General features: G+C 51.9%; 42 protein-coding genes and 1 pseudogene. 19 read left to right on the top strand and 24 right to left on the bottom strand.

All coding sequences use genetic code 11. The features are described 5' to 3' along the window. The 5 genes from VF399_00225 to VF399_00205 all read right to left on the bottom strand — a co-directional run. Positions 1-1773: hypothetical protein (locus tag VF399_00225; GenBank protein HEX7318770.1), on the bottom strand; the 1773-nt coding region annotated here is incomplete at its 3' end. A 166-nt stretch (positions 1774-1939) separates the two neighbouring features. Beyond that, positions 1940-2623 (bottom strand): rhomboid family intramembrane serine protease, encoded by a 684-nt coding sequence (locus VF399_00220; protein ID HEX7318769.1) that lies wholly within the window; start codon positions 2621-2623, stop codon positions 1940-1942. Next, positions 2604-3092, bottom strand: coding sequence for a 2-C-methyl-D-erythritol 2,4-cyclodiphosphate synthase (gene ispF / locus VF399_00215; GenBank protein HEX7318768.1), 489 nt, complete (start codon positions 3090-3092; stop codon positions 2604-2606). Before ispF ends, VF399_00220 begins: the two co-directional genes overlap by 20 nt. A gap of 51 nt (positions 3093-3143) precedes the next feature. Further along, positions 3144-5090: a hypothetical protein gene (locus VF399_00210; GenBank protein HEX7318767.1), complete on the bottom strand. Its 1947-nt coding sequence runs from the start codon at positions 5088-5090 to the stop codon at positions 3144-3146. 86 nt (positions 5091-5176) lie between these two features. After that, complete coding sequence (locus VF399_00205) at positions 5177-5854, bottom strand: HAD family hydrolase (protein HEX7318766.1); 678 nt, start codon at positions 5852-5854, stop codon at positions 5177-5179. A gap of 113 nt (positions 5855-5967) precedes the next feature. On the opposite strand from VF399_00205, the gene VF399_00200 reads away from it, so the two are divergent. The 3 genes from VF399_00200 to VF399_00190 all read left to right on the top strand — a co-directional run bounded on the left by VF399_00200 (position 5968) and on the right by VF399_00190 (position 8892). Next, positions 5968-6954, top strand: a complete 987-nt coding sequence (locus VF399_00200; GenBank protein HEX7318765.1) for an ABC transporter ATP-binding protein — start codon at positions 5968-5970, stop codon at positions 6952-6954. Between the two features lie 112 nt (positions 6955-7066). Further along, positions 7067-7870, top strand: coding sequence for an ABC transporter permease (locus VF399_00195; GenBank protein ID HEX7318764.1), 804 nt, complete (start codon positions 7067-7069; stop codon positions 7868-7870). A gap of 191 nt (positions 7871-8061) precedes the next feature. Beyond that, positions 8062-8892, top strand: a complete 831-nt coding sequence (locus tag VF399_00190; GenBank protein HEX7318763.1) for an ABC transporter permease — start codon at positions 8062-8064, stop codon at positions 8890-8892. Here the strand turns inward: VF399_00190 and VF399_00185 are convergent, their stop codons facing one another. Beyond that, positions 8893-11109: a patatin-like phospholipase family protein gene (locus VF399_00185; protein ID HEX7318762.1), complete on the bottom strand. Its 2217-nt coding sequence runs from the start codon at positions 11107-11109 to the stop codon at positions 8893-8895. Continuing rightward, on the bottom strand, positions 11088-11648 hold the full coding sequence (locus VF399_00180; protein HEX7318761.1) for an SEC-C metal-binding domain-containing protein: 561 nt from the start codon (positions 11646-11648) through the stop codon (positions 11088-11090). The genes VF399_00185 and VF399_00180 overlap by 22 nt, the downstream gene beginning before the upstream one ends. A 303-nt stretch (positions 11649-11951) precedes the next feature. Here VF399_00180 and mnmG point away from each other — a divergent pair, with 303 nt between their 5' ends. Together mnmG and VF399_00170 are read left to right on the top strand one after the other, a co-directional pair. Next, complete coding sequence (gene mnmG / locus VF399_00175) at positions 11952-13820, top strand: tRNA uridine-5-carboxymethylaminomethyl(34) synthesis enzyme MnmG (GenBank protein ID HEX7318760.1); 1869 nt, start codon at positions 11952-11954, stop codon at positions 13818-13820. Positions 13821-13827: 7 nt separating this feature from the next. Next, positions 13828-14877, top strand: coding sequence for a site-2 protease family protein (locus VF399_00170; GenBank protein HEX7318759.1), 1050 nt, complete (start codon positions 13828-13830; stop codon positions 14875-14877). A gap of 72 nt (positions 14878-14949) precedes the next feature. Here the strand turns inward: VF399_00170 and VF399_00165 are convergent, their stop codons facing one another. Beyond that, positions 14950-15129 (bottom strand): DUF2273 domain-containing protein, encoded by a 180-nt coding sequence (locus VF399_00165; GenBank protein ID HEX7318758.1) that lies wholly within the window; start codon positions 15127-15129, stop codon positions 14950-14952. Between the two features lie 114 nt (positions 15130-15243). Between VF399_00165 and VF399_00160 the strand changes: the two genes are divergently transcribed. Genes VF399_00160 through nadD form a run of 8 tightly spaced genes read left to right on the top strand, consistent with a single transcriptional unit; the run spans position 15244 to position 21257 of the window. Next, the gene (locus VF399_00160) at positions 15244-16002 is read left to right on the top strand and encodes a slipin family protein (protein HEX7318757.1); all 759 of its coding nucleotides are present in this window, start codon (positions 15244-15246) and stop codon (positions 16000-16002) included. Next, complete coding sequence (locus VF399_00155) at positions 15999-16481, top strand: archaemetzincin family Zn-dependent metalloprotease (GenBank protein HEX7318756.1); 483 nt, start codon at positions 15999-16001, stop codon at positions 16479-16481. Before VF399_00160 ends, VF399_00155 begins: the two co-directional genes overlap by 4 nt. Next, positions 16468-17550: an alanine--glyoxylate aminotransferase family protein gene (locus VF399_00150; GenBank protein ID HEX7318755.1), complete on the top strand. Its 1083-nt coding sequence runs from the start codon at positions 16468-16470 to the stop codon at positions 17548-17550. The genes VF399_00155 and VF399_00150 overlap by 14 nt, the downstream gene beginning before the upstream one ends. Before the next feature lies 1 nt (position 17551). Beyond that, complete coding sequence (locus tag VF399_00145) at positions 17552-18556, top strand: diguanylate cyclase (GenBank protein ID HEX7318754.1); 1005 nt, start codon at positions 17552-17554, stop codon at positions 18554-18556. A gap of 10 nt (positions 18557-18566) precedes the next feature. Continuing rightward, a complete protein-coding gene (locus VF399_00140) occupies positions 18567-19016 on the top strand; it encodes a DivIVA domain-containing protein (GenBank protein ID HEX7318753.1) in 450 nt (149 codons plus the stop codon). Positions 19017-19023: 7 nt separating this feature from the next. Continuing rightward, positions 19024-19914 carry a tetratricopeptide repeat protein gene (locus VF399_00135; GenBank protein HEX7318752.1) on the top strand — a complete coding sequence of 297 codons (891 nt, stop codon included), beginning with the start codon at positions 19024-19026 and terminating at the stop codon, positions 19912-19914. Next, on the top strand, positions 19914-20642 hold the full coding sequence (gene bamD, locus VF399_00130) for an outer membrane protein assembly factor BamD (protein ID HEX7318751.1): 729 nt from the start codon (positions 19914-19916) through the stop codon (positions 20640-20642). Before VF399_00135 ends, bamD begins: the two co-directional genes overlap by 1 nt. A gap of 33 nt (positions 20643-20675) precedes the next feature. Continuing rightward, a complete protein-coding gene (gene nadD / locus VF399_00125; protein ID HEX7318750.1) occupies positions 20676-21257 on the top strand; it encodes a nicotinate-nucleotide adenylyltransferase in 582 nt (193 codons plus the stop codon). Between the two features lie 122 nt (positions 21258-21379). Here nadD and VF399_00120 read toward each other — a convergent pair whose 3' ends face one another. Both VF399_00120 and VF399_00115 read right to left on the bottom strand, forming a co-directional pair. After that, positions 21380-22648 carry a DUF1015 domain-containing protein gene (locus VF399_00120; GenBank protein ID HEX7318749.1) on the bottom strand — a complete coding sequence of 423 codons (1269 nt, stop codon included), beginning with the start codon at positions 22646-22648 and terminating at the stop codon, positions 21380-21382. Positions 22649-22788: 140 nt separating this feature from the next. Then, positions 22789-23688, bottom strand: coding sequence for a hydroxyacid dehydrogenase (locus VF399_00115; protein ID HEX7318748.1), 900 nt, complete (start codon positions 23686-23688; stop codon positions 22789-22791). Positions 23689-23832: 144 nt separating this feature from the next. Here VF399_00115 and hslV point away from each other — a divergent pair, with 144 nt between their 5' ends. After that, positions 23833-24387 (top strand): ATP-dependent protease subunit HslV, encoded by a 555-nt coding sequence (gene hslV / locus VF399_00110; protein ID HEX7318747.1) that lies wholly within the window; start codon positions 23833-23835, stop codon positions 24385-24387. Positions 24388-24408: 21 nt separating this feature from the next. Here the strand turns inward: hslV and VF399_00105 are convergent, their stop codons facing one another. The 9 genes from VF399_00105 to rplM all read right to left on the bottom strand — a co-directional run bounded on the left by VF399_00105 (position 24409) and on the right by rplM (position 30843). Then, positions 24409-25269 (bottom strand): sigma-70 family RNA polymerase sigma factor, encoded by an 861-nt coding sequence (locus tag VF399_00105; GenBank protein ID HEX7318746.1) that lies wholly within the window; start codon positions 25267-25269, stop codon positions 24409-24411. A 43-nt stretch (positions 25270-25312) separates the two neighbouring features. Further along, entirely contained in the window at positions 25313-26803 is a 1491-nt protein-coding gene (locus tag VF399_00100; protein ID HEX7318745.1) for a Do family serine endopeptidase, read from the bottom strand. 86 nt (positions 26804-26889) lie between these two features. Beyond that, positions 26890-27186 (bottom strand): hypothetical protein, encoded by a 297-nt coding sequence (locus VF399_00095; GenBank protein HEX7318744.1) that lies wholly within the window; start codon positions 27184-27186, stop codon positions 26890-26892. A 47-nt stretch (positions 27187-27233) separates the two neighbouring features. Beyond that, complete coding sequence (frr, locus tag VF399_00090; GenBank protein HEX7318743.1) at positions 27234-27791, bottom strand: ribosome recycling factor; 558 nt, start codon at positions 27789-27791, stop codon at positions 27234-27236. 1 nt (position 27792) lies between these two features. Then, on the bottom strand, positions 27793-28506 hold the full coding sequence (pyrH, locus tag VF399_00085; GenBank protein HEX7318742.1) for a UMP kinase: 714 nt from the start codon (positions 28504-28506) through the stop codon (positions 27793-27795). Positions 28507-28577: 71 nt separating this feature from the next. Continuing rightward, a complete protein-coding gene (gene tsf / locus VF399_00080) occupies positions 28578-29165 on the bottom strand; it encodes a translation elongation factor Ts (protein HEX7318741.1) in 588 nt (195 codons plus the stop codon). Further along, the gene (gene rpsB / locus VF399_00075; protein ID HEX7318740.1) at positions 29137-29871 is read right to left on the bottom strand and encodes a 30S ribosomal protein S2; all 735 of its coding nucleotides are present in this window, start codon (positions 29869-29871) and stop codon (positions 29137-29139) included. The genes tsf and rpsB overlap by 29 nt, the downstream gene beginning before the upstream one ends. A 147-nt stretch (positions 29872-30018) precedes the next feature. Beyond that, entirely contained in the window at positions 30019-30402 is a 384-nt protein-coding gene (gene rpsI, locus VF399_00070) for a 30S ribosomal protein S9 (GenBank protein ID HEX7318739.1), read from the bottom strand. A gap of 12 nt (positions 30403-30414) precedes the next feature. Further along, positions 30415-30843, bottom strand: a complete 429-nt coding sequence (gene rplM, locus VF399_00065; GenBank protein ID HEX7318738.1) for a 50S ribosomal protein L13 — start codon at positions 30841-30843, stop codon at positions 30415-30417. A gap of 168 nt (positions 30844-31011) precedes the next feature. Between rplM and VF399_00060 the strand changes: the two genes are divergently transcribed. Continuing rightward, positions 31012-33459 carry a DNA polymerase I gene (locus tag VF399_00060; GenBank protein HEX7318737.1) on the top strand — a complete coding sequence of 816 codons (2448 nt, stop codon included), beginning with the start codon at positions 31012-31014 and terminating at the stop codon, positions 33457-33459. A 179-nt stretch (positions 33460-33638) separates the two neighbouring features. Here the strand turns inward: VF399_00060 and VF399_00055 are convergent, their stop codons facing one another. The 3 genes from VF399_00055 to VF399_00045 form a co-directional block, all read right to left on the bottom strand. Then, positions 33639-34556 (bottom strand): PhzF family phenazine biosynthesis protein, encoded by a 918-nt coding sequence (locus tag VF399_00055; protein HEX7318736.1) that lies wholly within the window; start codon positions 34554-34556, stop codon positions 33639-33641. 35 nt (positions 34557-34591) lie between these two features. Continuing rightward, positions 34592-36655: an adenosylcobalamin-dependent ribonucleoside-diphosphate reductase gene (locus VF399_00050; GenBank protein HEX7318735.1), complete on the bottom strand. Its 2064-nt coding sequence runs from the start codon at positions 36653-36655 to the stop codon at positions 34592-34594. An 88-nt stretch (positions 36656-36743) separates the two neighbouring features. Next, positions 36744-37805, bottom strand: a complete 1062-nt coding sequence (locus VF399_00045; protein HEX7318734.1) for a hypothetical protein — start codon at positions 37803-37805, stop codon at positions 36744-36746. Positions 37806-37911: 106 nt separating this feature from the next. Here VF399_00045 and VF399_00040 point away from each other — a divergent pair, with 106 nt between their 5' ends. From VF399_00040 to VF399_00025, 4 genes are all read left to right on the top strand, one after another. Then, positions 37912-38382, top strand: coding sequence for a cyclic nucleotide-binding domain-containing protein (locus VF399_00040; GenBank protein ID HEX7318733.1), 471 nt, complete (start codon positions 37912-37914; stop codon positions 38380-38382). Further along, positions 38339-39271: a histone deacetylase gene (locus VF399_00035; protein HEX7318732.1), complete on the top strand. Its 933-nt coding sequence runs from the start codon at positions 38339-38341 to the stop codon at positions 39269-39271. The genes VF399_00040 and VF399_00035 overlap by 44 nt, the downstream gene beginning before the upstream one ends. Positions 39272-39319: 48 nt before the next feature. Continuing rightward, the gene (locus VF399_00030) at positions 39320-39952 is read left to right on the top strand and encodes a SagB/ThcOx family dehydrogenase (protein HEX7318731.1); all 633 of its coding nucleotides are present in this window, start codon (positions 39320-39322) and stop codon (positions 39950-39952) included. Positions 39953-40321: 369 nt separating this feature from the next. Beyond that, positions 40322-40459 carry a hypothetical protein gene (locus VF399_00025; GenBank protein ID HEX7318730.1) on the top strand — a complete coding sequence of 46 codons (138 nt, stop codon included), beginning with the start codon at positions 40322-40324 and terminating at the stop codon, positions 40457-40459. Between the two features lie 91 nt (positions 40460-40550). On the opposite strand, the pseudogene VF399_00020 reads toward VF399_00025, so the two are convergent. Together VF399_00020 and VF399_00015 are read right to left on the bottom strand one after the other, a co-directional pair. Continuing rightward, positions 40551-40874 (bottom strand): annotated as a pseudogene (locus tag VF399_00020) (four helix bundle protein). Next, positions 40871-41061, bottom strand: a 191-nt coding sequence (locus VF399_00015; GenBank protein ID HEX7318729.1) for an SIS domain-containing protein, incomplete at its 5' end; no start/stop codon positions are given. The pseudogene VF399_00020 and the gene VF399_00015, both read right to left, overlap by 4 nt.

The raw sequence follows: 41061 nt of genomic DNA, 5'->3' as shown, positions 1-41061 counted from the left end.
CGAGAATTCGTAACTTCTGTCGGGATTTTCCGTTTTGGCGATCAAAAGCATCACGCTTGGCGCCACGCCCATGAAGGTGCCGTCCAGGTATCCGCTCACCAGGCTAACCATTTCAGTGCCATGTTTAGGATGCATATATTCGGGGTCAGTGCTGACATAACCATCGGTATTTGAATCCCCGCGCTGGCAGTAGAATTTCATGACGCCGGCCGAGCCCGGATATAACGCCGGTAAATACGCAAAATCCTTGTCCAGGGAATCAAGGGAACCGAATACTCCTCCGTTATCATCGGAAGTCCGGGAGTATATCTTCCCGCTCGATTCCCATTCCACCACGATCGTATTTCCGTACTTACCAATGGAAATATCGCCGATGGAATTCAGGCTGTCCGAAAGATAGACCGGCCCGTTGAACGTGACGCCGAAATCATATGACCTGTCAAAGGCAACCCTGACCAGGGGATCCGGACCCGCATCCTGATAAACGAGGAAGATGGAATCTCCCCGGCAAAATGCTTTCGGCGTCTTTCCGAGAGCGATGAATTTCTTGTTGAAACTCGTGAACGGTGGCGTGGAATAAAGAAAAAAGACCGAGTCTGCGGGGAATGTGTGATAGAACAAGCCGAGCCGGCTGTCCGAACCGCAGGCATCAGCCGCCTTAATCGCCGCGCCGGATGATGAATCGACGACCACCGGGGGCAGAAAGCCGGCATTGTCGCCTTTTCTCAGGTACAGAGCGGTCTTATCATGGTAGAATGCGTACACTGTGTCCTGGAGCAGGATCGCGCTTGGCTCATGGCAGGCAGATCCGGCAAGCACGCTCGGCGGAACGATCACCGCCGTGTCGACCAATACCGCGTACTGCAGGCCGGTCTGCACGCGGAAGAAAACGTACATCGTATCGCCGCGGCCGCAGGCGTCAACTTCACCCGCCCAGTTACTATAGTTGCTCGTGATCTTTTTCAGCTCAGACCACGTATACCCGTCATCCGTCGAATGAGTCAGCATGATATCCCGGGTGGGCGCGTAATTGAGTACTGTATCGCCCTCCAGGAAAATGTAAATATGCCCTGACGGCGCGGAACGATGCACGGCCATTCCAGTATACAACCCGTGTTTATAAGTCACGGGCGTGTTCTCGTAGAATATCTGGTCGCCGCCCAAAAAATCGTATTCGGCGGTCACGTTGATATTGGCTAAAGCCGAATGCACTCTGCGCAGCCCGCTGTCCAGGAAACCCACCCTCACGCCGGCGCCGGTGACGCCGACAGCGTTCAGCGTGTCGATGTTGAACATCTGGAACTGCCGTTTGGCAAGCCCGAAGACCGCGGTATCAAGCACCGCTGATTCGAGCTCAGCCGAACCGGAATACCGGGCGACCGAAGCGATCTTGTATACGAAAGGCAGCCGCGCGACCGCATCCAGGTCCTCACGGTCGATCAGGAAACTTGCCGCATTCAGCCATTTTGATCTCGTCAGGAAGATCGCGCCCAGGTCTTCGATCTCCGCGACATAGTCTTCGCTGAGAGGCAGGTCAGAGTAATCGGTTATCCCCTTTCTGATGGTCCGGCGTCTGACCGCTTCCGGTTTCATCCGGGCGCGGGCGGTCCTGACCGCAATGCCGATATCTTCGACGCCTACTCCCTTGTCGGTGAAATAAACCCAGACCCTGGCATGATCGGTCGACAGGCACCGGGGATCTATTTTATCTGGTAAAGGACTGCGATAACCATAAAGCTGGGCAATTGAAAGTATCAAAAAAAAGTTAGCCATCATTCCTCCTCATAATGTAATATTTCAGTATGCTTAATTGTCATGCAAACAATCTTTGTCATTCCGTGCTTGACACGGAATCCAGATTTTCCAAATGCTGGACTCCTGCTTGCGCAGGAGTGACAAAAAAGACGAAACCATAAGATATTTTGCCATCCATTACTGTTCATGAAACACGGAACTCGATATTGTCCCTGCGGCCCATGAATTTGAAGGGCAGCGCAAGCAGCACGCCGAGAACGAACCCGCCGATATGGGCGAAATACGCTACGCCTCCGCCCTGCGCACCTGAAAGAAATCCAAGTAATAACTGATACCCGAACCACAATCCCAGGAACAGATAGGACGGCATATAAGTGGCTCTCATGAAAAACCCCAGCGGGATAAGCGCCAGGACCCGGGCTTTCGGGTACAGCAGTATATAGGCGCCCAGGACGCCGGATATCGCGCCGCTCGCGCCGACCAGGGGGATCTCTGATGACGGCGCGGTCACGCAATGGAGCAGGGTGCCCGCGATGCCGCAGAAGAGATAAAAGAACAGGAATTTCACGTGGCCGATCCGGTCCTCCACGTTATCCGAGAAGACCCAGAGAAAAAGCATGTTGCCGGCAATGTGCATTAATCCGGCGTGCATAAACATGCTGTAAATTATGCGCAGGTATGAGGAAACCCCAACGGGGTGAAAAACAAGATACGGTATGGCGCCGAACTGGGTGATAAATGCATTGAATGCTTTAGCTCCCAGAATGAATTCGTTCCGGGCGATATAGATAATGATATTCAGACCAAGGATCGCATAGGTTACGAATGGGCGTGTCGACGAATGGATGTCATCCCTCAGGGGTATCATATATTCTGCCTATTTCGCAGATGGCAAATGATGAGATGGCTCTTCCTTCCCCAACGTGCCCCAATCCCTCGTTGGTTTTTCCCTTGACTGACACGACCTGCTCGGAGATGCCGAGCGCGGACGCGATATTTTTTCTGATCTTTGGCGCGAATGGCAGAATTTTGGGGGATTCCGCGATCACGACCGCGTCGATGTTCTTGACCAGGAATCCTGAATTCCTCAGGAATTTGCCGACGGTTTTGAGGATCTCTATGCTCGCGATGCCCTTGAAACGGTCGTCATCCGACGGGAAATGCGAGCCGATATCCCCGAGATTCGCCGCGCCCAGCAGGGCATCGCACACCGCGTGGAGCAGCACGTCGCCGTCAGAATGCCCGAGTAAACCTTTGGGAAAATCGATCTTGACGCCGCCGATGTAAAGGTCGCGTTTCTCAACCAGCCTATGGATGTCATAACCAATGCCGACCATGTATTATTTTACTTCACTTTCATGCCTTGTCAAGACGATAACATGGCATGATCAAAGATCAACGCCGATGCACCACTCGGTCTCAAGCGGCGGCTCAAGGGGCGGTTTTTGCCGCCAGTACTTATGATCACGGGTGGATGGTTCTTTATAGGAATCATGGCCCTTGCCGTCGATGAAGATCCCGAGCGTCTTCATCATGTCGCGCAACCCGCCGCGGCTTGCCGTGCTCGCGCCCCCCAATGTTATGCCGCCATGCGTGATATAGGAATCATTGCCCGTCATATCCATAAATAACCCCATCCCGTTAGCGTTACCAGAACCCAGGCTCAGATTTGGCGCATCATACGCGTCATCACCGGAATAATCCACGAGCAGGCCGAGCGTAAAATCATGACCCGCGCCTTGCGCCATGTTCATGGTGGAAACATATTTGTCATTGCCCGTTGAGTCCAACAGCACGCCTATAGCAAAATGCGCGCCCGCGCCCTGCGTGTACCACACGCCGTTATATTCGTCATTGCCTTCGTAGTCGACCAGTATTCCGGTCCCGAACCAGTACCCGCACCCCTGGCCAAATACGCCGCACGAATATTGGTCGGCTCCTTTTCCGTCGATCAGCATACCCACGCCGCCCGCGAGCGAGTGCCCGTCCGTATAATCCGCGCGCACGCCAAAACCCACACCTTGAGACAGGCTGGCGTTGTGCTCGCTGCTCTGCGATGAGGCATACTTCACCGTGTCATCGCGCGCGATGTAGGTATCATTGCCATCCTTATCGACGAGGATGCCGCATCCTTTGACGAAACCGAATCCCTGGGAACACTCAAATGCAGTATACCTATCGTCACCGGACAGGTCCGAAATTATACCGGCTCCAAATAATCCTGCTCCTTCACCGTAGACATCGGCATCATAAGTGTCGTTTCCCCCGTTGTCGAAAATTATCCCTTCACCGAATACGCCAGTACCAAGGCCGATCTTTTCTGCCCGGTACTGATCATTGCCGTTGAGATCGATCACGATCCCGTAGCCACAGATACCGGTGCCAGGACCAATGTGCCCGCGGTAAATATCGTCACCGTCGTAATCGATCAGGACCGATACCGGATTGTTTTTTCCGGATACCCCGCACGAAACATACTCGTCGTCACCGCCGAAATCGATGATCAGGAGGTAGAACCCATCGTCGTAGGTTTCATGACCAGTCGTACCGATCGCTATCCTCCCAAGCCTGGAAGAACACCTCACTGGTTTGTCGATCTTGATGTTTTTCATGATCCCGGTCGCTGCCTGCAGAACATAACCCAGATCCATGGCGCCAGCCGCCAGACCTTTGAAGTCAACTGCGTCGATAAGCGATTCCAGCCGGCGATTCGACAAACCATTTTCGCCTTCGGTGGTAAGGCCCATCATGATGGTGTCGATATCCTGCTCCGTGATCCGGGCAGTCGCGGCTTTTATCCAGTCACAGCTGTTTTGTATTTCCCACATGATCAGAACCAGACCAATAACCAGGGAATCAGGCATCAGCTGCACCAAGTTGCTGTCCAGCCCGAATTCGCCGGTCAGGACCCTGCGAACATCGGGTTTTTTCTCCAGTAAATCCAGCAAAATTTTCTCCGGTCGTTCGATAAGCCCTCTTCTTACGCCTTCATCGATCCTTGCCCAAGGCGTGAAGGCAATTGTCCAGAGTGAATCGGCATTATTCAGCAATGTTCGGCAAAGGATCCTTGTAATGGGCGCGGCTTCCAGCGGATCTTCGATCAGCTTACTGAAAATCTTCAGCCTGTACCGGCCGTAGCCATAGAATTCCAGATCGTCTGGGTCGATCCTGAGATCGGCAAGGCTCCTGCCTGACCTGGCAGCAGCTTTGTTCAATAATTCTTTCTCGCTAAATGCCGGAGACTGGCCAAATCCAAAAACGGTCATGCTGACAGCCAGCCAGAATATTCCGATGACCCGGCACCAGCGCAATTTCATGTTTTTATTTTCGTACATTATACGCTCCCTGTGTTTTCCTGAATAATAAAGTAAAATTCATTATAATCCCCCTTTCTCCCTCTCTAAAAAAGGGGGATTTGTTTTTAGCGAACACAATCGCGTTTCCCCCTTTGCAAAAGGGGGATTGGAGGGGAATTTTGTAATAATTCTTCGAGGTCATTTATCAACACGCGGCTTTTTATCCTGTATCCGATCACCTTGCATCCGGCCTTTTTGCCGGCAGCCAGATCGGTCCTGGTATCGCCGACAAAGACCGCGCGTTTGACCGGTACGCCCAATTCCCGGCATGCCCAGATCAGCATGTCCGGCGCCGGCTTGGGCTTCTTAACGTCATCCGCGGTCACGATCGCGTCAAAGAACTTTTTCAATTTTGTAGCTCTCAGTTCCAGGACAGTGATCTGCCGGTGTGAATTTGTCACGCAGCCCAATAAAAATCCCTTTTGTTTTAACCCGCGCAAAACCCGCGCGGCGCGCGGGTTCGCTTTCATGTGTTTCATGTATTTTGTCAGATTCCGGGTAAAATATTCTTTGACCTCTTCGAGCGTCCGCTCGGGCATGAAGATCCTGACATCGTCCCCGGTTGACTGGCCCCAGTGCTTTTTGAACACGGCGCGGTTGATCCGGGGATGCCCGAAATGCCACAATGTCTGGTTGAATAGCTTGAACCAGTATTGATAACTGTCAACGAGAACGCCGTCCAAATCAAAAAGAACGGCACTTGTTGTACAATCAATAAAATCCTGCTTATTTTTTAAAAGCATGGTTAGTATTGTATCCTCTTTTTTCTCCTATGCAAGGGTGTTGCGTCGTGCGCCTGTTTCGCAACTTTATTCAATCTCTTGAATTACGGCAGAATTTGGATACGATTACTCCCATGTCATTGGAAAATGCGAAGGCCATCGTCCTGCGGGATCTGACCAAGATTTTCAAGAAACGCGGCAGTGAAGTAAGGGCCGTGGACCATGTAAACTGCGAGATCCGCGAAGGCGAATTGTTCGGACTGCTCGGTCCCAACGGCGCGGGAAAAACAACGCTTTTAAAATGCATATCGACGCTCTTGATCCCGGACGCGGGCACGGCTCTCGTAGGCGGTTACGATGTCATGAAACAGCCATTGCAGACGCGTAGAAAGATCGGCGTTATGACCGGCGGCGAACGCGCGCTTTACTGGAAACTAACGCCGGTCGAGAATCTAAGATATTTCGCGGCTCTTTACGGTGTCCCGCGCAGCCAGACCAAGGCCCGGATCGAATATCTCCTGAACCTGATGACGCTCACTGAAAAAGCCAATGAGCGGGTGGAAAAACTTTCATCCGGCATGAAGCAAAAACTTTCGATCGCCCGGACCATGCTCCATGACCCGCCGATCCTGCTGATCGATGAACCAACGCTTGGACTGGACCCGTATTTCGCACGATTTATCAGGGGTTTTATCAAGGATGAACTGCATGGTAAACAGAAAAAAACGATACTTTTGACGACCCATTATATGGACGAAGCAGACGAACTATGCCAGCGCGTGGCGTTCATGAACCGCGGCAAGATCGAACGGACCGACACGCCTGAAAATTTCAAAAAAACCATGAACCAGGAACAGGTGCTGGAGGTCAAATGCCAGGGTGTCCTGGGCAAAGATCTCTTCGCGCAGATCGAGGGATATGGCAGTCTGAATATTACGACCGACCAGGGCATAACATATATCCGGATGAACACGACGAACCCGGAGCTGCTGCTGAGCCAGATCATCGAAGTCGTGCGCGAAAAGGCAAGGATACTTTCTGTCAACCTCACTGCCCCGACCCTGGAGGACGTTTTCGTCCAACTGACCGGCGCAAGCTTGAAAGATGCGGGGAATGAATAAGACGTTTGGAGCGTTAATAGCGTTTAAAGCGTTTAGATCGTTAACTGCCTTTAAAACGAAAATAACGATGAAAACGATCCTAACGATCAAAACGTTCTGAACGGTTTTTACCATGAACGTTATATTCGAGGAACTCCGCAAAAGCTATAAACTGCTCATTGTTTACCCGATCGAGATCTGGTTCTGGATCATCATGCCCTTGCTCTGGATTCTGCCATTGGTGTATCAGGGCAAGGCTCTGGTCGGGAGCCTGCGCAGCACGACATTCGGCAGTATTACGGGCACTGAGGAGTTCATACCTTATGTCATGATCGGGGCTGTTGTCAGCACCTACATGTTCTCGGCGGTATGGTCAATGGGAAATTCATTCCGCGACGAGACATATTACGGAACCCTGGAGCATATTTTATCGGCACCGGTAAAACCGGAATACATCCTGATCGGCAAGGCCCTGTTCAACTCCATATTATCAACGATATTTGTTATCCTCCAGATCGTCATCTGCGTTTTCCTGTTCGGTCTGCATATAACGCTGGTGAATATCTTACCCATACTTTTATTCCTGCTCCTGCTCATGGCCGGCCTCTACGGGATCGGTTTCGGAGCCGCGGCATTGACCTTGCTCGTGAAAGAAGCGCACGGGCTTCTCCATCTTTTCGAATATGTCCTGTTTCTTTTTTCACCCATCCGCTATCCGGTCGAGATCAATCCGATCACGCGGGTAGTGAGTTTGTTCATCCCCCTCACCTACGCGTTGGTCGCGCTCCGCGGTTTGCTCTTGAACATCCAGTTCAATTTCTGGAAGAACAGTCTGATCCTCCTCGCGGTTGACTGCGCGATCATCCCGCTGGGCATTGTTCTTTTCAAGATCATCGAGAGATATACAAAGAAAAAAGGAACATTGGCGGAGTACTAACTAAAGGCATGAAGTTTGGAAGATGAGAGGTTATGAGGGTATGAAAAAAACAATAAAAGGAATGAAGGGATGAAAGGAAGAAGAGACGAAGGGATGCTGTAATGCTGAAGGAATTAACTCGTCAGAGTTTTATAAAAGCCTTACGCTTAATTCCCAAGAGACGAAAGACATGGGGATAAGGGGATGAAAGGATGAGGTTTTTGCAGTACCTGCGGGCGGTCAACGCCGAGAATATCAAGGAATGGAAGATCGAGCTGACATATCTGCCCGATTTCATCAGGACCTTTTTTGAACCGTTCGTGTATCTGTTCCCCTACCTGCTCTACGGCTTTGCCCTGCTGGGTTCCCGCACATCAACGCACCTCAAGGACCTGACCGGTGTCAGCGATATGTTCGCCTACACATTTGTCGGTTATGTCATAATGGGTTTTTTGAGCACGGCTTGCTGGGCAATGGGTGCGTCCCTGAGAAAGGAACAATGGTACGGGACGCTCGAGACGATCTTTGTCGCGCCCGTACCGCGCTGGGTCTATGTCGCGGGCATGGCTCTACACTCGACCTTTCATCAGGGGCTGATCATGCTGATCCAGGCGGTCACGATCACGCTCTTCTTCGGAATCGCCCTGAAAATCAGCGGGCTGTTCATGGCTTTGGTCACCGTCCTCATGATGATCATGGCATTATACGGCCTGGGCGTGCTGGTCGCGGGGCTGACCATCGGTCTCAAACAATGGTGGGCTATCTCCGACACGGTCTCGACACTGATGAGCGTCGTGACGCCGATCGCCTACCCGCTGGCGGTCCTTCCTTTCTTTCTGAAAAAGATCTCGCTGATGCTGCCCACCACTTACGGCGTGATGGGCGTAAGGTATTTCCTGATCGGCGAGCAGGTCAACCTGCCGATCCCGCTCGTTTTCTTGCGGATGGCAGTGATCATTGTGGTCTGGCTGTCGTTCGGAATGCTGGTATTTATGCTGATGGATCGTTTTGGCAGGCGTCGCGGAACGCTCAGCCACTACTGATCAGTGCTGGTACCTGAAATCCTTACCCACGCTTATCCAAAAACGGAACTGTAAAGAGCGGTCCGTCTCTCCGTAATCGCCGAGACCCAGGACCAAACGAGCCGGGCCGACCGGCGTTTTCGTCTTCAAACCAACGCCCGCCCCCCAGTTAAAGAGCCGGACATCGGTTTCTTTGATAACGGTTTCCGCCTGTGCGAACGTGCCGACATTACCCAACAATTCAAGATACAAAGGATAGTCGTACCGGTCAAATAAGTTCAAAAGTCGCCAGTCCAGTCCGATCTTAACGATCGCTTTGTTCTTGGTGGTAAACTCCTCTTTGTCAAATCCGATAAAAGATTCGCCGCCGGTACGGAAATATTCGGACCAGCTGGGCGCTCCCAGCAGATTCATGCCGAGATCGATGCCGCTAAGGAACACCAGCCAGCGGCTGAACGGATATGACCTTTCGAGACTGCACTGGATCTTCAGGAATTCCTCGGATGCCAGAAGCCGCTCGCTTGAGTAAAATGCCATGCCCTTGCAGACGATCCCCCTGGTCGGCAGGTATGGGTCGTCCAGGTCGTTGTACTCGATACTGAATTTCGGGCCGATCACCCATTCGTCTTCGCTCATTGGTTCGAACACGGCCAGCGGCGGGAATTCATTGTGTATGTGTTGCGCCTTCATCCCGACATTGAAAAATGCGTCCCTACCCAGTATGTAACCGACCTCGGCCACGCCGCCCTGATATCGCGTTCTATAGGAAACGTACCACGTGCTGTCAAAACCTCCGTAAACAAAATCATGTTCGTCCTCGCCAAGAAAACCGTCCAGGCGGTAGCCCAGCGGCAGTGTGAATACCCTGGTTCCGGTGATGCCCAGCCGCAGTTCGTTCGGATTGCCAAGGGCGAATGCCGCGCGGACGCTGGCGCCTGATCCGCGGATATTCCCCTGGCCGACTTCGATCCCCAGATCCACATTGTCAAAATTATCGTACCGGATACCGAGCAGGTAGAATCCATAAGGCTTTTCCTGAACCACGATCACCAGGTCGACCGAATCCACAGCGGCTGATTCCACGCGGTAATTAACATTTTCGAACAGCCCGTAATTATAGATCCGGACAATGTCGTTTTGAAGAACGGAAAAATCGAGGAGCCGGCCGGCTTTTATTTTCATCGCGCGCATGACCATGGACTCACCGGTGATCTTCAGACCTTCGACCCGGCACGAACGAACGACCGGCGGCTTCCGTTCGGCTATTTCCCTGCGCCGGGTGCTGACCACGCGTCCGGCGAGTTTCTGCCGGATCTTAGGCAGCATTGACTCGGCCGCTATCTCGCCGACTCTTATCAATTCCCTAACCTTAGAAAAATCTGAATTCAGGAAAGAATCAACGTCAGGCTCGATCACGACATCGGCGAGGTTGCGCTGCAGCCAGAGGTCCTCGACATTGACCAGGTCCATACTGCGCGATATGATGTCGATCAACGACGAGCTGTTGTTGCTCTGGCGTCTCATCGTCAGCACGGCGATGATAATATCCGGCTGGAGATCGTAGAGCGGATCAACCGGAAGGTACTGCTGGACGCCGCCGTCGACCATTTCCATCCCGTCCTTGCGGAGCGGAGGGAACACGCCGGGGATAGCGATACTGGCGCGAATCGTCTGGCTCAGCTGCCCGCGGTCAAGGACCAGCCGGCTTCCGCTGACCAGATCGACGGCCACGGCCCGGTATGGAATCGGCAGGCTGTCAAAATCATAGAACGTGTTGTACTCGATGCGGGCCAAAAGCCGCATGAGCAGTAATTCAACGTTCTGGAGGGATAAAAGACCACTGGGCAGAAGCGGGTACAGGTTCTGGTGTCGCAGTTCGAGGGCATAACGCTGGTTGAGTTGCCTTTCAGGAAGGTACTGCGCGCCGTAGGAAACGACAGGGCTGAACATTTCCGGCCAGTTTACCAAGAGTGCGATACTCTCGATCTCGGCTGCGGTGTAGCCGGCGGCATACACGCCGCCCACGAGTGCCCCCATGCTGTTGCCTGAGATACAGCTGACCTTGATCCCCTCCCTTTCCAGCACTTTCAGTACGCCGACATGGGCGAGCCCCAGGGCCGCGCCACCTGACAGGGCCAGGCCAATGGCAACCGGCTTTTCTTGTTCCAGGGAAAGAGTATCAACTGCCAGAAGAAAACTGGCGATGAGGATCAGACTTATTGCGTTTTTCCGCAGCACTTCTTATACTTTTTTCCACTCCCGCACGGGCATGGATCATTACGACCGATAGCGGGGGGTATTTCGGCTTTTGGTTTTACCGTCTCCTTTTTTGGTTTAACGCTTTTCTTGTCTTCACTCGTCTTGGCGACGGCCGGCATTTTGATCTTCTGGAAATCCTTGTTTATCGTTTTAATTGCTTCGATCAGCGGCACGGCGTTCTTGATGAAATGTTGAGCGTCAAGGTAATTGCAGAACTTAGACAGCGTTTCCGGCATGGTTTTGTGCAGGTCTTTATCGACCGCGAGCTTTTCCGGCGCGTATTCCAGGAAAAATTTATGGAGCAGCGCTTCGTTCACCTCGCCGATCTCTTTGTGCTCGGCGAAAAATACGAAATCAAGGAAGCTCTTGATGATGTATTCGTCGTTCTTTTTGTCGGCCGCGCTCTTTAACTTAAAAGTTTCAATGAAATCGTGGCTGAGGCCGTTGGTAAGATGGACCAGCCTCTTATCTCTTTTTCTTTCTTCCGCCTGTTTTTCGGCAATGTCGGTTATGGTCATGGTATTATTATATTGATTCCGCGGAATATGTCAACGACTTCGAAAACAAGAATTCCTTAAACACAATATGGGGCACTGGTCACAGGTCAGTTTTCATAAATCCAAAACCATACAAAACAAGACAGTCTGGATCTGTATGATCTTTAGCCAGGCTGGGAAGGACATGGAACATGGGGGCAGGCGTTAACTGTTAACCCAATTAATCTAAAATTGTGCCCAACGACGATACGGGCATCGATGCCCAAAAACGAAAAACGATTTGTCATGGGGTTGATTTTCCTTTAAAAATCGTTATTATAGCCAATGGCGCATAGGTCTGAGTACGACATCATCGTGGTCGGCGCGGGTCATGCCGGAATCGAAGCCGCGCTGGCGGGGTCGCGCATGGGATGCCATATCCTTTTACTTACGCTCAACATCGACACGATCGGCCACATGTCATGCAACCCATCCGTCGGCGGTCTTGCCAAGGGGCACCTGGTAAAAGAACTCGACGTGCTGGGCGGAGAGATCGCGTTACTCGCGGACAGGACCGCGGTCCAGTACCGGATGCTCAACCGCTCAAAAGGGCCGGCTGTATGGTCGCCACGGACCCAGAATGACCGCCAGCAGTACAAGGACGCTGCGCGTCATGTTCTGGAAATTGAAAAAAATATCATAATTAAACAGGAAGAAGCCGCCGAACTGCTTATTGAACAAGGTGCCGCGATCGGCATAAGAACGACCATTGGCAATGAGTATCATGGTCGCGCTCTGATCCTGACCACAGGCACGTTTCTGAACGGCCTTATGCATGTTGGCATGGAGACAATGGCCGGCGGACGCCTTGGCGAAGCGACGGTTTCAAGACTTAGCGCGTCGCTGCAAAGCTCAGGGCTGGCTCTGGGCCGGTTGAAAACAGGCACATCGCCGCGGGTCGCCAAGAACAACGTCCAAGTCGCTGGTCTGCGCGAACAACCAGGGGATCTGGTCCCCGTACCTTTTTCCTATCGCACAAGTGAAACCCTGCGCGAGCAGCTGTCCTGTTATGTAACGCATACGAACGAATCGACCCATACCATAATCAACAAAAATCTGGACCGTTCCCCTCTGTTCACGGGAAGGATCACCGGTGTTGGTCCCCGATACTGTCCTTCGATCGAAACCAAGATCACAAGGTTCAAGGAGCGAACCTCGCATATCATCTTTATCGAACCCGAAGGTTTCACGTCGTCAGAGTATTACCTCAACGGGCTGTCCACTTCGCTTCCCTATGATGTCCAAGTTGATCTGCTCCATTCAATAGCCGGGCTGGAACAAGTCGAGATCACGAGGCCGGGTTATGCCGTGGAATACGACTTTATCTACCCGATCCAGCTCTACCCGACCCTGGAGAGCAAACCCGTGCACAACCTGTATTGCGCCGGGCAGATAAACGGAACCTCGGGGTACGAAGAGGCTGCGGCCCAGGGGTTCATGGCCGGCGTAAACGCGGTCTTGAAGGTCCGTGACGAACCGCCTTTCGTGCTGAAGCGCCACGAAGCGTACATCGGCGTTTTGATCGACGATCTGGTAACCAAAAATACTTTGGAACCGTACCGCATGTTCACTTCACTGGCAGAGCACCGGCTCAACCTGAGGATAGATAATACCGCTGACCGGCTGATGCACTACGGAGCGGCATTTGACCTTGTCCCGGCCGCGGACCTCGAAAAATTCACAGCCGAACGCAAAACCATAGCCGACTCGATCGAAAACCTAAAAACGACGGTCATCAAGCCCGAGATGGCAAATCCGGTCCTCAATAAAAAAGGCGAGCAGGAATTGAACCCTGAACATGGCGGCCAGACCTTGTTTCAGCTGCTTAAGCGGCCCGGCATTCACTGGGATGATATCAACGCGATCCAAGCTCAGCCCCAGAATGACGCGGTCGGCTTACGGGTGGAAATCGAAGTGAAGTATGAAGGCTATATCAACCGGGAACAGGAAATGATAAAAAAATTGTCCGAACTGGAAGACGTAAAGATCCCGGTCGGGTTCGATTATCGCGCCGTGAACGGTCTTTCCAACGAGGCAAAAGGTAAACTCCAGGAAGTTTCGCCCATGGACTTAGACCAGGCATCGCGCATCCAGGGCATATCGCCGAGCGATATCCTCACGCTCCTGATGCATCTGAAAAAGAGAGCGGCCTGAATTTATCATGGACCCGGAATTCATCGATTTTTTGAAAACAAAAATGACCGTCGAATCGGTCGAAGATATCATGCTGCCTGCGACCATAACCGGCCGGCTTTACGAACCGGCCGCGCGCACGGTCCAGGAGATCAAAGAGTATTTCGCGAAGACCGGCTATGTGCCGTTATTTCGCGAGCAGGACGGAAAACACCTTGTCCTGCTGGCGCCGTTTCGCACACCTGAAAATAAACAAAAGATCTGGCTCAACATCATTCTTTTCATCGCAACCATCATTACCACGCTCCTTGCCGGCGCTATGAATAGCGGTTATGATCCGTTCTCCGACATCAGAACCATTGCCGCAGGCATACCTTTTTCCTTTTCGATCATGGCAATCCTTACCGCGCACGAACTCGGCCATTACTTCGTATCAAGAAAAGAAGGTATGATCACCACCCTGCCTTTTTTCATCCCCATCCCCTTTCATTTCATCGGTACCTTTGGGGCGATCATACGCATGAAGTCGATCGTGCCGTCACGCCGGGCGCTTCTTAAAGTTGGGATGGCCGGTCCGCTCACGGGCTTTGCCGTCGCCCTGCCAATCGCGATCATCGGGCTGGCATTGTCCGAGGTCAGGATCGCGCCTGCAGCCGCGGGTTACCTGCATTTGGGCGACTCCCTGCTTTTTTACCTGATCGGGAAAATTTTTCATCCATCACTGGGCGCCGGCACCGATATTTTCCTGCATCCGATGGCGTTCGCAGGCTGGCTGGGATTTTTCGTGACCGCGATAAATCTCATCCCGATAGGCCAGCTTGACGGCGGCCATGTCGCGTTCAGTATTTTACAAAAAAAACGCCGCTATCTATACATCCCGATCATAATCGGGCTGATCGGACTGGGGCTGTTGTGGCTTGGCTGGTATTTCTGGGGGGCAATCGCCTTTTTCCTTTCACGGCGCGATCCCGTGGTCCAGGATTCGATAACCCCGCTGACTTCGAGGGATAAACTTTTGGCACTCATGCCGCTGGTCATACTTATCCTGACCTTCATACCGCGGCCGTTCTCGTTCTGAAATGAAAAATAAATCCCTTATTAAGGGGTTTATTTGAATAATAGGTCTTATAGGTCCTATAGGACCTATTTTTTATTTTTCTTTGTCTTTTTTTTCGGTCTTGGTGTCTCTTGTTTCCCAGTAAGTGCCGATAAGGTATCCGAGCACGATCAAAAATATGATCATTATCGTCTTAAGAAATCCGACCGTGGCGAAAAAGAAACCGAGAATGCCCGCGGCGATCGCGCTGATGATACCTTTGTTTAATGTCATGCTATTATTGTATCCAATATCGACGACATGTCAAGACAAAACCATTCTCGACCATGTGCCTTGACTTTTCCTTAATTTTGTTTAAAATAATATCATACCAATGAAGGAGGAACCATGGGTTTGCCTTTGATTTTTATTGCCATAATTTTTCTATTTATCCTTAGCTGGATAAAAATAATGCGGGAATACGAACGCGCTGTCGTCTTCAGACTGGGCCGTTATATCGGGATCAAGGGTCCGGGTCTGTTCATCCTCTGGCCCATTGACCGGATGGTTAAAGTGCCTTTGAGGGTCGTAACGATGGACGTGCCGCCTCAGGATATCATAACCAAAGATAATATTTCGGTGAAGGTCAATGCCGTCACCTATTTCCGGGTTTTCGAGCCGTCAAAGGCCATCCTTGAAGTCGAGGACTACCTGTACGCGACCAGCCAGATCGCGCAGACGACCTTAAGGAGCGTGCTCGGTTATTATGAGCTTGACGACCTGCTGATGGAACGGGAAAAGATCAATATGCGGCTGCAGAAAATAATCGACGAACAGACCGATCCCTGGGGCATTAAAGTCTCCATGGTTGAGATCAAGCATGTTGATATACCGCAGGAAATGCAGCGTTTTATCGCGAAACAGGCTGAAGCAGAACGTGAGCGCCGGGCTAAGATCATCCACGCGGATGGCGAACTGCAGGCAGCCGACAAGCTGAACAAGGCGGCTCAGATCATCGGTCAGACGCCGACCGGAATCCAGCTCCGTTTCCTTCAAACGCTGACCGAAGTGGCTACCGAGAAGAATTCAACCACGATCTTCCCGGTACCGATCGATCTTTTTACGCCGTTCATCAAGAAATTAAACGAAAGTAACAAAGATAAGTGATCGCCATACATCAACAGGAAGGTTTAGAAGTCTTTGAGACGCTGCGTCCGGTCCTAAAAACACGTCTCCGCCTTGACGCTGTCCGCGAGGCTTCTTTCCCGATACCCGGATCAGCCTTTGACCCGCTGAGAAACCAGTACAGCGCTCACCGGCTCGCACAGAGCGTAAAGGAGAACGGTAAAGCGCACTATCACCTGTTGATCGTCGATGTCGATTTGTACGCGGCGGGGATGAATTTCATCTTCGGGCAAGCCGATCCCATAACGCGGATCGCGATCGTTTCGACATACCGGCTCAAAGGGTTCCTGTCGGCCGAACGCCTGGCCAAGGAAGTCGTTCATGAAGTCCTCCACTTGCAGGGACTTGGACACTGCCAGGACCCCACCTGCGTCATGTTCTTCTCCAACACGATCGAGGATACGGACCACAAGAAAATAGATTTGTGCAGCAACTGCAGGAGACAACTTGAAGACCTATAAACTGTTCACTCCGGGACCCATCGATGTCCCTCTTGATGTGCTGAAAAAAACCGCCCGGCCGATGATCTATCACCGGGAAGAGCAGTTCAAGAAACTGATGGACGATATTTCAGCGATGCTTAAAAAGATCATCAAAACCAAAGGCAGACTCTATTTCCTCACTTCATCTGGGACCGGGGCAATGGAAGCGGCCTGTTCGAACATCCTGTCGACTGCCGACCATCCGGTCGTCACGGTATGCGGTAAATTTGGGGAACGGTGGGTTGACCTGTGCCGGAGCTACCGCGTCCAGGCCGATATCATCCAGGTACCTTTTGGCAAGGCGGTCAAACCCGAGGCGGTCGAACAAGCGGTGAAGCGGCTGGGAAAGCCGACCGTTATTTTCACGACTCTGGCCGAAACATCAACCGGCGTGCTCAGCGACATCAAAGCTCTAGGTGAAATCGCGAAACGTTATGATTCGTACCTGGTCGTCGATGGTGTCGCAGGCGTGGGTGCCGATCACTGCCCCCAGGACGGGTGGAATGTCGATGTCATGATCGGGGCGTCGCAAAAAGCGCTTATGGCGCCGCCGGGGATCGCGTTCATTTCCCTGTCGGAACGGGCTTTTGAAAAATGTCGGATGTCGGACCTTCCAAGATACTACTTTGACTTGAGGAAATATGAAAAGTTCATGGAGAAAGGACAGACCCCGTGGACCCCGGCAATAACCGTTCTCTACGGCCTGCAAGCCGGTCTCGCCAGGATAATCAGCGAGGGCATCGAACACAATTTCAACCGTCATAAAAAGATCGCCCGGTTCGTGCGGGGCAGGATCCAGGACATGGGGTTCGAGATCTTTCCGGAAACCCCGTCCAGCGCCTTGAGTGTCATGAAGATGCCGGCCAACATGGACAGCACGCCGATCATCGGCGATATCAAAGAAAATCATTACATACTATTCTCCAACGGCCAAGCCGAAATGAAGGGCAAGATCCTGCGGATCGGCCACATGGGCAATTATACGATCGCAAAAATGAAGAACGTCCTGAACATCCTGGAAAAAACCATAAGCAAATGGAGAGAATAAAATGAACCGTTATATCAAGATCGGATACGATGGGATCGAACTGGAGCTGCCGGTCCACGCGCTCTACCTTTACCGCGGCGTCGAACAGCTCCTGACGAACATAATCCCGCTGATGACCGAAGGGATCGAGCGCAAGGAGAAATGTTTCTTTATCGGCAAGGAGAACGCGGCTAAAAGTTTGAAAGAGGAATTCAAGAATCAGATCACGATCATCGATAAACCGATCCAGGCGCCCAACTTCCTGCCCTGGCTCAAGAGCGAATATGACAAGCTCGCAAAAAATTTCCACGGCATGAGGATCTTCATCGAAAGCGACAAAGAATTCCTGCACTTCGAGGACGTTCTGGACGATTTCAATACCCAGCCGGATATGAAGATATTCCTTTTATGCCAGTATCAGATCAGCAACGTCGACTCGCAGGAACTCCTGGAGATCCTGAAAACCCATCCATACGTGTTCGTCGAGCATCTTCTTAAGCCGAACTGCTTTTATTCCCGGGTCAAGCACCGCATCTGGCTGGATCCACTGACCGGCATCTTCAACCGCCGGTACTTTGAGAATCAGCTGAGCAAAGAATTGCAGCGGGCTTCGCGGTACGAGCATAACCTCTCGATCCTGTTCATCGATATCGACCACTTCAAGAAAGTGAACGATGAATTCGGTCACCAGCTCGGCGACCAGGTGCTCACTGAGCTGTCGCAGATCCTCGAGCGTTCGCTCCGCAGCGTCGATGTCGTAGCGCGTTATGGTGGCGACGAATTCGTGATCTTGCTGCCGGAAACGAAAAAGCCATTCGCGACCAAAACCGCCCAGAGGATCCTGAATACGATCCGGCACTATGATTTTTTCAAAGAAAACCTCAAGATCAAGGAATTAAGCGTGTCCATAGGTGTGGCGTCGTTCCCTGACGATGCGGGCGGCACGTACGAACTGATCAAAAAAGCCGATAAGTCTCTTTACGAAGCAAAAGCCAAGGGCGGCAACCAGGTAGTTGCGGCGGAATAGAGGAGGATGCATGGGCATCACACCATTGGAAATTCGCAAGCAGGAATTCAGGAAGATCCTGCGCGGTTATGATCATCACGAAGTCCGGTCTTTTCTGGAAATGGTCTCCAACGAGATCGAAAAGCTACTCAGGGAAAATGCCGGGCTGTCGGAAAAAGTGAAGGACCTCGACGCGAAGATCGAGGATTATCGCCGCATGGAAAAGATCCTGCAGGACACCTTGACCACGACCCAGCAAGCCACCGAGGAACTTAAGGAGGGGGCGAAAAAAGAAGCCGAAACGATCATTGCCAACTCAAAAATGGAAGCTCAGCGTTTTTTGCGGGAAGCCCAGACCGAATTGGCGAAGACCAGAGAAGAGACCAAGATGATCGAACACCAGAAACTCCTGCTGGTATCGGAATTCAGGGGCCTCCTGGAATCATACCTGCGCCTGTTGGAGCGGCTCGAAAAAAAGTAAAAAGTAAATGTCCCTGCCATCCCGTTACCTATACGGTTTTTTTATCAGTCTCGCAGTGGTCCTCATTGCCTGCGGGCAGAAACAGGAAAGGATCAGGAACGCACGCAAGTTCATCAACGAGTGGAATTACGAACGCGCCATCTCGGAATTGATCTCCTTCCGCGAGGACAAGGACCCGGCGATCTCGTATATTCTCGGTTACTGTTATCTCCGCAAGAACGAAACCGCGGAAGCGGCAAATTATTTTTCCCGGACGCTTGCGGAGGACAGCACGTTCGCCGACAGCATCGCCGGCTTCTACACCAGGCTGGCGAAGAACGCGCTGAAAGTGAACGAAACGAACCGCGCCGTCCAGCTCTATGACGAGCTTTCCAAACTGGTCCCCAATGCCGTCGGGGCTGACGATCTCTTTCTTATCGGTGACGTCAATTACGATCAAGGCAATCACCTGGTCGTAATCCAGGCCTATCAAAAGGCGCTGGCGATTGATTCGCTGTCGTCGACCGCGCGCAAGGCGCGAAACCGGCTGATAAGATCGCTCCTTGCCAGCGACAGCTTCGCGCATGCGCTTGTCCTGGCAAAGGTCGAGTACCAGCGTTCCAAGATCGCGGATAATGTGCTCCAACTCGGCGAGATCACCTACGCCGTCGGCAAAAAATATTTCGAATCGCAGATGTACGACAGCGCTATGGCCTATTTCGATGAAGTCCTGGGTCAGCAGGAACCGAAATCGCTCCTCGATGACGTTTATTTCCATCTCGGAGAGATCTACCTGCGGCAAGACAGCCTGACTCTGGCGCTTGACGCCTATAAAAAAGTCCTGCGCTTGAATCCCTATCAAAAAGGCGATCTCGTCGCTAAAGCCCAGGCAAGGATCAAGGAGATCAAGGAGAAATAATGAAACGGATAACACTCCTTCTCGCGCTCTGCCTGCTGGCCGCCTGCACCAGGCAAGTCCTGGCCCCGCTCGATGCGGTGGACGAATACGAACGTGCATTATCATTTTTCAATAACGGTAAATACGAACCTGCGATCGCAGGTTTTGAAAGGGTGATCTTCTACCATGCCTCCAGCGAGTATGTCGATGATGCCCAGTACTGGCTGGCCCGGTCATACTTCGCCAAGAAGGACTATTCCCAGGCGATCCTGGAATTCGATTACCTGATAAAGAATTTCTCCAATTCCTCGTTCCGGGAAGAGGCCTATCTTTACCGGGCAAAATCCTATTTTTTCAATGCACCCGGTTATGAAAAAGACCAGACCGAAACCCGCGATGCGATCGGGTATCTTGATGAATTCCTCACTCAGTTCCCTACCTCAACGCATGCGGATGAAGCCAAGGAACTAATCCTGACCGCCCGGAGCCGCCTGGCGGTCAAGGAACTGAAAAACGGGAGGATCTACTTGAAGATGAATGAACTCGATGCGGCCGCGATCTATTTCAAGTATATTCTGGAGAGTTTTCCCGAAACCAAGGTGGTATCGGAAACAAAGTACTACCTTGCTGGAACTTACGAGAAGAAAAAAATGTCCTCTGAAGCGCTGGCATTGTACAATGAACTATTGAGCGACAGCACATGGAAGCACCGGGCCGAGAAAAAAATCCGGAAGCTGGAAAAGAAATAAGGCGCGCGTGCCGCCTCCCTTTGACAAGCAGCCATGAAGACGGCGGTCAAATACGGTATATGGGGCGGTCTGTTCGATCCGCCTCACGTGGGGCACGTCATCCTTGCCCAGTGGATAAAAAGTGAATTCGGACTGCATAAGATAATCTTCGTACCCGCCGGTAAGCCTCCACACAAAACATCCTATTCACCATACCGTGTCCGGCATCACATGGCCCGCCTCGCGGTCAAAGGGAACCGGTGGTTCGAAGTGACCGATATCGAGAGACACATCGCGGGTACGACCTACACGGTGGATGTCATCCGGCGGCTAAAAAAAGGGTTGTATGGAAAGCTTTATGTCATTATCGGCGCCGATCAGTGGAACGAAATACTTACCTGGAAAGATCCGGATAAGCTTTTTGAGGAATGTCGTTTTATTGTTGTGCCCCGGATGCCGTATAAGATCAGAAAGATCAAGCCTTATTACAACAACGTCCTGATAAGCCAGTGCCCTGCGATCGGAATCTCATCGACCATCATCCGGGAACGGATACGAAAAAACCTCCCGGTCCGCTACCTGGTCCCGGATGCGGTGCACGATTATTTAAGAAAGAAAAAACTCTATTTATCCTAATCGATATTTAATAGATTCGGATTCTTCCCCTTCACGATGTTCAGGGTCAGAATGACCGGCAGGGATGTCATTCTGAGGGCTTCGTCAGAAGCCTGAAGAATCTCGATTTGTTTTGAAAAATTTCAGGCGATGTCGTAAAAAACCAGCCCGGAAATCAACTTGGGGAAAAAATCCGTCGATTTCTGCGGCATCCGTTCATGGTGCTGTGCCACTTCCTTTACCTGTTCCGGCTGCGTCGGATTCATCAGGAAGCAGAACTGAAACTCGCTGCTGTCGACCCGCCGTATGGTCTCCTCAATGCCGCGTTGATACCTGATATGATCCTCGATTTTTTCTGATCTGATACCGAGGATCTTCTCGATCAGCAGCGTATGGAGGATGGCCACATCCAGCTGCTGGAAATCGCGGCTTTTATCCTTTAACAACTCTGCCATCACCTCCGGCGACCTCAACTTAACGATAAACGCTACGCCAGGGCTATAAAAACCATAGGCCTGGCTCTTTTCTGCGGCCAGTTCCCTGCCGATATTTTCACGGCCGGTCTTTTTCACTAAAAAATACTCTTGTGCCTGTTTTTTGAATTTCTCAGCTTCGAACGCCGGAAGGTTCGTGATCAGCCGGTGCGTGGGCAGGATGACCAGCCCCGGGTCCTGGATATTGACCAGCACCATCATCTTGAAACGTGCCGGATGATCGGTCCCGATACCCTTCAGCTCCTGGGAGTAGGAGTAAAACGTTTCATAGCGGTGATGACCATCGGCAATGACGAATGTCGATGACCGCATCCGTTCAGCGATCGATCGAATCAAAGCGGGATTCGATATCTGCCAGAGCTGGTGGTTCACGCTGTTATCGTCAGCGACATCGATCAGCGGCGGCCGGCTGCATTCCTTCTCGAGCATGGTCATCACCGAATTCCCGGTGTCCGTGTACAGCATGAATACCGGCTCAAAATCCTTTTTCGTTATGCGAGTCAAGCTCATCCTGTCCTCTTTGGGCTTGGACAGGGTCTTTTCATGGGGCAGGATACCGCCCTTACCAAGTTCCTCGAGCCGAACCGTGCAAAAAAATCCTTTTCTTATATACGGCTTCTGATCGACCGTGAATTTCTGGAAGTAGGGATAGATCGCGGGCTGTGCGTCCTGCGTAAAGATCTTTTTAAGTATCCAATCCTCGACCGACTTTTTTGCCTCCTCGTATTCCCGCGGGCGGTCGTGCCCGTCCGCGTAATGCGTCAGCACCAGGTTAACGAAGCTATATGGGCTCCTTTTTTTATAGTCTTTTTCCATCTCATCGGTGATCTGATCGTACGGCTGGGTTATGACATCGGCGATCTTTTTGATCTTTTCATTATTATATCTGATGCCGTTAAATGGTCTTATCTCAGGCATTATATCTCCCTATTAAGCTTATCAGAAAATCAGGTTATCAGGAAGCGGATATCAGAGTATCAGGATATCTGGAATATAGTCCCGATATCCTGTTTACCTGTGATTCTTCAGCCTGATTTTCTTGTATTCTGATGTCCTGTTTATTCCTTCAGCGCGTCGCGCACCAGTTCCGCTATCTGGACGCCTGCCCTGCCCTGTCCCTCTTCGGTCTGCGCGCCGATGTGGGGTGTGGCAATGATCTGTTCAAGGCCGAATAACTTATGCTCCTTGGCCGGTTCGGTGGCGTACACATCCAGTGCTGCCACGCGCACGGTTCCCGCCACGATCGCGTCATAAAGCGCGTTCTCGTCGACCACGCCGCCCCGAGCGCAGTTGATGATAGCAACACCTTTTTTCATCTTGTCAAAAGCCGCCTTGTTCAGGATATTCGCGGTCTCGTTCGTTTTGGGGATGTGTAGTGAAATGTAATCCGCCTTTTTCAGCAGCTCATCGAGGCTGACCAATTTCGCGAAATCGCACGTTTTAACATAGGGGTCATAAGCCACGATATCCATGCCCATGGCCTTCGCTCTCTTTGCCAATTCCATGCCGATGCGGCCGATGCCGATGATACCCAGCGTTTTCCCGTACAGCTCAAAACCGTGGAATTTTTTCTTTTCCCATTTGCCCGCCTTGGTCGACGCGGTCGCCTGCGGTATCAACCGGGCCGCGCCCAGCATCATTCCCAGGGCCAGCTCCGCGACCGATATCGACGTAGCCGCGGGTGTGTTGACGACCTTTATGCCTTTTGCCTTGGCGGCATCCTTGTCCACGTTATCCAGACCCACTCCGGCCCTGCCGATGACCTTAAGATTCTTACCGGCCTCGATTATCTCCTTAGTGACCTTAGTGGCGCTGCGCACGATGATCGCGTGATATTCAGGTATCACTTTAACGAGTTCTTCCGGCGGCAGCCCTGCTTTTTCAACGACTTCAAGACCGCTTTTCTTAAGAAGATCAACGCCTTCCTTGGCGATCGGATCAGATATCAAAACCTTCATGTAAATCCTCCTTTCTATTTCTTTGTTATTTTGCTGAAATGAATTATCACAAGTGGTATAATCATTAGAAAATTATTATATACAACCGGTGTTCAAAGTCAATGCGGTGATTGACAGAACATGTGAAATAATTATAATGAATATATGCAAGATACGCCAAAAACTCACGGCACGACGATACTGGGACTGCGGTACAAGGGTTCCGCGGTCATTGGTTGCGATGGGCAGGTCACGACCGGTGAAACGATCATGAAACAAACCGCCAAGAAGATCCGGACGCTGGGTCAGAACAAGATCCTGGCTGGTTTTGCCGGCGCGACCGCTGATGCCCTTACCCTCTTTGAGCGGTTTGAGACAAAACTGGAAGCCTACCACGGCAACCTGAGCCGCAGCGTTATTGAACTGGCCAAGGAATGGCGGCAGGACAAAATTCTCCGGCGCCTTGAAGCCCTGCTCGCGATCCTCGATACGGAGCACGCGTACATTCTGTCCGGAGCCGGGGATATTATCGAACCTGATGACGGCATCGTGGCGATCGGTTCGGGGGGTCCTTATGCCCTGGCAGCTTGCCGGTCCCTGGTCAAACATTCCAACCTACCGGCAAAAGAGATCGTCGCCGAATCCATCAGGATCGCGGCGGGGATCTGTATTTATACGAATACCGAGATCTATATTGAAGAATTAAAGCCGGGCGCTTAAGTAAAGTAAGACTTTTGAATTTTACTTCGATTTAGCGAGTATGTTCTTCAGTTTCCTCAAGGCGTTATCGCGTATCTGCCGAACCCGTTCGCGGGTAATGTTCATCATCCGGCTGATCTCCTCCAGACTCTGCACATCATAATCACCCATGCCAAAGTTGCGTTTCAGGACTTCCTGCTCCCTGGGAGCGAGTTTACACAGGGCTTTTTCTAATGCCTCTTTTTCGATCTTTCTTTTGAAAAGCTCGTCCGGCGCCGGGGTGATCAGATGACTCTCGCCTTCAAGATCGAGGCGGACCGTTTCTATGTAGGGGGTTTCCATGTCTTCCTGTTCAAAGGTCTCGTCAAGCGAATAAGGCGGCACCAGCTCCGTGAGGGCGAGCGATACGGCTCCTGGATCGGATTTGAGCGTCTGCGCCAGCTCGTTGACCGTCGGTTCCCGTCCGTTTTTCTGGATAAAATCAGGGGTTATGCTCTGGATACGCCGCGCCAACCGGCTTTTGGGTACGATGCCGCGCGCAGCGCTGAGCGCCTCATAGATCGACCGTTTGATCCACCATACGGAATAGGTCGCGAACCGGTAGCCTTTCCGCTCGTCGAATTTATCGACCGCGTGTATCAGCCCTTCGTTGCCGGCGTTGATCAACTCGCTCAAACTGATCCGTTGTGATACAAAACGTTTGCATATATAAACGACGATCCTCAGATTGGAGACGATCAGCTTTTCTTTCGCCGCCGGATCATTTTTTTCGCGTACCCTTTTCGCAAGCGCGTACTCTTCCTTCTTGTCAATGATACTGAACTGCCCGATCTCCTCCAGGTACTGCCTGAGACTGCGCTCGCTGAGTGGCCGGTTTCGTCCGTACGAGTGACGACCCTTCATTCCCCTTCCTGATCCCCTTCCCGCCTTGCTGCTAAGCAGTGCTCTAAGGCGTCAAGGCGACATAGACCTTCCGCTGGTTGCGCTGGAGTTGGAAAACAACCGGTTTGCCCTTGGCCAAACCAGCGACCGCCTTCTTGTAGTCAACCACGTTCTTGATCTCGGACTTGCCGATACCCATGATCACATCGCCCGCTGTGATACCCGCTTTTTCCGCGGCCGAACCGGCCTGAACGGTGATCACGATCACCCCGGTGGCAATATCCATTTTGTACTGGTCCGCCCTTGGGTCATTGACGTTGACTACGGTCAACCCCAGGCCGGATTCTTTTTCCTCTTCGACCGAGGCATTTTGTTCCGCCGGCATCTCGCTTACGGTCACCTGGACGCTTTTCTCCTTGCCGTCGCGGAAGATCTTCAGGGACACGGTCTTGCCGACCGGCAGCGAAGCGATTGTGATCCTGAATGACTGCACATCCTCAACTTTTTTGCCGTCGATCTCCAGTATCACGTCGCCGTTTTTTAACCCCGCCCGGCTGGCAGGCGTGTTGTTCATCACCTCGCTGACCAGAACACCGGATAATGTGGACAAACCAATGCCTTCTTTAAGGTCCTCGGTAATATCCTGCAGGTATATTCCGAGATAACCGCGCGTCACCTTGCCCTTGTTCCTGAGTTCGTCGATCACGGTCTTCGCCAGGTTGATCGGGATCGCAAAGCCGATCCCGACATTTCCGCCGCTGGGTGAAGTGATCGCCGAATTGATGCCCACGGCCTCGCCGTGGATATCGACCAGCGGACCGCCCGAATTCCCGGGATTAATGGCGGCATCGGTCTGCAGGAACGACTGGAAATCCGGACCTTCGGGCAGGGTGATATTGCTGCGACCTTTGGCCGAAATAACCCCGACGGTCACCGTTCCCTCAAGATGAAAAGGATTTCCGAACGCGATCACCCAATCGCCGACCTTGATCTTATCGGAGTCGCCGAGCTGCAGCGACGGCAGTTTGTCCTTGGTAGAGATCTTCAGCAAGGCTAGATCGGTTCGCGCATCCGAACCCACTACCTTCACTTCGTCTCCCTTGAACTCCCTTTTGTCGATCAACTTGACGATAATCTCCGTGGCGTCCTTGATAACGTGGAAATTCGTGATAATGTACCCATCTTCGGAAATGATGAACCCCGAGCCGAGGGTCTGGTTCCGTCCTTCATTGCGGGGGAAATTCTTGAAAAAATCGCGGAAGAAATCGTCAAATGGACCGCCGAAATCCCACTGCATGTCCGGGGTTTCGGCACTGATCTTATGCTCGGCCGAGATATTAACCACTGCCGGTGACACTCTCTCCGCCACCGAAACGAACGGGCTTTCGCCCGCTTCGTTCACCAGCGGTATGGGCGTTGATGTACTCGGGCTGGCTTCCGTCTTGTTGACGAGTGCCGGTATCCCGGTGCTGATGATAAGCCCGAACAAAAAGGCGCACACTGCGGCCGCCCCTGCCACTATTCCTACCATGCGAAGCGATAATTTGCCTTCCATGTCAAACCTCCTCAGGTACATCTTTCCCCGAGACTAAAAAATAAAGTGACCGCAACCAGGATACCCCGGCCGCTACGGCACTGGGTTTATTTTCCTATTTTTTTATATCCGGCTTCTTTTATTTTCAGCTGTCTTGTCAAACTCCTGATCTTTCTGATGATCGTGGTTACCTTCTTGTTGTGCTGCCAGTCCTCACTCTTTCTGATGAAGAACTGGTCGTACGTCAGCTTTCCCAGCGCGTGGAATTCTTCCTTCAGGTTGCGTTGCAACTCAAAAAGTTCAAGTTTGAGCTTACCCTTCAGCGTCAGATCGCCGGCTTCCTTGCTTATCACCCGGGAAGCATCATCCAGCCACTTCGAAAAATCATCCCAGAACTTAGCCATCGTATCACTCCTTCTTTTTAGACATATACTTTAAGCGAAAGTTTAGCTTATGTTTCACGAATATCCTTCTCTTTCTTCTTCAAGATGTCGTCGATCTTCTTGATGTATTCGTCGGTCATTTTCTGAATTGCTTCCTGGGTCTTGAACGATTCATCCTCGGTGATCTTCTTATCTTTCTCTTCCTTCTTGATCTCGTTGTTGGCGTCGCGCCTGATATTGCGGACCGCGATGCGGCATTCTTCAGCGAGTTTCTGCGACAGTTTTACGAGTTCATCGCGGCGTTCAGTCGTCAGCGCGGGCAGTGCAAGACGGATCACATTGCCATCGTTATTGGGCGTCAAGCCGATGCTTGCCTTGTGGATCGCCTTCTCGATAGCGCCCAGCGCCTGTTTGTCCCACGGCTGAATGACGATCAGGCGGGGCTCTGGAATGCTGATGCTGGCGACCTGGTTCAATGGCAAAATGCTGCCGTAATAATCGACCTTGACGTCATCGAGCAGAGCCGGTGACGCCCGGCCGGTCCTTACCTTTGACAATTCCTGGGTCAAAAGAACGATGGATTTTTCCATCTTGACCTTGGTGTCGTCTTTGATCTTCTGGCTCATGTCATCCTCCGTTTGTGACCAACGTGCCGACTTTATCCCCGGCCACGACCCGGCTCAACGGGTACTTCATGAAGTCAAACACGTAGATCGGCATGTTCGTTTCATGACAGATCGTGAACGCTGCCGCATCCATGACCTTCAGTCTTTTCTCGATAGCTTCGGCATGGGTCACACGCTCATAGAACCGCGCCCGGTTGTTCTTTTCCGGGTCGTCGGAAAAAATGCCTCTGACCTTGGTGCCTTTTATTAAAACATCCGCGTCTAGCTCGGCTGCGCGCAATGCCGCCGATGTATCGGTCGTGAAAAGCGGATTGCCGGTGCCGGCGACATAAATGATAACCACGCCCGATTCATAAAGATCCTTATCCTCGGAACGGTTGACCCGGGGGGCGATCCCCGGGATCTCGATCGCGCTGCGCAGCACGCTTTTGATCCGCTGTTTTTTGAACAGCGAATGCAGGACCATGCCGTTGACCACGGTCGCCATCATGCCGCATATATCGGCGTCGATCCGGTCGATCTCATGACTGGTTTTGCCCCGGATAATATTGCCCCCGCCGACAACCAGAGCGACCCTGACGCCTTTCTTTACAACCGCGCCGACCTGCCGGACGATATGGTTGATGATCTTGAAGTTGAAGGATTCGGTTCCCAGGCCCATTAGTTCGCCCGAAAGTTTCAACACGATCCTTCGATAGCTACGGCGACGTTTCATCGCTCGCCCCTCCCGTATTGTATCCTTTGTCTATGTGTATGGATAAGGCAAATTGAGTGTGGTCCGGATCTTTACTCACCGAGCCGGAAACGGGTAAAACGCCGGATAACGATATTCTCGCCGAACTTGGCGATATGCTCTTTTAAATAATCTCCCACCGTTTTTTCCGGTATCTTGACAAATGGCTGTTCGACCAGGCATACGTCGCCATAGAACTTTTCCAATTTCCCCAGGATTATCTTCTCCACGATCTCCGGAGGCTTTTTCATATCCTGAACCATGCTCCGGTAGATCTCCTTCTCGCGTTCAATGACTTCCTGGGTCAATTCTTCGCGGCTCACGACCATGGGCTCGCTGGCTGCAATGTGCAGGGCAATATCCCGGACGAATCTTCTGAATTCCTGGGTCCTTGCGACAAAATCGGTTTCACAATTCACTTCGACGAGCACGCCCAGACGGTCACCCGGATGGATGTAAGCGTCGATGATACCCTCTTTGGCGACGCGGCCTACTTTCTTTGCTGCCTGCGCCAAACCCTTTTTTCTTAAAACATCAACCGCTTGCTCAATGTTACCGTTGGTCTCCATCAGTGCGTTCTTGCAGTCGACGATCCCGGCGCCGGTCCGTTCTCTAAGTTCTCTGACCATCTCCAGATCCATACGCCTCCTTTTCTTCCGTTTCAAAACCCTTTCTTCCTTCGAGCACCGCATCGGTCATGATCCGGACAACTGCACTGATTGCCCTGATGGAGTCGTCATTCCCCGGCACCGGATAGGTCACGTCGGTCGGATCGACGTTCGTATCGACGATCGCGACCACCGGGATATTGACGCGGTTGGCTTCTCGCAAAGCCGTGGAATCTTTGTTGATATCGACGATAAAAACCAGGCCCGGCAGGCGGTCCATGTCTTTTATGCCTTCAAAATTCTTGAACAAATGGCTGTATTCGCGTTCCATCCGCGAAAGTTCCTTTTTGGGCAGGAGTGCCCACCGTCCGTCCTCTTTCATGTGTTCCAATTCTCTCAGACGGTGGATCCGCTGGTTGAGCACGTCATAATTGGTCAGTAATCCGCCCAGCCACCGTTCCACGATGAAAAAGATCTTGCCCCGGCTGGCTTCTTCCCGGATAACGTCCTTGGCCTGTTTCTTCGTGCCGACGAACAGGATGCCCTTGCCCTGTTCCGCGACCCGGACGACCACTTCATAAGCGCGTTTCAGGGCTTCGAGGGTCTGACGCACATCAATGATATGGACGCCGTTACGCTTGCCGAAAATGTATTTTCTCATTTTCGGATTCCAGCGTTTCGTGCGGTGCCCGAAATGGATTCCCGTACTAATGAGATTTTCCACGCTTGTCAATTCCAAATAGGCCTCCTTAAACTGCGAACAAACAGCGAATTAAACGAATGGCAGCGAATATACCGAATGTCGGTATTCGTTCTGTATTCGCACAATTCGCTGTCATTCGTTCCATTTGTTTTTTATTCGCACCGTTCGCATGATTCGTTTTTTCTAACGTTTCGAGAACTGGAACCGCTTTCTTCGCTTGGCCAGGCCGTATTTCATCCGCTCTTTCTCGCGCGGGTCGCGCCTCATCAAACCGGCGCTCTTGAGCGGGGGACGCAGATCGGCGTTGATTTTGACCAAAGCCTTGGCGATCCCCAAGCTCAGCGCCCCGGCCTGACCGGCAATGCCGCCGCCCAGCACGCGCGCGTTGATATCGAAGTTCCCCTTTACTCCCGCTGTTACCAGAGGAAGGTTGATGATATCGACCAGGTCCTGCCGGCAGAAGTACTTAAGCGCTTCCTTGCCATTGACCTTTATGATCCCAGTACCCGTGGTAAGCATAACTTTAGCTGTCGCTCTTTTTCTTGAGCCAGTGACCATTTCAGCCATCTGATTTCCTCCTTACACGTCGATCAGTTCTGGTTTCTGAACACCATGGGGATGTTCAGCCGCAAGATAGATCTTAAGACGACATAGACGCAGTTTCCGCAGACGGTTCTTGGGCAGCATGCCGCTGACCGCATGATATACCGCTTTTCTCGGATTTTTTTCCAGCAGCGACTGTAAACTCTGGGCTTTAAGACCGCCGGGATACATAGTATGATGATAATAGATCTTGTCGGTAATTTTCTTTCCGGTGACCTTGAACTGCCCGGCATTGAGCACGACCACATAATCGCCGCAATCGACCTGCGGCGAATAATCTGGTTTGTTCTTGCCGATGAGAATTTTTGCGATCCTTGTCGCCATCCGGCCCAGTATCCGGTCCTTGGCGTCGACAATGTACCATGCGCGCTTGACCTCGTTATTCTTTAAAACCTTTGTTTTCATAGCGATAATTATATGCAATTGCCATGAAAAGTCAACACCTTTGTTGGTACTCTGTCATTTCCATAGCCCGCACCCACAAAACGATGGTATTTCAGCAAAATCCAAGTGGCATGAGATAAAAATTTCAATTACTCCTTGCCATAAGCATACAATTGAATATACTTCTCCATGGCGAAAAAATTCGTACTCGTCGACAGCCATTCGATAATATTCCGCTCCTATTTCGCGTTCATCAAGAACCCGCTGAAAAATTCAAAAGGCGAAGTGACTTCCGGCATTTACGGATTCTTAAACACGCTGGACAAGATCAAAACCCGGTTCGTGACCGATTACATCGTCCTGGTGTTCGACCCGCCGGGCGAAACGTTCCGGGATAAAATATTCAAGGAATACAAGGCGACCCGACCTCCTCCACCCCAGGACATTCCTTTCCAGGTCGCCAAGGTAAAAGAGATCACGGTTTTGCTGGGGATGAAGCAATACGAGATCCTTGGTTACGAAGCAGACGACGTGCTCGCGACGCTGGCGAAAAAATTAAAGACTTCCGGCGATGTCTACATCGTGACTTCTGACAAGGACCTGTTGCAGCTGGTCGACCGCTCGGTTTTCATTTACGATGCGTACCGCGATTTGATCATGGATACCGAAAAAGTCATTGAAAAATACGGAGTCGGACCCGAGCGGATCGCGGATTACCTCTCTCTGACCGGCGACAGTATCGATAACATACCGGGTGTAGACGGGATCGGCCCGCAAAGAGCCCTGGAGATACTCAAAAAATACCTGACGATCGAAGAAGCAGTGCAGAAAGACAAGCGTCTCGTTGAACACAAGGATGAGGTCATGCTTTCCAAAAGCCTTGTCCAGTTGGATTGCGATGTACCGATACAGATCGCTTTGGAAGATATTAAAATAAAAGCACCTGATCTTAAAAGTTTGATACCGGTATTGACCGACCTTGAGTTCCATTCCTACATCAAACAGCTCGGCCATTTCAACGCCGCTGATGTGTCGGTCATCGATACCGTCGTCTCTAAGGTGGAGTTGGAAAAACAGATCCATATCGGTATCGGCATTGAGCAGGACACGGTCTACGTGTGCATGGAGAAAGACAGTGTCCACCGCATGGCCAGAGCTGAGGCCGTCCCGATAACAAACGAGCCCCGCGTAATAAAAGCGGGCGGCGACCTCAAGGAGTTCATGAACCACTGCCCGCTCAGTTCACCCGTTTTTGACGTCGCGATCGGGGCGTGGCTCCTCGACCCCAACCGCTCGTCATATACCGTGGATGACCTCGGGCTGAAATATTTGAACGAGTACCGCGACGCGTCGCCGGCCCGCTCCGCGCAGACCAGTTACGAGCTGTATCCCATCCTCGCGAAGGAACTGGAAGATCTGAGCATGCGCGACCTGTACTTCGATCTTGAAGAACCGCTTATCTTCGTGCTTGCCGCCATGGAGAAGCGCGGGATCAAGATCGACATCCCGTATTTCAAGGAACTCCGGCACGAAACGGAAAAAAAGCTCGGTGAATCGGAAAAGACGATCTTCTCGCTTGCCGGCAGGAATTTCAATATAAATTCGCCCAAGCAGCTCTCGCAGGTCCTGTTCGAGGACCTGAAACTGCCGCCGGTCAAACGCGGCAAAAGCCATTTCTCGACCGATGTCGAGGTCCTCAAGCAACTTAGCCTCAAGCATGAATTGCCCGGGGAGATTCTGAAGTACCGCGAGCTTACCAAGATCAATACGACCTACATAATACCGCTGGTCGAGTTCGCCCGGGACGGCCGCATCCATACGACCTTTGACCAAACCGGCACTTCGACCGGCCGGCTGTCCTCGCTCAATCCCAATATCCAGAACATCCCCATCCGCAGCGAGCTGGGCAAGAAAATCAGAAAAGGCTTCATCGCCGAAGACGGTTACAGTTTTATCTCCGCTGATTATTCCCAGGTTGAACTGCGTATCCTCGCCCACATGACCAAGGACAAAAACCTTATCAAGGCGTTTGCCGATGGAAAGGATATCCACAACCACACCGCGTCGCTTGTTTACAACATTCCGGAGGACAAGGTGGACGGAAAACAACGCCGCATGGCCAAGGTCGTCAACTATGGTTTGATCTACGGAATGAGCGATTATGGGCTCGCTCAGAGCCTGGACATACCAAAAGAGGAAGCGGTGCAGTTCATCCAGTCGTATTACGCTCTCTATTCAGGCGTCGATGCCTGGCGCGCAGAAGCGCTGCGTTTCGCGGAAGAAAAGGGTTACACCCAGACCATTCTGGGCAGGCGCCGTCCCCTTCCCGAGATCCTTTCGCCGATCCACAACGTCAAAGAAACCGCAAAGCGGATCGCCATCAACGCGCCGATCCAGGGCAGCGCCGCCGACCTGATCAAACTCGCCATGATCGAGGCCGAAAAGAAACTGACGCGGATCGGTTTAAAACAGGGTTTGCTGCTTTCTATCCACGACGAATTGCTTTTTGAGATCGAGGATTCAAAAATCAAGGAAGTTGTGGAACTGATAAAAGAAGCGATGGAACACGCGCTTAGCTTGATCGTCCCGGTGTCGGTCACGATCGGGACCGGCAAGAACTGGGCCGAAGCGCATTGAAAAAAATGAAAGCATGCTGAGAAGAGAAGGTGAGGGGAAGAAACGTGTCAGGATATTTCATAATAATGTTATTATGTAACCATGTAATTATGTTATTAACGGATAAATAAAAAACAAATTTTTGAAATCTTTTAATTACTAACTACCCAATTACATAATTACAAATAATAAACGCCTTCTCACGGCAGCATTATCTTACCTTCGAACGTAATGATCCCCTGGCCTCCGAACGAAACGTGCATGATCTCTTTCTTTACCGTATATACGTGCACGTAGATAATGCCGGGCCTCTGCATGGAATATCCCTGTTCCACCACGACGCGGGTCATCTCCTCAGCCGGGATGATCCCGGCCTCGACCAGGTAATAACCCAGGCACGCGGCCGCTCCGCCTGACGCCGGGTCCTCGTTGATGCCCACGGCCGGCGCAAAATGCCTCATATGAACATTGGAGCCTTTTTCACGCGTTTCCATTGAAAAAGCCAGGATCCCGGTGATCCCAAAACGCTCGCAATAATTCTTCATGAGCTGGTAATTCGGTTCCATCTCCAGCAGCGTCCGGATCGATCGAACGGGAACCGCGATCTCGACCAGACCGGATTCCACCGCTTTCACGGGCATGGATGTTTCCGTGATATCGACCGGCGGGATGCCGAGAAAATTCGAGATCGTCTTGATCTCAAGCTGCATGCTGATCACCCGCGGCGCGGGCAACGATACGGTGATGCGTGTTATTTTCTTATTCTCGACCCTCAGTTCGATCGGCTGAATGCCGGCCTGGGTTTTCTGTTTCAGGGAGGTGATCGGCTCGGTCAGCTTTAGCGCCCCTTCGTGCTCAAGCGCGATATAGGCCGCGATCGTCCCGTGGCCCGAGAACCTGATCTCTTCGGACTGCGAGAAAAAACGCAGGTGCATATCAGCTTCGTCATGTCCTGGGAAAATGAAGGTCGTGTCGGATAGCGGGTTGAGTTCGCGCGCCAACCGGATCAGCTTACCCTCTTCAGTAGCCGCGTCGGCCCCGAGGATGATCCATGCGGGGTTCCCGGCATACGGAACATTGGTAAAGACGCTGATCCTTTTGGTAGTCAGCCAGGTCATGAGCGGCTCAGGTATTCCCTTTCACCGGCCAACGTTCACAGGTCGCAGATGCCGGTGCTGCTGCACAGCGACTTCATCTGCATTACGTTACCCGCGTTGGCCGACCCGAACTCCAGGGCCTGTACTTTCTTGCTGCCATACCGGTAGATCGTTATACCTTTGCATTTAAGCTTGTGTGCGAGCAAAAAAGCCGACCGGGTCTGGTCCATGGTAGCGTCCTCGGGGATATTGATGGTCTTGCTCACGCTGTTATCAACGTATTTCTGGAAAACCGCTTGCATCTTAAGATGGAAGTCGGGCATGATCTCATGGGCGATCGGGAACAATCTCTTGACGTCATCCGGTATCTTGGCGATCTTCTTGAGCGAACCGGTATTGACGATATCGGCGATCAGCGATGACGAGTAGAATCCTTTTGCCCGGGCGATCTCCTCGAATATGGGGTTCACGACCAGCAGTGTTGTGTCCAGCGCATTACGCAGGTAGCCAATCGAGAATAAGGGCTCAATGCCCGACGATGTGTCGGCGATGGTGCTGATCGTACCGGTAGGCGCGATCGAGGTTTGCGTGGCGTTCCTCAGAGGACCCATGGCCCGGTATATCGAACGCTCGATGTTCGGGAAAGAACCCCGCTGTTCAGCCAGTGTCCGGGAGGCCTTGCGCGCTTCCTCCCTGATGGCATGCATCAGCTCTTCGGCGAAATTCAGCGCTTCCTCGGAATCGTACGGTATCCCGTTTTTGATCAGGCAATCGGCAAAACCCATGACCCCCAGGCCGATCTTGCGGTTACCCCTGGTGAGTTTGTCGATCTCGGGAAGCGGGTAATGGTTGGCATCGATGACATTATCGAGAAAATGGATGCTGATCCGCACTGCCGAGGCAAGCTTGCTGTAATCGAACTTGCCGCCGGTGAACATCCGCGCCAGGTTGACGGATCCGAGGTTGCATGATTCATATGGCAGGAGTGGCACTTCGCCGCATGGATTAGTGCTCTCGATCTCGCCGATGTCAGGCGTGGGATTGGTCCGGTTGATCTCGTCAATGAAGATCATGCCGGGATCGCCGTTCTTCCAGGCATTCATGACGAGCATGTCGAAAGTATCGCGGGCGTTCAGGCTCTTGACCGCCTTGCCGGTCCGCGGATTGATCAGGTTATAACCCTGGTTATTGATCACCTTGCTGATGAAATCATCGGTGATCGCCACCGACAGGTTGAAATTCTCAAGCTCGCCCTCGTGCTCCTTCGCCCTGATGAACTCGATGATGTCGGGATGGTCAATGCGCAGGATACCCATGTTGGCGCCCCGGCGCTTGCCCCCCTGTTTGATTATTTCCGTCGCCCGGTCAAAGATGCGCATGAAGGAAAGCGGTCCGGACGCGACGCCCATGGTCGACTTGACCACGTCGCCCTTAGGCCGGATCCGCGAAAAGGAAAATCCCGTGCCGCCGCCGGACTGATGGATCAACGCCGTGTATTTGAGCGTGTCGAACATGCTGACCAGCGAATCTTCGACCGGGAGGACAAAGCAGGCGGAAAGCTGCCCCAGCGCGGTCCCGGCGTTCATAAGCGTGGGCGAGTTCGGCAAGAACTCCATGTTCGACATGAGTTGATAGAATTCCTCCTCGGTCCGCTCGGGGCTGCCGCCATAGTTGCTGTCGACCGCCGCGATGGTCTGGGCAACGCGCTTGATCAGATCAGCCGGGCTCTCGATGATCTTGCCGGTTTCGTCACGCATCAAGTACCTTTCCTTGAGTATGCGCAGTCCGTTCAAGGACAGCTTCAGGCTGTCCTTGATGCCCAGTATTTCCTTGGTATTCCTGATCTCGGTCCGGGTCTGGCGGTAGATGATGAAAGCCCTTGCCGTATCATATTTGCCATTGTCAATGAGGAGCTTTTCCACGATGTCCTGGATATCCTCGACGTTCGGTTTGAGACTGCCGAATTTTTTCTCTAATTCCGCGATGACCTGGTCGCCGATAGCCTTGGCCAGGCTCGTGTCCTCATCGGTTGCCGCCAGGGATTTTTCGATGGCGCGGTAGACCTTGCTGGCGTCAAAATCAACGATCGATCCGTCGCGTTTAATGACTTTTTTAATCATAGTTCATTATATATATTTAGGGCAAAAAGACAAGCCCCTGATATTACCCAGGGGCCTGTGCTTAAAAAACCGTTCCCGGATCAACTCATTACATGCACCCGCGACCGCAGCCGCCACCGCCAAAACCGCCGCCGCCACAGCCGCCTCTTGGACGATATACGACCCCCAGGCCGATCTTGAATCCGTGATGGGGTATTTCATAGCTGGGCAGATCGGCGATGTTCACCGAGTATCCGGCATTAATTATAACGTGAAAGTCATATGTTCTCATGAATATCAAGCCGCCGCCGCCGCTGAATACCATCCCAAAGTTCGTTTCAGTATTAAAACCCGATCTGCTCAATATCAACATATGCATTCCAAGTCCGCCGCCGGCATACGGCGCGATGTCGCTTTTTGAAAAAAGGTAGTCGAATTCGAAATCCAGCAAACCGTAATCCAGGACTGAAGGCTCTGTTCCTGACCCGATGGCTTGAGCGCCCAAGGACCATAGATAGGGCATATTGACCTGGATCATGAAGTTCTTGGTCTCAAAGCAGTTAAGCCAGGCAAAACCCATCAGCGAGTTTGCTCCGGCATAGCCGCCCATAGGAAATCCGAAAATGAAGCCGCCGCCCGTCGAGTAGAATCCTTCTTTTCTCCTGGATTCGGTCGTGATCTCCTGTTCGGTGATCATCCCGACTTCGGCTCCCTCATCCACTTTTTTGCCCTCGGCAATTGCCTTGGCGATCCGCTTGATCACCGTGTCCATGTCCTCGGCGGTCTTCGACGACGCGCTCCCGGTCCACAGAACCTCGCTGGTCGCGACGCTGACCACGGTCACCTGGACCACATATTTCTCGCCGAATTTCGAGATCGATCCGAATATCATGCGCTCCACCTTTGCCTTGAACCCGGCCTCGGCCGCGCAGGTGGCCTCATAACAGCTTATTTTCTCGCCGACCGCCGCGTCAAGGGCGTCCGGGTTAAGAACTTGGTGACCGTAAGTTGCCAGTTCGCTGACCAAAAGCTCCGACACCGCGCTGGCAGTTTCATTTATGACATTTATACCTTTAAAGCGCAGGACGCCTACCTTGGCGCCATTGAGCATGACTGGCAGGATAAAAAGAATACAAATAGCCGTCAATACCTTTAGTATGACTTTTCCCATCACTCCTCCTTTTACAATTTGAACACGCCGGTAATTATAACCCGATACTAATTTTTGTCAAGCCCGGTAGGCATTGACAAAAACAGCAATCTCGGTATGATTACGCATGGACCAGAACTGCGTAAAAGAACTCAAGATGTTCGGCGAGCTTAAGGATTTTGAATGGGAGGAGCTTGCCAAATTAGTCATCGAAAAGGATTTTGAAGATGGCGACATCATCTTCAACCAGGGAGACGAGTCTACCGAACTGTATATCCTGCTGAAGGGAGCGGTCGACCTTCAGATAAAACTGGCACCGCAGCTCGGTGAAACGACGATCTACCCGGTCAAACTCAGCGAGATATTCGGCGAGTTTGCTTTCCTCAATCCCAGCCCTCGTTCGGCAACGGCGCGTTGCATGAAAAGAACGACCGTCGGCGTGATCGATAAAAAGGCATTCGATGACCTCTGCAAAAGTTTCCCCAATATCGGCATTGGGTTTTACAAATACGTGACAAGGCAGCTTATTGAAAGACTGCGGCGCATGAACAACTATGTCCGCGACGTGTTCGTACGTTCATGCGGCCTTGAGGCTTGAAACGAAATTTGTATATTCAAACCTTTATAACGCCGAAATCGGGGACCACGTTTTTCCGACCAACAAATACCGGTTGATCCACGACCGGCTGGCAGCCGAGAAGATCATTACCGCGAATAACGTCGTGGCGCCGGCAATGCCGGACAAAAAGGACCTGCTGAGGATCGTCGCGCGCGAGTACCTTGACGATCTCGTGCATCTCCGGACCACGATCCGCACGTTCCCGTCGGAAATGCCGGTAACACAGGTCATTATCGAAGCCCAGATGCTTTGCTGCGACGGCTCTTACCAGGCCGCGCAGGCGGCCATGGACTGCGGGGGCTGCTACCACATCGGCGGCGGTTTCCATCACGCTTTTCCCGACCACGCCGAAGGGTTCTGCTATCTGAACGACATCTGCTACGCCGCGGTGCGCATGCTGGAAAACGGAGTAAAAAAGATCGCGGTCGTCGATTGCGACCTTCATCAGGGCAACGGAACCGCGAAATTTTTCGAGCACGAAGATCGGGTCTTCACATTTTCCATACACCAGGAGCACCTCTACCCGAAAAAGGAAAGGTCAAACCTCGATATCGGGCTTGATTTCAACACCGGTGACGATGAATACCTAAAAGATCTGGACGGCGCGCTTACGACGGTCATCAAGGAATTCAAGCCGGAACTTATCATTTACCTGGCCGGCGCCGATCCTTACATGTTCGACCAGCTCGGCAACCTCAAGCTGACGATCGCAGGCCTGATCAAACGCGACGAAATGGTGGTCGGGCGGGCGCGCGAGAACGGCATTCCGGTCGCCGCGGTCCTGGGCGGCGGGTATGCCGAGGATTTAAACGACACGGTCGAGATCCACTGCAACACGGCAAGGGCGATGAAAAAGATATTGGGTTGACCGTAGTAACAGTACTATTTTATAATTTAAGATAACATAAGGAGGCGCATGATCTTTTCACTAATTTTTTTCTTTGTCAGCCAGATGAAGGAGGATTCCGCAATGATTTTGCCATCGCCGGTGTTCACTAATAAATCGATCGAAGAGTGTATTCAGACGCGCCGTTCGGTAAGAACTTTCCTGCCCAAGGCGCTGACCGGTCAGCAGTTGTCCAACATTCTCTGGGCAGCGCAGGGCATCACGGACACGGCAGCAGGGTTCAGAGCAACACCCAGCGCCGGCGCGACTTACCCACTGGAGATTTTGGTTGCCGTCAAGGAAGGCGTGTTCCGCTATACGGTTGAAAAACACACCTTGAAAAAGGAGATCGCTTTTGATTTGAGAAAGAAAATCGCAGAAGCGGCATCGAGCCAGATGTTCATTGCCGACGCGGGAGCGGTGATAATCATCACGGCGGTGCCGGAACGGACAACGCAGCGCTACGGCGAACGGGGATTCCGGTATATCGGCAATGAAGTCGGTCACTGCGCTCAAAACATCCACCTTGAAGCGGCTGCGCTCGGCCTGGGCTCGGTTCCGGTCGGCGCTTTTAAGGATAGTAGGTTGAAGGAAATTTTGAAGCTAAAAGATTATGAAGATCCTCTTTACATCATACCGGTGGGTGTGCCGAAAGACAGATAAAATAAGAGGGAATAACAGTCCAATGGCGTATCATTGACAAAAAATAAATATTGACTATGATCTTTAAATGGTAAATTACGCAACAAGTGGTGCGGGCAACTGTGATGTCTGGTTGCTGAAAACCGATTCCTTCGGGGATACGGTTTGGACCAGAACTTTTGGTGACGGCTCGAATGATCATGGTCATTCTGTTAATCGCACCATTGATGGTTGTTATGTTATCGCAGGAGCAACCGAGTCTTATGGTGCTGGTAATGGCGATGTTTATCTTATAAAGACCGATGCCAATGGAACGTACACGGAATTAAAGAAAGTAATCTCAGTTTTGTTATGCACGATGATCAAAATGCTACTATCATTAGTGGACCTGTGTACTTACCAAAGGACAAAATATGCAAGGTCTTCGACATCATGGGCCAAGTGGTGACGCCCGACCAGCTCAAGCCCGGCGTCTACTTCATTCAGATCGACAACAAGATCGTTCAAAAAGCTGTTAAGGTAAGATAGATTTTTTAAAGGACATATAGGTCTTATAAGTCCTATAGGACCTATCTTTTTTTTGCGCAAGGGCGCGAATTTCCGTTGCCTTAACGTGATCTTTAGTCCAAAGTTCTAAATTTCGTTGCCGCAGAAAATCCTGATAATCATTCAGCAATTCCTCCAGGCTCGCCCGCGCGATCCCGATCAACTTGAGTTCAGTTTTTTTCGAAGTACCAGAAGCCGTACTGCCTTCGGCGATGTTCTGCTTGCCGTTTCTCGCTGCCTGTACAATCTGGTCATGGATGCGGGACCGGCGGTCGATAAAGCGGTCGCAGAACGCGACCGTGGCATCAAAAACGATCTCAGCCATCTGGTATGATCTGAGATTGCGATACCCGTCATGAGGCGGGATTAGAAGAGGGTGGTCGGCTGGCGTTGTCATTCAGCCGACAGGCGTTTTTTCAGGTATTCTATGCGTTTGACGGGCATTGGATCGATGCCCGTTTTTACTGCCAGGTGATAGCTTAAAAAATCGCCCAGCATGATCGTCCAAAAAACGCGCTGGGCAAGGTCTTTCCCCTGCGGTTCGATCTCCAGAACCTCGCTGGTCTCATTCTGGATGATCTCCT

It is taken from the genome of bacterium, from assembly GCA_036382775.1.
Lineage (GTDB): Bacteria > Hydrothermota > Tepidihabitantia > SM23-42 > JAOAFX01 > DASVHD01.
The sequence above is the reverse complement of the archived record's forward strand: the minus strand, read 5'-3'. Positions and strand labels throughout refer to the sequence as shown.

What these genes read in the sequence shown, in the direction of transcription:
- VF399_00220 (HEX7318769.1), bottom strand. Translation starts at nt 2,623, where the DNA reads ATGATACCCCTGAGGGATGACATCCATTCGTCGACACGCCCATTCGTA.
- ispF (HEX7318768.1), bottom strand. Translation starts at nt 3,092, where the DNA reads ATGGTCGGCATTGGTTATGACATCCATAGGCTGGTTGAGAAACGCGAC.
- VF399_00210 (HEX7318767.1), bottom strand. Translation starts at nt 5,090, where the DNA reads ATGTACGAAAATAAAAACATGAAATTGCGCTGGTGCCGGGTCATCGGA.
- VF399_00205 (HEX7318766.1), bottom strand. Translation starts at nt 5,854, where the DNA reads ATGCTTTTAAAAAATAAGCAGGATTTTATTGATTGTACAACAAGTGCC.
- VF399_00200 (HEX7318765.1), top strand. Translation starts at nt 5,968, where the DNA reads ATGTCATTGGAAAATGCGAAGGCCATCGTCCTGCGGGATCTGACCAAG.
- VF399_00195 (HEX7318764.1), top strand. Translation starts at nt 7,067, where the DNA reads ATGAACGTTATATTCGAGGAACTCCGCAAAAGCTATAAACTGCTCATT.
- VF399_00190 (HEX7318763.1), top strand. Translation starts at nt 8,062, where the DNA reads ATGAGGTTTTTGCAGTACCTGCGGGCGGTCAACGCCGAGAATATCAAG.
- VF399_00180 (HEX7318761.1), bottom strand. Translation starts at nt 11,648, where the DNA reads ATGACCATAACCGACATTGCCGAAAAACAGGCGGAAGAAAGAAAAAGA.
- mnmG (HEX7318760.1), top strand. Translation starts at nt 11,952, where the DNA reads ATGGCGCATAGGTCTGAGTACGACATCATCGTGGTCGGCGCGGGTCAT.
- VF399_00170 (HEX7318759.1), top strand. Translation starts at nt 13,828, where the DNA reads ATGGACCCGGAATTCATCGATTTTTTGAAAACAAAAATGACCGTCGAA.
- VF399_00165 (HEX7318758.1), bottom strand. Translation starts at nt 15,129, where the DNA reads ATGACATTAAACAAAGGTATCATCAGCGCGATCGCCGCGGGCATTCTC.
- VF399_00160 (HEX7318757.1), top strand. Translation starts at nt 15,244, where the DNA reads ATGGGTTTGCCTTTGATTTTTATTGCCATAATTTTTCTATTTATCCTT.
- VF399_00145 (HEX7318754.1), top strand. Translation starts at nt 17,552, where the DNA reads ATGAACCGTTATATCAAGATCGGATACGATGGGATCGAACTGGAGCTG.
- VF399_00140 (HEX7318753.1), top strand. Translation starts at nt 18,567, where the DNA reads ATGGGCATCACACCATTGGAAATTCGCAAGCAGGAATTCAGGAAGATC.
- VF399_00135 (HEX7318752.1), top strand. Translation starts at nt 19,024, where the DNA reads ATGTCCCTGCCATCCCGTTACCTATACGGTTTTTTTATCAGTCTCGCA.
- bamD (HEX7318751.1), top strand. Translation starts at nt 19,914, where the DNA reads ATGAAACGGATAACACTCCTTCTCGCGCTCTGCCTGCTGGCCGCCTGC.
- nadD (HEX7318750.1), top strand. Translation starts at nt 20,676, where the DNA reads ATGAAGACGGCGGTCAAATACGGTATATGGGGCGGTCTGTTCGATCCG.
- VF399_00120 (HEX7318749.1), bottom strand. Translation starts at nt 22,648, where the DNA reads ATGCCTGAGATAAGACCATTTAACGGCATCAGATATAATAATGAAAAG.
- VF399_00115 (HEX7318748.1), bottom strand. Translation starts at nt 23,688, where the DNA reads ATGAAGGTTTTGATATCTGATCCGATCGCCAAGGAAGGCGTTGATCTT.
- hslV (HEX7318747.1), top strand. Translation starts at nt 23,833, where the DNA reads ATGCAAGATACGCCAAAAACTCACGGCACGACGATACTGGGACTGCGG.
- VF399_00105 (HEX7318746.1), bottom strand. Translation starts at nt 25,269, where the DNA reads ATGAAGGGTCGTCACTCGTACGGACGAAACCGGCCACTCAGCGAGCGC.
- VF399_00100 (HEX7318745.1), bottom strand. Translation starts at nt 26,803, where the DNA reads ATGGAAGGCAAATTATCGCTTCGCATGGTAGGAATAGTGGCAGGGGCG.
- VF399_00095 (HEX7318744.1), bottom strand. Translation starts at nt 27,186, where the DNA reads ATGGCTAAGTTCTGGGATGATTTTTCGAAGTGGCTGGATGATGCTTCC.
- frr (HEX7318743.1), bottom strand. Translation starts at nt 27,791, where the DNA reads ATGAGCCAGAAGATCAAAGACGACACCAAGGTCAAGATGGAAAAATCC.
- pyrH (HEX7318742.1), bottom strand. Translation starts at nt 28,506, where the DNA reads ATGAAACGTCGCCGTAGCTATCGAAGGATCGTGTTGAAACTTTCGGGC.
- tsf (HEX7318741.1), bottom strand. Translation starts at nt 29,165, where the DNA reads ATGGATCTGGAGATGGTCAGAGAACTTAGAGAACGGACCGGCGCCGGG.
- rpsI (HEX7318739.1), bottom strand. Translation starts at nt 30,402, where the DNA reads ATGGCTGAAATGGTCACTGGCTCAAGAAAAAGAGCGACAGCTAAAGTT.
- rplM (HEX7318738.1), bottom strand. Translation starts at nt 30,843, where the DNA reads ATGAAAACAAAGGTTTTAAAGAATAACGAGGTCAAGCGCGCATGGTAC.
- VF399_00060 (HEX7318737.1), top strand. Translation starts at nt 31,012, where the DNA reads ATGGCGAAAAAATTCGTACTCGTCGACAGCCATTCGATAATATTCCGC.
- VF399_00055 (HEX7318736.1), bottom strand. Translation starts at nt 34,556, where the DNA reads ATGACCTGGCTGACTACCAAAAGGATCAGCGTCTTTACCAATGTTCCG.
- VF399_00050 (HEX7318735.1), bottom strand. Translation starts at nt 36,655, where the DNA reads ATGATTAAAAAAGTCATTAAACGCGACGGATCGATCGTTGATTTTGAC.
- VF399_00045 (HEX7318734.1), bottom strand. Translation starts at nt 37,805, where the DNA reads ATGGGAAAAGTCATACTAAAGGTATTGACGGCTATTTGTATTCTTTTT.
- VF399_00040 (HEX7318733.1), top strand. Translation starts at nt 37,912, where the DNA reads ATGGACCAGAACTGCGTAAAAGAACTCAAGATGTTCGGCGAGCTTAAG.
- VF399_00035 (HEX7318732.1), top strand. Translation starts at nt 38,339, where the DNA reads ATGTCCGCGACGTGTTCGTACGTTCATGCGGCCTTGAGGCTTGAAACG.
- VF399_00030 (HEX7318731.1), top strand. Translation starts at nt 39,320, where the DNA reads ATGATCTTTTCACTAATTTTTTTCTTTGTCAGCCAGATGAAGGAGGAT.